47 protein-coding genes and 4 pseudogenes are annotated in these 41,874 nt (G+C 44.4%); 19 read left to right on the top strand and 32 right to left on the bottom strand.

The features are described from left to right. Positions 1-153 precede the first annotated feature (153 nt). Both ACFW2W_RS03275 and ACFW2W_RS03280 read right to left on the bottom strand, forming a co-directional pair. Entirely contained in the window at positions 154-528 is a 375-nt protein-coding gene (locus ACFW2W_RS03275) for a hypothetical protein (protein ID WP_378173276.1), read from the bottom strand. Between the two features lie 44 nt (positions 529-572). Beyond that, entirely contained in the window at positions 573-860 is a 288-nt protein-coding gene (locus tag ACFW2W_RS03280) for a DUF5674 family protein (protein ID WP_378173279.1), read from the bottom strand. Positions 861-1,010: 150 nt separating this feature from the next. Between ACFW2W_RS03280 and ACFW2W_RS03285 the strand changes: the two genes are divergently transcribed. The 4 genes from ACFW2W_RS03285 to ACFW2W_RS03300 all read left to right on the top strand — a co-directional run bounded on the left by ACFW2W_RS03285 (position 1,011) and on the right by ACFW2W_RS03300 (position 2,319). After that, entirely contained in the window at positions 1,011-1,139 is a 129-nt protein-coding gene (locus ACFW2W_RS03285) for a hypothetical protein (protein ID WP_378173281.1), read from the top strand. Next, positions 1,136-1,735, top strand: coding sequence for a Uma2 family endonuclease (locus ACFW2W_RS03290; protein WP_378173283.1), 600 nt, complete (start codon positions 1,136-1,138; stop codon positions 1,733-1,735). The genes ACFW2W_RS03285 and ACFW2W_RS03290 overlap by 4 nt, the downstream gene beginning before the upstream one ends. 111 nt (positions 1,736-1,846) lie before the next feature. Continuing rightward, complete coding sequence (locus ACFW2W_RS03295) at positions 1,847-2,044, top strand: DUF4258 domain-containing protein (RefSeq protein WP_378173286.1); 198 nt, start codon at positions 1,847-1,849, stop codon at positions 2,042-2,044. A gap of 53 nt (positions 2,045-2,097) precedes the next feature. After that, on the top strand, positions 2,098-2,319 hold the full coding sequence (locus ACFW2W_RS03300; protein ID WP_378173288.1) for a hypothetical protein: 222 nt from the start codon (positions 2,098-2,100) through the stop codon (positions 2,317-2,319). A 420-nt stretch (positions 2,320-2,739) separates the two neighbouring features. Here ACFW2W_RS03300 and ACFW2W_RS03305 read toward each other — a convergent pair whose 3' ends face one another. Then, positions 2,740-2,877, bottom strand: coding sequence for a hypothetical protein (locus tag ACFW2W_RS03305; protein ID WP_378173291.1), 138 nt, complete (start codon positions 2,875-2,877; stop codon positions 2,740-2,742). Between the two features lie 102 nt (positions 2,878-2,979). On the opposite strand from ACFW2W_RS03305, the gene ACFW2W_RS03310 reads away from it, so the two are divergent. Genes ACFW2W_RS03310 through ACFW2W_RS03325 form a run of 4 tightly spaced genes read left to right on the top strand, consistent with a single transcriptional unit; the run spans position 2,980 to position 8,672 of the window. Continuing rightward, positions 2,980-5,349, top strand: a complete 2,370-nt coding sequence (locus ACFW2W_RS03310; RefSeq protein WP_378173293.1) for an MASE1 domain-containing protein — start codon at positions 2,980-2,982, stop codon at positions 5,347-5,349. 50 nt (positions 5,350-5,399) lie between these two features. Then, positions 5,400-6,716 carry a response regulator gene (locus tag ACFW2W_RS03315; RefSeq protein WP_378173296.1) on the top strand — a complete coding sequence of 439 codons (1,317 nt, stop codon included), beginning with the start codon at positions 5,400-5,402 and terminating at the stop codon, positions 6,714-6,716. Positions 6,717-6,769: 53 nt separating this feature from the next. Next, on the top strand, positions 6,770-6,967 hold the full coding sequence (locus tag ACFW2W_RS03320) for a hypothetical protein (protein WP_378173299.1): 198 nt from the start codon (positions 6,770-6,772) through the stop codon (positions 6,965-6,967). Next, entirely contained in the window at positions 6,930-8,672 is a 1,743-nt protein-coding gene (locus tag ACFW2W_RS03325; protein WP_378173301.1) for a pseudouridine synthase, read from the top strand. Before ACFW2W_RS03320 ends, ACFW2W_RS03325 begins: the two co-directional genes overlap by 38 nt. Before the next feature lie 47 nt (positions 8,673-8,719). Here ACFW2W_RS03325 and ACFW2W_RS03330 read toward each other — a convergent pair whose 3' ends face one another. Continuing rightward, positions 8,720-9,820, bottom strand: coding sequence for a WD40 repeat domain-containing protein (locus ACFW2W_RS03330; RefSeq protein ID WP_378173304.1), 1,101 nt, complete (start codon positions 9,818-9,820; stop codon positions 8,720-8,722). A gap of 122 nt (positions 9,821-9,942) precedes the next feature. Here ACFW2W_RS03330 and ACFW2W_RS03335 point away from each other — a divergent pair, with 122 nt between their 5' ends. Together ACFW2W_RS03335 and ACFW2W_RS03340 are read left to right on the top strand one after the other, a co-directional pair. Then, complete coding sequence (locus ACFW2W_RS03335) at positions 9,943-10,101, top strand: ATP-binding cassette domain-containing protein (RefSeq protein WP_378173306.1); 159 nt, start codon at positions 9,943-9,945, stop codon at positions 10,099-10,101. Between the two features lie 429 nt (positions 10,102-10,530). Then, a complete protein-coding gene (locus tag ACFW2W_RS03340) occupies positions 10,531-11,196 on the top strand; it encodes an SDR family oxidoreductase (protein ID WP_378173309.1) in 666 nt (221 codons plus the stop codon). A 58-nt stretch (positions 11,197-11,254) separates the two neighbouring features. Here ACFW2W_RS03340 and ACFW2W_RS03345 read toward each other — a convergent pair whose 3' ends face one another. Together ACFW2W_RS03345 and ACFW2W_RS03350 are read right to left on the bottom strand one after the other, a co-directional pair. Further along, positions 11,255-11,662, bottom strand: a complete 408-nt coding sequence (locus tag ACFW2W_RS03345) for an HNH endonuclease (protein ID WP_378173311.1) — start codon at positions 11,660-11,662, stop codon at positions 11,255-11,257. Then, positions 11,659-12,012, bottom strand: a complete 354-nt coding sequence (locus ACFW2W_RS03350; RefSeq protein WP_378173314.1) for a hypothetical protein — start codon at positions 12,010-12,012, stop codon at positions 11,659-11,661. Before ACFW2W_RS03350 ends, ACFW2W_RS03345 begins: the two co-directional genes overlap by 4 nt. Positions 12,013-12,179: 167 nt before the next feature. Here ACFW2W_RS03350 and ACFW2W_RS03355 point away from each other — a divergent pair, with 167 nt between their 5' ends. Further along, positions 12,180-12,422 carry a hypothetical protein gene (locus ACFW2W_RS03355; protein WP_378173316.1) on the top strand — a complete coding sequence of 81 codons (243 nt, stop codon included), beginning with the start codon at positions 12,180-12,182 and terminating at the stop codon, positions 12,420-12,422. Positions 12,423-12,424: 2 nt separating this feature from the next. Further along, positions 12,425-12,586 carry a hypothetical protein gene (locus ACFW2W_RS03360; RefSeq protein ID WP_378173319.1) on the top strand — a complete coding sequence of 54 codons (162 nt, stop codon included), beginning with the start codon at positions 12,425-12,427 and terminating at the stop codon, positions 12,584-12,586. Between the two features lie 18 nt (positions 12,587-12,604). On the opposite strand, the pseudogene ACFW2W_RS03365 reads toward ACFW2W_RS03360, so the two are convergent. From ACFW2W_RS03365 to ACFW2W_RS03390, 6 genes and pseudogenes are all read right to left on the bottom strand, one after another. Next, positions 12,605-13,249: pseudogene (locus ACFW2W_RS03365) on the bottom strand (type ISP restriction/modification enzyme); the annotation flags it as partial. Positions 13,250-13,307: 58 nt separating this feature from the next. Next, complete coding sequence (locus tag ACFW2W_RS03370) at positions 13,308-13,847, bottom strand: type ISP restriction/modification enzyme (RefSeq protein WP_378173321.1); 540 nt, start codon at positions 13,845-13,847, stop codon at positions 13,308-13,310. Beyond that, entirely contained in the window at positions 13,847-14,071 is a 225-nt protein-coding gene (locus ACFW2W_RS03375) for a type II toxin-antitoxin system HicA family toxin (RefSeq protein WP_378173324.1), read from the bottom strand. Before ACFW2W_RS03375 ends, ACFW2W_RS03370 begins: the two co-directional genes overlap by 1 nt. Continuing rightward, the gene (locus tag ACFW2W_RS03380; RefSeq protein ID WP_378173326.1) at positions 14,064-14,291 is read right to left on the bottom strand and encodes a type II toxin-antitoxin system HicB family antitoxin; all 228 of its coding nucleotides are present in this window, start codon (positions 14,289-14,291) and stop codon (positions 14,064-14,066) included. Before ACFW2W_RS03380 ends, ACFW2W_RS03375 begins: the two co-directional genes overlap by 8 nt. Next, entirely contained in the window at positions 14,288-16,138 is a 1,851-nt protein-coding gene (locus tag ACFW2W_RS03385; protein ID WP_378173329.1) for an N-6 DNA methylase, read from the bottom strand. The genes ACFW2W_RS03380 and ACFW2W_RS03385 overlap by 4 nt, the downstream gene beginning before the upstream one ends. Before the next feature lie 227 nt (positions 16,139-16,365). Next, on the bottom strand, positions 16,366-17,271 hold the full coding sequence (locus tag ACFW2W_RS03390) for a Uma2 family endonuclease (protein WP_378173332.1): 906 nt from the start codon (positions 17,269-17,271) through the stop codon (positions 16,366-16,368). A 163-nt stretch (positions 17,272-17,434) separates the two neighbouring features. Here ACFW2W_RS03390 and ACFW2W_RS03395 point away from each other — a divergent pair, with 163 nt between their 5' ends. Both ACFW2W_RS03395 and ACFW2W_RS03400 read left to right on the top strand, forming a co-directional pair. After that, positions 17,435-17,914 carry a cupin domain-containing protein gene (locus ACFW2W_RS03395; protein ID WP_378173334.1) on the top strand — a complete coding sequence of 160 codons (480 nt, stop codon included), beginning with the start codon at positions 17,435-17,437 and terminating at the stop codon, positions 17,912-17,914. Between the two features lie 206 nt (positions 17,915-18,120). After that, positions 18,121-18,402: a hypothetical protein gene (locus ACFW2W_RS03400; RefSeq protein ID WP_378173337.1), complete on the top strand. Its 282-nt coding sequence runs from the start codon at positions 18,121-18,123 to the stop codon at positions 18,400-18,402. Positions 18,403-18,449: 47 nt separating this feature from the next. Here the strand turns inward: ACFW2W_RS03400 and ACFW2W_RS03405 are convergent, their stop codons facing one another. Beyond that, positions 18,450-20,186 (bottom strand): ABC transporter ATP-binding protein/permease, encoded by a 1,737-nt coding sequence (locus tag ACFW2W_RS03405; RefSeq protein WP_378173339.1) that lies wholly within the window; start codon positions 20,184-20,186, stop codon positions 18,450-18,452. A 111-nt stretch (positions 20,187-20,297) separates the two neighbouring features. Between ACFW2W_RS03405 and arfB the strand changes: the two genes are divergently transcribed. Then, a complete protein-coding gene (arfB, locus tag ACFW2W_RS03410) occupies positions 20,298-20,714 on the top strand; it encodes an alternative ribosome rescue aminoacyl-tRNA hydrolase ArfB (RefSeq protein ID WP_378173342.1) in 417 nt (138 codons plus the stop codon). An 18-nt stretch (positions 20,715-20,732) separates the two neighbouring features. Here the strand turns inward: arfB and ACFW2W_RS03415 are convergent, their stop codons facing one another. Then, complete coding sequence (locus tag ACFW2W_RS03415) at positions 20,733-21,977, bottom strand: b-glycosidase (protein ID WP_378173344.1); 1,245 nt, start codon at positions 21,975-21,977, stop codon at positions 20,733-20,735. 79 nt (positions 21,978-22,056) lie between these two features. On the opposite strand from ACFW2W_RS03415, the gene ACFW2W_RS03420 reads away from it, so the two are divergent. The 3 genes and pseudogenes from ACFW2W_RS03420 (at position 22,057) to ACFW2W_RS03430 (ending at position 24,329) form a co-directional block, all read left to right on the top strand. Next, entirely contained in the window at positions 22,057-22,179 is a 123-nt protein-coding gene (locus ACFW2W_RS03420; RefSeq protein ID WP_378173347.1) for a hypothetical protein, read from the top strand. Between the two features lie 67 nt (positions 22,180-22,246). Further along, positions 22,247-23,516 (top strand): annotated as a pseudogene (locus tag ACFW2W_RS03425) (IS701 family transposase). 195 nt (positions 23,517-23,711) lie between these two features. After that, positions 23,712-24,329, top strand: coding sequence for a Uma2 family endonuclease (locus ACFW2W_RS03430; protein ID WP_378173349.1), 618 nt, complete (start codon positions 23,712-23,714; stop codon positions 24,327-24,329). A gap of 6 nt (positions 24,330-24,335) precedes the next feature. Here the strand turns inward: ACFW2W_RS03430 and cas3 are convergent, their stop codons facing one another. The 17 genes and pseudogenes from cas3 to crn3 (ACFW2W_RS03515) form a co-directional block, all read right to left on the bottom strand. Then, positions 24,336-26,399 carry a CRISPR-associated helicase Cas3' gene (gene cas3 / locus ACFW2W_RS03435; RefSeq protein ID WP_378173352.1) on the bottom strand — a complete coding sequence of 688 codons (2,064 nt, stop codon included), beginning with the start codon at positions 26,397-26,399 and terminating at the stop codon, positions 24,336-24,338. Further along, positions 26,380-27,009 (bottom strand): DEAD/DEAH box helicase family protein, encoded by a 630-nt coding sequence (locus ACFW2W_RS03440; protein WP_378173354.1) that lies wholly within the window; start codon positions 27,007-27,009, stop codon positions 26,380-26,382. The genes cas3 and ACFW2W_RS03440 overlap by 20 nt, the downstream gene beginning before the upstream one ends. Before the next feature lie 29 nt (positions 27,010-27,038). Continuing rightward, positions 27,039-27,659 (bottom strand): annotated as a pseudogene (locus tag ACFW2W_RS03445) (hypothetical protein). A 120-nt stretch (positions 27,660-27,779) separates the two neighbouring features. Then, complete coding sequence (locus tag ACFW2W_RS03450; protein WP_378173357.1) at positions 27,780-28,481, bottom strand: hypothetical protein; 702 nt, start codon at positions 28,479-28,481, stop codon at positions 27,780-27,782. A gap of 3 nt (positions 28,482-28,484) precedes the next feature. Further along, positions 28,485-29,093 carry a Uma2 family endonuclease gene (locus ACFW2W_RS03455; RefSeq protein ID WP_378173359.1) on the bottom strand — a complete coding sequence of 203 codons (609 nt, stop codon included), beginning with the start codon at positions 29,091-29,093 and terminating at the stop codon, positions 28,485-28,487. 21 nt (positions 29,094-29,114) lie between these two features. Next, positions 29,115-30,221 carry an RAMP superfamily CRISPR-associated protein gene (locus ACFW2W_RS03460; protein ID WP_378173362.1) on the bottom strand — a complete coding sequence of 369 codons (1,107 nt, stop codon included), beginning with the start codon at positions 30,219-30,221 and terminating at the stop codon, positions 29,115-29,117. Then, positions 30,218-30,658, bottom strand: a complete 441-nt coding sequence (locus ACFW2W_RS03465) for a hypothetical protein (RefSeq protein ID WP_378173365.1) — start codon at positions 30,656-30,658, stop codon at positions 30,218-30,220. The genes ACFW2W_RS03460 and ACFW2W_RS03465 overlap by 4 nt, the downstream gene beginning before the upstream one ends. Further along, positions 30,655-31,653: an RAMP superfamily CRISPR-associated protein gene (locus ACFW2W_RS03470; protein WP_378173367.1), complete on the bottom strand. Its 999-nt coding sequence runs from the start codon at positions 31,651-31,653 to the stop codon at positions 30,655-30,657. Before ACFW2W_RS03470 ends, ACFW2W_RS03465 begins: the two co-directional genes overlap by 4 nt. Before the next feature lie 29 nt (positions 31,654-31,682). Next, the gene (locus ACFW2W_RS03475; RefSeq protein WP_378173370.1) at positions 31,683-32,303 is read right to left on the bottom strand and encodes a hypothetical protein; all 621 of its coding nucleotides are present in this window, start codon (positions 32,301-32,303) and stop codon (positions 31,683-31,685) included. 56 nt (positions 32,304-32,359) lie between these two features. Next, complete coding sequence (csx7, locus tag ACFW2W_RS03480; RefSeq protein ID WP_378173372.1) at positions 32,360-33,211, bottom strand: CRISPR-associated RAMP protein Csx7; 852 nt, start codon at positions 33,209-33,211, stop codon at positions 32,360-32,362. A 132-nt stretch (positions 33,212-33,343) separates the two neighbouring features. Further along, complete coding sequence (locus ACFW2W_RS03485) at positions 33,344-34,519, bottom strand: putative CRISPR-associated protein (protein ID WP_378173375.1); 1,176 nt, start codon at positions 34,517-34,519, stop codon at positions 33,344-33,346. A 41-nt stretch (positions 34,520-34,560) separates the two neighbouring features. Beyond that, positions 34,561-35,070, bottom strand: coding sequence for a hypothetical protein (locus ACFW2W_RS03490; protein ID WP_378173378.1), 510 nt, complete (start codon positions 35,068-35,070; stop codon positions 34,561-34,563). Between the two features lie 2 nt (positions 35,071-35,072). Then, on the bottom strand, positions 35,073-36,371 hold the full coding sequence (gene csx10, locus ACFW2W_RS03495; RefSeq protein ID WP_378173380.1) for a CRISPR-associated RAMP protein Csx10: 1,299 nt from the start codon (positions 36,369-36,371) through the stop codon (positions 35,073-35,075). Then, complete coding sequence (locus ACFW2W_RS03500) at positions 36,368-37,093, bottom strand: RAMP superfamily CRISPR-associated protein (RefSeq protein ID WP_378173383.1); 726 nt, start codon at positions 37,091-37,093, stop codon at positions 36,368-36,370. Before ACFW2W_RS03500 ends, csx10 begins: the two co-directional genes overlap by 4 nt. Continuing rightward, on the bottom strand, positions 37,090-39,426 hold the full coding sequence (cas10, locus tag ACFW2W_RS03505) for a type III-B CRISPR-associated protein Cas10/Cmr2 (protein ID WP_378173386.1): 2,337 nt from the start codon (positions 39,424-39,426) through the stop codon (positions 37,090-37,092). The genes ACFW2W_RS03500 and cas10 overlap by 4 nt, the downstream gene beginning before the upstream one ends. A gap of 173 nt (positions 39,427-39,599) precedes the next feature. Then, positions 39,600-40,532, bottom strand: a complete 933-nt coding sequence (gene crn3, locus ACFW2W_RS03510; protein WP_378173388.1) for a CRISPR-associated ring nuclease Crn3/Csx3 — start codon at positions 40,530-40,532, stop codon at positions 39,600-39,602. A 17-nt stretch (positions 40,533-40,549) separates the two neighbouring features. Then, complete coding sequence (crn3, locus tag ACFW2W_RS03515) at positions 40,550-40,894, bottom strand: CRISPR-associated ring nuclease Crn3/Csx3 (RefSeq protein WP_378173391.1); 345 nt, start codon at positions 40,892-40,894, stop codon at positions 40,550-40,552. 95 nt (positions 40,895-40,989) lie between these two features. Between crn3 (ACFW2W_RS03515) and ACFW2W_RS03520 the strand changes: the two genes are divergently transcribed. Next, positions 40,990-41,457 carry a hypothetical protein gene (locus ACFW2W_RS03520; RefSeq protein ID WP_378173393.1) on the top strand — a complete coding sequence of 156 codons (468 nt, stop codon included), beginning with the start codon at positions 40,990-40,992 and terminating at the stop codon, positions 41,455-41,457. Between the two features lie 96 nt (positions 41,458-41,553). On the opposite strand, the pseudogene ACFW2W_RS03525 reads toward ACFW2W_RS03520, so the two are convergent. Beyond that, positions 41,554-41,748 (bottom strand): annotated as a pseudogene (locus tag ACFW2W_RS03525) (hypothetical protein); the annotation flags it as partial. Positions 41,749-41,874 lie beyond the last annotated feature (126 nt).

Below are 41,874 nucleotides of genomic sequence, written 5' to 3' on the forward strand. Positions count from 1 at the left end.
CAGCTCGATCGCTTCAATCACCTTTTGCCGCAGGTCATAGCTGTAGGGTTTAGCCATAAAAGTTTGAAAATAGACGACAACGACATCCCTCATAGTCTATGTCCTAATGCACCTGGCGACAGCTATAGTTTTAATAAGTCATTCCATGAAATTTCAGCTTTGAGTCGCTGATGTAACTGCCTCAGACAGCAATCCTGACATCTCTAACACGCGGTCTGACCAAATTTTAGCTTGTTGGGCAACTTTCATTCGTTGTGCATCATCTGCCCAAATGTTTGCCCAACCTAATTGCCAACGAGCTAATTGCACTTGTAACTCAACTAACTCTGCTGCAATATCTATTCCAGCATCGATTGCTGTCCACTCGATGAAGAACTTGCTTTCCTCTATTAAATGGGCAACTGCATCGTGATTCAGGTCGTTATTAGAAAATGACCGAATTCGAGCTAAATTTGCAGCGAGTTCCCCCAAGCGCGTAGGTACAGATTCACGCAAATAACGCTCTCGCTTCGCCGTCCAATCTTTCATACGCCTCCTAATAATTCCTGAGTTATTTGGGCAACTTGCTCATCTTATGCTGGGTCAAGAATCTCCATTGAGCGATTATTTTGACGGGGGCGGATATTAATCAGGGATTCATAAAACACTTCCTGCGTCAATGGGTTCCAACTCGCTCCCCATATATTTTCCTGCGTACTCCCATCTTCCAGCAACACCGCTTCGCAATCCGCATGAAGCTCCCCACCACCAGCAAGAATTCCATGCTCGATATCTACTGCTAGTTTAATGTAGAAACCATGCGCCTCCAGCATTTCATCAATTTGCGCCTTGGTAGCGCGATCGCGGATGATGAGAATCATTCAAAGTCCATCTGAGTAAGCTGTTCCATAGTTTATCAGGGGTAAGGAAACAACGGAGGCGTGTTCACCTACCTATTTGTAATGAACGGTGGGAGCGAACTGACAAGTCAGCGCTTCGCTATCGCACGCTCTGGATGTAAAGGATAAACAGTGAGAGCGATCGCTTTGTTGCGAGAAATTGCTAAAACAGGAGTGGAACAGGCAATTGAAACCGATGAAGCCACTGCAACTACATGGATGAACCAACAACTTGAAGCATTGGGAGTTGAAATTAAATGATTATGCAAGCTGAAGATAAAAAAGTTTACACACCTGAAGAGTACCTTGAGTTTGAGGTTAACTCAGAAGAACGGCATGAATATATCAACGGTGAAATTTTCCTAATGACTGGTGGAACCCCGAATCATAATCAAATTACTGGCAACTTTTACGCGGCGTTGAATTTTGCGCTCAAACGTCAACCTTATCGAGTATTTATCACCGATCAACGACTCTGGATTCCTAGAAAACGCATCTATACTTATCCTGATGTGATGATAGTTCAAGGTGAGTTGCAATTGCAAGAAGGACGAGGAGACACCATTACCAATCCGCTAATGATAGCTGAAGTGTTGTCTGCGTCCACCAGAAGCTATGACAAAGATGCAAAATTTGCTGCTTATAGAACTATTCCAAGTTTTCAGGAGTATCTATTAATTGACCAGTACACCATGCACATTGAGCAATACTTCAAAACCGAGCAAAAACGCTGGACATTTTCCGAGTATGACGATACCAATGAAACGGTATCTCTAAACTCTATTCCATTTCAAATATCGCTGGCAGATATATATGACAAGGTTGAGTTTGAGTCAGCGGAAGTAAGCAATAGCTAAAGATTACGAAGACAGGAGTGGAACGGGTAATTAAGACAAATGAAGCCACTGCAACTGCCTGGATGAACCAACAAATTGCCGCATTAGGTGTTGAGTTATCGGGTTATAACCATGTCAAAGAAAATCCGTTTCAGTGACCACGCCCTGTTAAAAATTGACCTCTTAAGTGAACGGGGAATTGCTATTGCTCAGGAGTTTATAGTTCAAACCATTCGGTTTCCTGATAGACGAGAACCCGGAGAAGGAGAAAAAGTCATAGCACAAAAACAGTTGAATGAGAATCTGGTGTTACGGGTTGTCTACCCTTGAATACGAGGCATTCATTTTAGTAATTACACTTTATCCAGGCAGGAGGAGTCGTTATGAAAGCAGTTAAATACAGCAAAGATGTTGATGCACTTGTGATTGAGCTATCGGATGAGGCGATCGCCTATGCAGAAAAGGTTTATCGTCTAGGGTGCCGAGAAATTGCGATCGCGCGTTGCGCTGACTTGTCAGTTCGCACGGGTATTAAGCCAATCTCTGCCAGACTGATCAGGTTGGGAATTGTGGTGAGACTCCCTTCCAGTCGAACCAACAGCTGATTACCGACAAAGGCGAACCACCACGCAGGTTCAGATTGTACTGGAGGTGGAGCAATGCCGGGGATGAAGGTTCGATGCATATCCTAGTATAGTGCGATAGCGTTGCGCCGACCTGTCAGTTCGCGCGTTGCACAGAAAGAGTCAGTTCGCGTAGCGTGCCGTAGACAGTCGCCTTGATCGTATCATTGCGATCGCCTACAACATCATTTCCCAAGAGCGGCGGAACAATCAGCGCGTGAAGTGTTATTTCGCCAGTTTTTTCAAGTCTGGGGGATGAGCGCTTTGATCTTGAGTGTAACCGTTAGATAAGCGATCGCGTCCAACATTCGCGCAGTTAACTTATCGGTTCAGAGGGTAGGACTCATCGGGAGTATTCCAATGCTTATATAAAAGGGCGAATAAAATTCGTATCTACGCAGACTAAACCCGACGCCAGCGGGTTTCAATAGTCCGCGCACCATCCGGACGAGAGTTTGTGTAGCCGCGATTACGAACATCGCCAGGTATATTTGCCTTAGCCCCAATCGAAATTTCTGGCTTAGCCCAACTCGATCTCACCCGCTGTTAACTTCAAATTCAATTTGGGAACTATAAGGGTAGCAGCCTTTCTGGAGATTTGCTGCTCTTATGGTATGTGCGCGGAGACATGAAATGCAGCCGATGGCGATAAAGCAGAAGTTCCCAGTTAAACTCGATCGCACTTATTTGATAGCAGCGCTGGTAATTCCGATTGTTCACCTCTATTTGGGATATGTCGGATTATCCACGACATTTGTCAATGGTGCCTCCGTATTTTGGCCTTCACTCGGTGTCTTTTTGGCAGCGATGCTGCTACTGGGCTATCGCGTCTGGCCGATCTTATTTGTGAGTGATTTCATTGTTAGCCATATTCTTTTTTTCCCGAACAATCTTTTAATCAGTCTTATTATTCCCGCTGTCAACCTGATCACCCCATTCACCGGAACTTTTTTAATTAATCGCTTCATCAAACGCCACAATTTTTTAGAGCGATCGCAAGATGTTTTTAAATTTATCATCCTGACCATACCCACCCCCCTGATCAGTTCCCTCCTAGCTGCTGTCACGCTTTGCACAAGTGGGATTGCGCCCTGGGCAGCATTTGCAGAAGTGTGTCGAACCTGGTTGGCATCAGACAGCACGGGCATTTTGGTCGTTACACCCCTATTACTGGCATGGTTGCAAAAATCTGAACTTCAAAAAAAATTCGACAAGCAACAAATTATAGAGTTTGTATTTGTATTGGTCTGGGTAATAGCGCTCGATCAGATAGCTTTTTCGGGAGGATACCCAATCGAATACATGGTAATTCCCCCACTGATTTGGTCGGCATTTCGGTTTGAAGCGCGGGTATCAACGCTACTCGTGCTAATTGTGTCAGCGATCGCAGTTTTTGGAACCGTTCGCGGCTTCGGCTCGTTCGCCAAACAAGCTTCGCCCAACGAATCGCTTATCCTGCTGCAATCGTTTATTTGTGTCATTGCGATCACCACATTTGTCATCTCTGCGGTGACGAATGAAAACCGCAAGGCAGAAAGAAAACTCCGGCAAGCGAATGATGAATTGGAGCAACGAGTTGAAGAACGGACGACTGAACTCAATGAGGCGAAAAATTCTGCCGAAGTTGCCAACCAAGCTAAAAGTGAATTTCTTGCCAACATGAGCCACGAATTACGCACCCCTCTCAACGGTGTCCTGGGGTATGCTCAAGTTCTTTCTGCTGCCCCCAATCTTACCGAACAGCAACAACACGGCATCGACATCATCTATAATTGCGGCTCTCATTTGCTAACGCTGATCGAAGACGTACTCGATCTTTCCAAAATCGAAGCACGTAAGATGGAACTGCATCTGAGCGATTTACATCTACCTGCCTTCCTGCAAGGAGTCGAGGAGATTTGCCGCATCCGCGCCGAGCAAAAAGGCATTCAGTTCATTTATCAGCCACCCGCTAATTTGCCGACTGCGATCGCCACCGACGAGAAACGCTTGCGACAAGTGCTGCTGAACCTCTTGGGCAATGCTATCAAATTCACCGACTCCGGTAGCGTGACATTACGAGTGGAGGTGACTGAAAATTCGCAGCAACCATCGTTCACTCAGCTTCGCTTTGCTGTTGAAGACACTGGCATTGGGATGTTACCACAACAACTAGAGCAAATTTTCCTCCCCTTCGAGCAGGTTGGTGATACCAAGCGACAAGCGGAGGGGACTGGATTGGGACTTGCGATCACCAAAAAAATTGTCGAGATAATGGGAGGGGACATCCACGTTAAGAGCTTACCGAAAGTTGGTAGTACGTTTGAGTTTGAGATCGAGTGTTCTTTAGCGACGAACTGGATAGTAACTAACACAGTTACCACTGGACGGATTGCTGGTTATACAGGCGATCGCCGAAGCATTTTGATTGTGGACGATCGATGGGAAAATCGCTCGGTGATTGTTAACTTGCTACAACCGTTGGGATTCACTGTCATTGAAGCCAGCAATGGACAGGAAGGGTTGGAGAAGGCGGATCGGGTTCAACCGGATTTGATTATTACTGACCTGCTCATGCCTATCATGAATGGTTGGGATTTTCTCGCGCTGGTGCGCCAGTCAGAAACGTTGAAGGATGTGCCAATCGTTGTGTCATCGGCAAGCGTGTATGATGCCGATCGCCAGAAAAGCCTTGCAGCAGGCGGCAACGATTTTCTGGCTAAACCCGTGCAAGTCGAGGAGTTATATCGCCTCTTGGCAAAACATCTGCAACTGGACTGGATCTATGCTGAGGCAAAACCGATTGAAAGCGCGATCGCAACCTCAACCGAACTCGCTGTGCCACCCCTATCTGAACTGTCAGACCTACTGGAATATGCCAAGCGAGGACAAATCAAAGGCATCCAAAAAGAACTGGAACGACTTGCCCAACTAGATGAAAACTATCAGCCGTTTGTCAACAAATTAAGTTCGTTAGTGAAAGAATTTAATATTCAGAAAATTCGCCAATTTCTTCAGGAAAAGGCGGAGTAATTTGCCCATCTATAAATACACCAGAATTCGACCGCAGGAGCAATTAAACAATGTCAGGCAATGCCGGTAACGAAATTATTTTAGTAATTGATGATAATCCAACCAATCTAGAATTATTGCATAATGCTTTGGGTTCGTCTGGCTATGAAGTTTTGGTGGAAATGGATGGTCTTAGTGGAATTGAGCAAGCCAAGAATTATCCGCCAGACTTGATTTTACTAGATGTTCAGATGCCAGGAATTGATGGATTTGAAACCTGCCGTAAATTGCAGACAGATCCGTCTACAAAAAACATTCCAGTGATTTTCATGACGGCGCTGACTGATACCACAGACAAAGTGAAGGGGTTACATTTAGGGGCAGTAGACTATATTACAAAACCGTTTCGCCAAGAAGAAGCACTTGCCCGGATTCAAACCCACTTAAAAATTCGGCGTTTGAGCTTGGAACTCGAACAACAAAAACAAGAACTTGAGCAAGTTGTTCAAAAACGCACATCTGAATTAACCTGCACCCTGCAAGAATTAAAGAAAACGCAATTGCAGTTAATTCAAAATGAAAAACTGTCTACAATTGGTCAGTTGGTTGCTGGTATCGCTCATGAAATTAATAATCCAGTTGGTTGTATTACTGGCAATCTAGAGCAAGCTACTCTTGCTGTTAAAGATGCGGTCGATTATATACGTCTTTATCAAACCAAGTTCCCTAATCCTGGCATAGAAATTGAACAAAAAGCTGAAGAGATTGATATTGAATATCTTCTAGACGATTTACCCAAAATGTTCTTATCTATGCAGACAGGAATCGATCGAATTCGCAACATTAGTACATCACTCAGAACATTCTCGCGTGCTGATGTAGATTTCAAGGTATCAGTTAACATCCATGAGGGACTTGAGAGTACCCTGATGATTTTGCAACATCGTTTGAAGGCTCAAGAACATCGTCCGGCAATTCAGGTAATTAAAAATTATGGTCAAATTCCTAAAGTTGAGTGTTATTTAGGGCAACTCAATCAGGTATTTATGAATATTTTGGCAAATGCAATCGATGCTTTGGAAGAAGGGAACCTGGGGCACAGCTATGAAGCGATTAAAGCAAATCCCAACCAAATTATAGTTCAAACCGAAATGAAAGATGAACAGCAGATTGCAATCCGGATTGTAGATAATGGGATGGGGATGACGAAAGATGTCAAGCAACGTATCTTCGATCATCTATTCACGACTAAACCCGTGGGAAAAGGAACGGGTCTAGGACTGACGATCGCTCATCAAATTATTGTTGAAAAGCACGAAGGAACTATCGAAGTAAATTCTGAATTGGGAAGAGGTACAGAGTTTGCGATCGCTCTTCCGATTGTATAATCTAGTCTCTAGAGCTACATCAGATAAGTCAATGTCTCAATCAGCTCTGGTGAGTGACTGTAAATTCATCAGTAAGACTGCTAGTGCTGCGGTGGCAATATGACAGAGTGGTACACATCGAACTGCAAAAGCTCTCGATCGCATGGCAGATTCTGATTGTGGTTTTTTTTGTTGTAGGTATTGCTGGAGTAATCACAAGTGCAGAGGAAAATAATGGATACCCGCAAGAGACTATCTATAAAGGTTGCTAAAGGTATTCAAAACTATTACTATGAAGGGCGTTGTCCTCAAAGTGGGGAATTACTGAGACTACCCCGCACTCAGCAAGCAGAAGCGATCGCTTATGATTTAATGCAACACCTTGCCAACAATCACCGTTATTCCGATGAAGGCAAGATGTATGGGATATTGTTAGTTGAACTACCGAATGGCGAACAACGGGTACTCAAAGCTTTCTCCGGTCTTCTGAATGGTAATAGCGCGATCGCTCTCTGGGTGCCGCCAATTCCGGGACGAGACGAAGTTGCCCTAGAAGAAGCCCGCACCTTAGCCAAACTGGAGGCGATTAAGCAGGAACTGATTACCCTAAAGCAACTAAAAGAACGGCAGCAGTACGAAACGCACTCTCGCAAGTTTGAACAGCAGTTGCAAGAAATGAGCGATCGCCATCGAGATTGCAAGCAGCAACGACACCGAAAACGTCAGATACTCTGCGAAACACTGACTGGAGAAGCGCTAACAATTGCCCTCGAAGAACTTGACGAAGAAAGTCGTCGGCATGGAATTGAGCGACGAATACTCAAACGTCAGCAGAATGAAGTGTTGCAGCCAATTAAGCAACTGATTGAAGCAACCCAATCGCGAATTTGGGAATTAAAACAACAGCGTAAAGAACTATCCCGCCAATTGCAGACTCAGATGCACGCGGCATACAGCCTAACTAATTTTTTCGGGCAGTCTCTATCATTGCAGCAATTGATGCCAGGAGGCTCTATGCCCACTGGAACCGGAGACTGTTGTGCCCCCAAGCTGCTGCACTATGCGGCAACACATGGACTTAAACCACTGGCAATGGCAGAGTTTTGGTGGGGGTCGTCCTCTGGGGACAAAATTCAGGGAGAATTTTATGGAGCCTGTGCGGAACGCTGTCAGCCATTGATGGGGTTTCTGCTGTCGGGCTTGCCTCAGATGCCCACAGGCTATAAGCCTGGGGCTATACAAACGAAGCCCGCCTGCGTGGGCTGGCAAATATCCCAGCCTGCGGAGGCAGGCTTAGTCTGTATAGCCGCACCCTTTAGGATGTCGGCGATCTACGCAACGCTGACGCGATCGCTACCCATTCTTTATGAAGATGAATGGCTGATTGCGGTGAACAAACCCGCAGGGTTACTATCAGTACCTGGTCGTTATCGCGACAGCTTTGATAGTGTCCTCAGTCGCTTGCGTCATCTGTTGCCAGATGGCATGGCGATCGCATCTGTGCATCGCCTGGATCGAGAAACATCTGGTATTCTCTTGCTGGCACGCGATCGCCAAACCCATCGCCAACTGAGTCAGCAGTTTCAGCAGCGCCAAGTTCACAAGGTTTATGAAGCCCTACTTTCCGGTTCTGTGACAATTGAGCAAGGTGCGATCGCACTCCCTTTATGGGGAGATCCGGAAAATCGCCCCTATCAGAAAGTCGATGAACGGGGTAAAGCTAGCTTGACTCGCTTCCAAGTTATCGCCAGGGAAGGAGACTGGACTCGCATAGAGTTTATCCCCCTAACCGGACGCACCCATCAGCTACGAGTTCACGCTGCCTCACCGCGAGGACTTGGGGTAATTATATTGGGCGATCGCCTTTATGGATGTCGTGCAACTGCCAGTCGGTTACATCTGCACGCCAGAGAACTTCGCTTTGTGCATCCGCAATCTGGAGAAACTCTCCATCTCCAAGCAAAAACGCCCTTTTGATAATATTGCTCTAGATGACGGTAACTTCCCAAAAGGTGGCTGGTACTTCAAAAAGACCCGCGCAAAACACTGATTCCAAAACCTGACAAACCACCCCCAGAACCAATCGCAAGAGTTTTGCCATCTGGACTAAAGGCAATGCTGCTTGCGTATATGCGACCAAGAGTTTGGTCGTTAATGGAAGCCTTAAACAGCGTTTTAAGTAGCCCTCCAGTCCGCAAATTCCACAACTTGACCGAATTATCCCAAGAAGTAGCAACCAGCTTCTGCCCATCAGCGCTAATTGAAATGGAACCGAAACCTTCGGGTATCGTGTGGAGAAGCTGCTTTGTTCTCAGGTTCCATATCTTGATGGAATCTGCCACACTCACAAGAGTCTGCCCATCGGGAGCGATCGCAATAGAACCAATTGGGCTAGTATGTCCTTCGAGAGTACCCAGCAGTTTTCCCGTCTTGATATCCCATAGCTTAATGCTGGTGTCCTTACTGGTATTTTGATCTACATTATCTCCACCACCAGTCGCAAGCATCTGTCCGTTTGGGCTGAGGGCAATTGACCGAATCGGCGTTGATTGTGGATTGATAGTCTGTAGCAGTTTGCCTGTTTTGAGGTTCCACACCAACACTTTCTTGTCATCGCTGGCACTTACTAAAGTTCGCCCATCCGCAGCAATTTCAAGGCGATTGACCTGTTGTGAATGCCCTTTTAAGGTGTAGAGAAGTTTATTAGTTTTCAGGTTCCACACCTTAATTGTTTTATCATTAATTTGTGCCTTACTGTCAACAGTCACCAAGGTTTGGGCATCAGGAGTAATCGCAACGACACCTGCGGCATATACTTTTTCATTGAGGGTACGCAGCAGCTTACCCGTCTTGAGGTTCCACAGCTTGATTGCCTCACCAGGGCTATGGCTGACCAAGATTTGACCATTGGTATTAAAGGTCAGAAAAGTAACATCGTTTTGATGCCCGCGTAAACCGTAGATTTGCTCAAAATCTCTTTGGGAGTTAGAGGTTGTTGGTGTTGTTGAGTTGGGTTGGGTTGAGGATTGGGCTGTTAATGGGAGTGTAGCGATCGCGCCAGTGGCAATTGCCATAACAGCTAGAGCGATCGCGTTTTTCCAAGACAACTGGTTGAGATTTTTCATATAGATAGGTATGTGGTTCAGGCAGGACAAAAACTCTATTACTAGCCGATACAATCCCATAAGACGGCAGATGTATACGCCAATGTTGCCGTCATAACAGTTACAACAGCCTCGGTTCCTGGGTGGCTGAGTTCATCGAAACCTTGCCGAAGCAGTACGATACCCTACTGGGCGGTCAGAACCTATCGGGCGGACAGCGGCAGAATTTAGCGATCGCGTGGGCGCTGGTCACTAACTCTCTTATACTCATCCTCGACGAACCCACGAGTTCGCTGATTTGAAAGCAGTGGGTGATAGAAGCCCTCCAGCGTCTACGCCGCCTGAGAACCATGATCTTGGTCACGCACCGACTCGAAACTGCCGTAGACTGCGATCGCATTTTTGTGATGCAGGAGGGCGAGATCGTCGAGGAAGGCACCCATCCTGAACTCCTTGCCCGAAAAGGATTCTACTTCCAAATATTGGGCTACAAGTCATTCTCGACCTGACAATCCTCGAAAAATGTGGAAAATTGAAACACCTTAAGCTCATTCCCTGCTTGAAAGTCGGAGGATGAGCGCTAAAGCAGTCAATTCAACAGATCCTCACCTGGGATTTTGATCGGACGATCGTAGCACGCGGCAGCATTCTGGAGCAGGATGGTAAGCGACAGTTTCCGATAGGCTATGAGTGTCTAGGGATGTCCCTCTAATTAAGACGTTGGAGTTCGCATGGCAATTTATCTGGTTACGGGCGCTAATCGGGGCATTGGTTATGAATACTGTCGTCAACTACAAGCGCGGGGTAATGTTGTTATTGCCATTTGTCGCACTGCTTCTGAGGAATTGAAGCAGCTAGGGGTGCATGTTGAGGAAGGGATTGATATTACCTCTGATGCTTCGGTTGCTTCTTTACGCGATCGCCTGGGTGACACTAGGATTGATGTTCTGATTAACAATGCCGGAATTATCAAGCGCGTGACGCTGGAAGACTTGGATTTTGAGAGCATTCGGGAACAGTTTGAGGTGAATGCTTTGGGGGCTTTACGAGTAACTCATGCGCTATTGCCACTTCTCAAAGCAGGCTCCAAGATCGTGTTGATGACGAGTCGGATGGGAGCGATCGCAGATAATACCTCTGGCAGTTCCTATGGCTACCGGATGTCTAAAGTGGCGTTATCGATGGCAGGCAAATCCCTGTCTATTGATCTCAAACCGCGTAAAATTGCAGTGGCGATTCTGCATCCAGGGTTAGTTCAAACCCGCATGACGAACTTTACTGCTGGTGGCATTACGCCGGAAGATTCGGTGAAGGGTTTGTTGTCTCGGATTGATGAGTTAACGCTGGAGAATACAGGCACTTTTTGGCACGCTAATGGAGAAGTACTGCCTTGGTAGATGTGCGGCACAGATTTGAGGAATTGGAAGTTACAGAGCAAGAGCATTGCTGGTTAGTTCATTCAATTTTTTTACTTTCCTCTGCTCGTCTACGTTCTGCACAACGCTCAACGCTATTGAATCCAAGAAGTTGCACAGTTGTTCTTCCTGGTGGGGTTAAGCCAACGATTTCGTCATCTCTTAAGGAGAAATGTTCGCTCCATTGTTGAGTGCGGGGATTGTACAAAAAACTAAATTCGTTGGTTTGTGGATCAAAAGAGCCAAGATCAGTTCCTTTGTATCGGTTACACCGCCAGCAGGCATAGGCTAAATTTTCAGCAATGGTTTCACCGCCATGCTTGAGGGCAATAACATGATCTACTTCATGGGCATAGAAGCTAACATCTGCTGGAATTTGGCAGTATTCACAGCAATATCCGGCTCGCTCTTGAACCAAACGGCGTAGGGATTCAGATATGTATGTCACGAGTTAGAGGGGCGCGTGAGATAAGGCAAGTTGCCAAGCTTTAGCATGATCGCGAGATGTTCAATTCGCTCATACTCGTTGAGTTCTGCAATCTCAGTTGGTGTGATATTGCCGCTTTGATTTTTGGTAAGTAACGTACTGAGCCGCTCTTGCATTTCAGGTGTGGGGCGAAAGGCGGCTATTTGTTCTGGGGTTGGCTGACTTGTTAGAAAGTCCAGAATGTAGCGATAGACATGGGCGGGAAGGACTCCCTGCTGAACGCACTGCCGCAATAATTCTGGCAAGCGATCGCCTAATTGGGTCAGTTGTTCTGAGAGGTCGTCTGGAATTTCAATCGTGATAGTTGCCACAGCAAGAGCCACGCAATAACTACACTATTCGCTATTGTATATCTAGTTGAGAGCTTCTCTCTGCGTGGATAGCCGTTGAGTTTGGTGTAATAGTAGATGAAGGCAATGTATTGCCCCTGTTTTTGGGTGTATTGGGGTTCTAGGTTGTAAGCACGGAGCCAGCAACGATGGAGAGCATTAAGGTACGGCAGCACATTGGACAAGATGGCATTCTCCATCTTGAGATTCCCGTCGGGATAAGAGAGCAGGATGTAGAAGTAATGGTAATTTATCAGCCTGTTCCATCGTTAACGACTATTGAAGCATCATTAGAATCTCTCTATGGCATCTGTGCAGATGACCCGATTATTCTTGATGACCAGGGGATCGCAGAAGCTCTTGATGATGACCTTGCTGGAGCGTTTGACTAGGAATGCGTTACCTGTTGGATACGAATGTTTGTGTGATGTATTTGAATAGTCGTTCAACCTCGGTGCGCGATCGCTTGCTTTCTACACCTACTGAAGACATGGCTGTGTGTTCGGTGGTCAAAGCTAAACTATTTTATGGTGCGCTACGAAGCCATAACCCATGAATGTTGGGTTATCAAGTTCTACTCAATCGGAAAGCTGGGAATCAATTGATCAATTTCTACCATTAGTTGCATGGTTTCTTTAAGCGCAACTACTATTTTTTGATAGTGCAACACATCATCAAAAGATAAAGTGCGTCTGGCTTTTTTACGATCTTTTAGCCATTTGTCTAATACTTGATAACCACCGATCTTAAATTCCCACACATCAGGGGTGATGCCTTCAAAGTAGCGGTCTTTGTTGATATAAACACGCTGTTCTGTGGGTTTGTAGATAACTTCAGTAACAGCATTGTCACCATCGCCACCCATTTTAGTAATCAGTTTATTGAGTTTTTTCGATTTCATCAGGTGTAGGTCTACTAATTCCTGACCTTTTGCACCCAAATCTTTAAATAGTTGATCGTTGCTGGTCAATGGCACACGGGGAAAGTCGATTTTGAGAAACTCTGCGTAGCGTTGGCGATAGGTGGGACTATGGAAGATGGCGTAAATATAGTAAAAGATGGCTTCTGGTGTGGGAATATCGCCAAGTTTTTCTCGAATTGTACTCAGAAAGCCTGGGACTAAGTTTATAGCTTTTTCTGTAAATAAGCTAACTTGTTCATTCCGATTATCAGGATATAGGTAGAGAGGAAAAAGATAAGTCCGTTCCCGTGTAGCTACTGAAACTGTGCAGTCTGTTACAGAATATTTAGTACAAAATGTATGTCTAAATTCACCATTAACTTGACGAGTTGTACATTAAGCTCAAGTTTTCTCCTATGAGAAGGTGACATGTAACCTCATTTCTAGGAAGTTCGACTACATCTTCATGATGGTAATAAGCTCTCCAGTCAAATGGACGGTAAAGACATTGTGTAAAATGGCTTTCCCAATCAAAATTTGACTTGAGCGATCTTCGCCTTTGGCTTAAGTTCCAATCTCTCGTATCTTGAAGCTCATAGGCTTCACTAATTGCTTGATCTGAAATATTTAAGTCTCTAAATTTATCTATTCGCTTGCGGAGTTCTGATAAATCAAAATCAAATACAAAATGATCTCGGTGAGTTTTGACTCCTGTTGAATTGACTGGCATTATTTCTGTAATTTTCCAGCCCACCTCGTATTCTGTACGCAAATCTTTGTCTTGAGGTGTGAAAAGATAGAACGGTGATTGAGGAAAGACTTCTGTCCATTCAATCGTGGTTACATCATGGTCTTGAAGATAGCGATATTTATCCTCTCGTGAACCCCACAGATCAGCATGATAAATCTTAGCCATTAAATAACCTCAAAAAGATGACGGGGTAATCCTGATTGTCGAATAATGGATTGCAATGTTCCAATCTTTAGTTCTGCATAATTAGGAACAGGTACAGTAATCGTTGTTTCTTCAGTCTTTAGTTGCATAATGATATGACTACCCCGTTGCCGCACCTCTATAAAGTTATGGGATGCCAGAATTTGGCACACTTCTCGACCTGAGAAAACGCGCAGCTTACCCAATTGCAACCTCCAACTGAGTTACAAAGACTTCTGTATGTAAGCGATTCTGTATTTCTGAAGGATCTGCCAATTCAAAAAATAGTTGTAGCGCTTCAACCAAATTATTTTTTGCTTCTTCTACAGAATTACCCTGGCTGGCAATATCTAGTTCAGGACACAACGATACATAGCCATCGCCTTCACGCTCAATAATTGCCGTAAACTGCTGAACTCGTTTCATCTTGCTCTCTCCTTTGGATATTTGACCATAATAGCCACTGCCACCCCTTGCTGAATATCAAACACGTTTTTATCCGGTGAACCATCCGGGGCAACTTCTTTTTTGCGGCTGTTACCATGCAAATCCATCAGATAAATCTCGTCAAATGTTTTCTCTAAACTCTGGCGCATTCCCCGAAATGTGGGATTATCCAGATAACCATGATTAGTAATAAACGCCAGAATTCCAGAACCTGTGCGATCGATTCGCCACTGACCAAAGCGAATAAATTTCACATAGTCATCCTGCAACCATTTGGAATTTCTTTCACCTAATGGTAGACCATCCACATAGTAATAATCTTTAACTAAGCCTGCAATCCACTCACTTTTATTTGCCGAATGTCCAGAATAAGGCGGATTGCCTAACACTACCATTACAGGTGTATCTCGCTTCACCGTTGAGGCTTCATTTGCTTCTTGTGCAACAAACTGACCAAACAAAATCTCTGATTTTTTTAAAGCTTCATCTAACGTATTCGTAAGGTAAATTCCTAATCGCTGTTTGCCCTTAAATTGATAACCCAGTTCTTTTAATTGTAGACCTAGCTTAAGATGAGCGATCGCATAGGGAGCCATCAACAACTCAAAGCCAAACAACCGATTGAGCAAATTATCTTGCACATAGCTATCCCACTGATTCGCCATGCCAATTTCTTCTAGATTGCGATAAATTTGCTTTACAACTTCATACAAAAACGTACCAGTCCCCGTTGCAGGGTCAAGAATTTGCACTCTCGGCTTTTGCGTCACCGGATCTTTGGCGTTATCAGCTAAACCCAACGGCAAATCAAAGCGATCTTTAAGAATGGCATCAACAGAACGCACAATAAAAGACACCACAGGTTCCGGTGTGTAATAAACGCCTCTACTCTTTCGCAAAGCTGCATTATACGCCGCCAAAAACGTCTCGTAAAAATGCACAACTGGATCTTCTTGACGAGTACGCTGCCCAAAGTTTTCTAAAATACTGCCCATATCTACCTGAGACAGCAATTGCACCAGATCATCGATCGCCCAATCAATCTGGCTAACAGCATCAGTTTCCACAATGGTATTAAACAACCGCTTCAAAAATGGGTTGGTTGCTGGAATATAAGTTCCTGCTGTGCGACGGGTAAACGTCTCACCCCCCGGATTTTGAGCATGACCGACTCTTGCTGCAAATAGCCCATAGGAAATTGTCTGAGCATACATATCTGAAAAGTCAGCATCAGTCAAATTGGGTAGCAACACCTCACTAAAGCCCTGCTTTAATTGATGCAATTCTCCCTCAGATTTCTCTAGGCTCAGAGCCGTTTCAGTTGCTAACCGAATCGCCTTAGTTAACCTCGCCATCTGTCGCGCTAAGTCTTCAGGACTGCTGATGATCTCGCCTGTATAGCTGAGAAACTGATCCAACAGTGCAGCAACCTTGTCAGCATCCTTTACTTGCAGTGTATTATCGTTGCGTGCCAATATCTCCTTAAGTCTGCGCTTCCCGTTCACATACCAGCGAAACTCTAGATAATTGGTTAATACTAAATTGGGAAACGCTTCTAGATATCGCTGCAATTGCTCCGATTTTTCAATCTGATCCAGATCTAGCCCAATATCTTTGGCTTCCACATAACCCACCAGCAAGTCTCGCCGCTTTACCGTAAAGTCTGGAATCCCTGCTTTGTTGCCTTTTTCTTCAATCACCGCGTCAATTCCATTCTTCGGATCATCCAGCAAATCTTTTAATGCTGGGTAATGGCTGCGCTCACTTCCTTTTTGCAGGTTCTTTTGAATTGACTTTAGATAAGCATCAAAGGAGAGAGATGGCATTGTAATCTTAACCCCGGTGCAATTAGTTAAATTTTGGCAAACGTCTTCCTACTCTTGAGTATTCCAATGAAGAGCGCGATCTGAAGAGCAGCAGCGCCAGCGATCGCGTGGCGTACCCTAGGTATATCGCTCCTGCTCAATTGCTCCAAAACCTTACTGAAGCGATCGCAATGTCTTTGAGCGTTAAAGCAATTCTTGAAGCTGAATGACTAGCGATCGCTCCATGCTCAATGTGACGATTGAACAGCCTCTACTTGCACCTCTGATAGCCCCAGTATTTTAGCGACTTGTGCAATCTCCATGCCCGTTGCTAATAAATTTCGGGCAGCTTGTAGCAACTGCGTCTGAGCTTGTTCCCTTGCCACTCGCTCCTGCTCCGTATCGGTTAAAAACCAATTGCCTGCATCATCGCACCAGCGCAACCAATAACCTGGGACATCTTCAAACATCCCTTCCCAAACTCCTAAACCAATTTCTAAATCAGCTAACCAGGCGATCGCGTTCTCTAGACTAAGCGACTGCTCCTGATACTGTCCCCCATCCAGTTTGAAATAGCGCAACCGTTGAGTATAGCGGCTATACACGAGGTAGTGAGGAATCCGCAAATATCGCTCATATATCTCTAGCTTGGTAGGTGGTTTGGTTGCAGTGGGTTCCAGAGCATTTTCCATTAAATTGCCTGCTGGAGTCGCTGATTCTGCATTCACCACTCCAGAGGTTTCATTGTAAAAGCGTCCCAAATCTTCAACCCCAGTGCCAGGAGACAAAAACTCAATCGCTACATACGGACTTTTGCCTTCTTGCCAGATGACATAACTCCGCCGCAGATCTTTGCCATCATACAAACGAGGCACATCTACCGCTAAAAACCAGTCAGGACGCTTATACCAAAGCGGATGGTTGACATCATAGTAGAGGTTGAGGTCAGAGGCAGTAAAACAATTCTCGCGAGTGTAACCACTCAACCGGAGAGTGCGACTGAGCAATTGAGGCTGGAGATCGTGAAACTCGTCAGGCAAACCAGGCTCCTCTGGATTTTCACTGGGTAGATCGTACATTGTGGGCAATGTTTCTCGTGGCGATCGCGGCGGATCAACTTGTTCGAGTGCTGGTTTACGAGTGATGGGAACCATAGCCAACCTCAAAGCTTGCCTTATCCTTAATTTTACTTCATATTAAGGTGTTATCAGGCAAATATAAATATAATGGATAATCCTTGAAAAGATAGGTGCTTAACTAGCCAATGTGACGTTAAATACATAGTTAGCCCTCATCATCCCGCCTCACGAGGTTCCTATGCCAGAAAGAGCCATATCGATCGCCATCAATGCATCTGACGCACCGGCAAGAACCAAACCCTCGAACTATCCTGAACCGTTCGCGTCGCGCATGGTGGGCAGAGAAAAGCGCCCACTTGGTGATCTGTTTGGCCTCACAAACTTTGGCGTCAACCTCACACGATTGGCTCCCAATGCCGTTTCCGCCCTGCGTCACGCCCACACCAAGCAAGATGAGTTCATCTACATCTTGCAGGGGCATCCAACGCTACACACGGACGAAGGTCGTACACAACTCTCTCCGGGCATGTGTGCGGGTTTCAAGGCTGGCACTGGCAACGGACACCATCTGATCAACGAAACCTTAGAGGATGTCCTGTACCTCGAAATCGGGGACAGAACACCGGGAGATGAAGGAAGCTATCCCGATGATGACCTCAAAGCCCTGCTGGAGGATGGCAAGTGGAAATTTGTTCACAAAGACGGCACTCCGTACTAAACGGCTGACTCACCGTTCTTAGTTCTCCTGTTGAATTGCGACCGCCACCTCAAAATCAGGCTGAATTCCAGGTCTAATATCAAGTCGAGATGATTGCCGATAATAAAACCCTCTCACCCGTTATGATGATTTTCTTCCCAATGCTTCAAGGATTTACTACTAACGGGTGAATGTTGAGCTTAAGAAAGCCAAGTACACTTAGATTCATGGAAAATAGCTTATTCGATAAAACTTTCCGAGACAGTGAGGGCAATATTGTTATTGCTCAACCGCCAAATCTGCCGCTTTTGGTTGGGATTACAGCAACTGTACTCGAATTAATTGTGAAAAGCGGCAATATCCATACAGGTCTAGACGCAATAGCGTTTGGTTCTTTGTTTACTTGGGCGTGGCAGGAGCTATTCGAGGGTGTTAACTACTTTCGTCGAGCGCTAGGTTTAGTTGTGCTGATTGGCTGCATCGCTTCGAGGTTCTCCAACAACTTCTGAGTGTTCATCTGCACTTCAGCATTCTTGGAGCCGATCGCCCTAAAATATCAGGTGGTTGATGGCAGTTCAAACAACTCCGGTTGTTCTTTGACCAGAGCCACAGGTTGTTTAATCTGCCAAGTCTTATCCTGGGAAAGTTCCAGCAAAGACTGATGGTAATTCGCCAACGTTGAGCGATGCCCCACACTTAAGAAAGTAGTCCCTATCGCTTGCAATTGTTGATATAACCCTTCCTCATTGCTCAAATCTAGGGCGCTGGTGGCTTCGTCGAGAATGGCGTATTTGGGTTTATTTAACAGTAACCGAGCGAATGTCAGCCGTTGTTGTTCACCCAAAGATAAGACATCTGCCCAATCCTGTTCCGCATCAAATCCGCCAAATCTCTCATCCAAATCTGCTAAATTTACCTGTTCTAAAACTTGCTTCAAGTGTTGATCGTCAACCTCAAGGTGCATGTTGGGATACAGCAGTTGATCGCGGAGAGTACCTAGCACCATATAAGGACGCTGCGGCAGAAATAGAATCTGATCGGATTCAGGACGAACGATCGCACCCTTGCCAGAATTCCACAATCCAGCGATCGCTCTCAGCAGTGAACTCTTACCACAACCACTCGCCCCCATCACTAAAAGTCCCCCTCCTACAGGTAACTCTATCGATAAATCTTCTATCAATGTGCGTTGATAGTTAGGAGTTTGCAAGCTGAGGTGTTCAACCGCGAGATGTTCGGCTGTAATTGTCTGAATCTGGGGCTTTTGCTCGTCGGATGCCTCCTGTGTTTGTTCTAAAAACTCAGCAAAAGTATAGAGACGGTTAATTCCGGCTCCAAAAGTGGTCAATTGCTGGAAGCGGGCAACGACAACATTGAGGGAGAAAAAGACGCGGACAAAAGCGCCCTGTGCTTCAGAAACTTTCCCCACTTCCATTTCTCCAGCAAAAATTGCAGGCGCTACCACTAATGCAGGCAAAATGAAGGGGATGAACTCATAAGCATTTGTGAGCATATTTAAGTTCAATTCCCAAACCAGCAGTCGTTTAACATTCTCAAACACATCCATAAATCGCTGTTTGACTTGATTCGATTCCCTTTCCTCTCCTCGATAAAAAGCGATCGCTTCTGCATTTTCCCGAATTCGCACTAAGCTAAAACGTAAGTTGGCTTCCTTCTTGAGTTGTTCAAAGTTGAGTCGGACAAGCGGCTTACCAAATACAACGGTAGTAACGAACGTTCCAATCAAGGCGTACAGCACCAGAAAAAATACCAAAGGTTTAGAAATTCCCCAAAGTACGCTGCTGAAGGCGATCGTCGATAGCACAGACTCCACTAACCTCAACAGAAAAGTCAGGGATTCTTGGGTAAAACTGCGAACATCCTCCGCAATTCGTTGATCTGGGTTATCAATCTCGGTTCCAGAGATATGCAGATTGTAGTAGGAGCGATCGCGAAAATAGCTATCTACAAACCGATGAGTGAGCCACCGTCGCCATTGCAAACTGAGGCGATCGCGCAGATAAGTATAACCTGCTAATAGAGGTGCATAAACCACCAGCACGCCGATGAAAACGATGACAGTTTGCCAGAAACGCGGCTCATCTTGGGCAGAAAGAGATGAAATCAACACTCCTCGCTTGTTGTTGAGTACCACACTCAATCCTGTATACGCCAGCAGAAACAGCACGACTCCCAGCAGTAACCCTCTGGCTTGCCATTTTTCATCTCCCGACCAATAGGACTTAGCGATCGTCCAAAATTGCTGGAGTACATTGAAATTCAATCGATCCATCGGCTTGCTTTCCTTACAACCAGGTCTGTCAAGAGATAATCAGCAAAGGTGAGCCAGAGTAAAATCCGCTCGACTAAAGAGTGCGACTCATCTGTAAGCAATTTTTGAATTATGCTGCAAATTTCTAATACCGTGAGTATCCCAGAGCATGAGATTGAGATGAGTGCGGTGCGATCTCAAGGGGCAGGGGGGCAAAATGTAAATAAGGTGGCGACTGCCATTCACCTGCGCTTTGATATCATTGCCTCCTCGCTGCCCGATCGTTACAAAGAGCGGTTGTTGAAGCTTTCCGACCAGCGCATTACCAAAGAAGGGGTCATTGTCATCAAGGCTCAAGAACACCGCAGCCAGGAACAGAATCGGGAAGAAGCGTTGCAACGATTGCAAGATTTGATTAAGAGCGCGATCGCAGTCATCAAACCCCGAAAAAGGAGCAAACCGACTCGGAGTTCTCAAAGAAAGCGTCTGGATAGCAAAACTAAGCGAAGTCAGATTAAGACGATGCGAGGAAAAGTTACGGATGAATGACAGTGGCGGATTGAATCTTTAACTCCAATTGCGATCGCCTTCTGGCTGCAATCGTTTAGCAGCGTCAATCACATCTTGCAGTTCTACTGGATCGCTGAATGGGTCAGCATCAAGTGTCATAACCCGATTGAATTCCTTTTGCCATCGTCGTAGCTCTGCAATGTATGGTTCGCAAGGCACCCGCTTTAGATTATCCCCTTCCTCCACCAAATCGTAAATCCCATTGTGCAGCCACCTTCCGGTATGCCAATCCGGCATATCAACAGCAGGGAATAAACAAATGCCATGCATATCCATCCCAGAATTAACCGCTGCCAGAGACTCTTCCACTACGTCCTTTAGCCAGTCATCTCTGCCTGCTTCCATCCCACTGGTTTCGCCAACGATCATCGGTCGGTGATAGCGTTCCCACACCCACCGCATTAGCTCACAAAGCGGTTTGATGCGATCGTCGTCAGGTTCTAGCGCCTGATGGGGGCCATGTTCCCGGTATTCCATCTGACCGAAGGAATAGTGATTTGCGCCAACGATATCGAGAATTTCAGGGGAACCGCCGAGTTCAGGATGCTCTTTCCCGTAGAGAATATCCCACGCCAAAAACGTATCCACATAGGTTTCATGTTTCGCCAACTCGATTTGATCCGGGCGATCGCGTGGTGCGACTACCTGAACCAAAGGATCGATCTGGATCATCCTTGAGGAGGGTTCCACTTCTCGAATTGCCTTAACACCTGCGATCGCCGCCTTACACAGGGCTAGACGAAAGCGAAAACGGTCTTCTTTTGTAGTTGTATAGGGAGCCACCCAACCCCATTCTCCACCGCAGAACGAGAAAAACGTAATTTCATTAATTGGCGTGAAAAAATAGGGGCCAGGTAAGCGGGGAATCACATACTCTGCTGCTGCGCGACAGTAACGGGCAAAGCGATCGGTAAATTCATCAGAAAATGGATCGAGATCGTCTGGATACCCATAGTGGCAGAGATCCCAGATGGGAACGATTTGCGTCTCCTGCATTGCTGCAATCATGGGATCAATGCTAGAGAAGTCGTAGCAGCCATCACGATCGACTAGGGGCCAGGGAATCCCTTCCCGTGCCACATCAATTCCCAGCGATCGCAAGATGTTGTAATCTTCCTGCGCGTGACGATCGTGCTGTGTCTCTTCAATCAGATTCCGCCGTTGCTTGTCCTTCCAGAGAAACGTCGAACACTCAAAGCCAGAGATGAAGAAGGTGGGGAAGATGCCAGGTCGTTGAGCCATACGTTTGCTCTGGTAAATTTACTCGTCATCGTAGGCACTCTTGCTCATTTGAGACACTATCCAACGCGAGATAAATCCGTTGAGTCCCCTATTTCTGATGTTGGGTACAGTTGGTTACAGAGTCAACGCGATCGCGAATAGGCAGTTTGCCCAGCCCATTGTTGCCTCCCACCAGCCGAGTGAGGCAATTAACGGGACTTAAACTAAAATTAAGCGTAAATAAAGGTACAATGCTTGGTAATCGGCTATTTTACGTTGAGGGATAAGGGATGAAAGAGACAACTCCCGCCGCCATGCCTCCTTGCTTTGACAGATGGTGTAAACGCTTTGATGATGTCTGGACGCATCAAGCGCAAAAACGGGAGTTTAGGAACTATCTAGGCGGATAATTGCGGGGAAAGTGAACGAAAGAACCTGTCTCAAATGGCGGATAACGCCGTGGGAGTGACTTACCATCGATTACACCATTTTCTGACGGAAGCCCCCTGGTCAGATAAACAGGTGAATGAACGTCGCCTTCTGGTGATGAATCAGTGTAGCCAAACCCGAATCGGTAGAGGATATACGTTAATTGTGGACGATTCAGGACATAGAAAAAGTGGTAATTTTACAGCCGGAGTGGGACGGCAATACATAGGAGAAATCGGAAAAACTGAGAATGGGATAGTGGTAGTAACAACTCATCTATATGATGGCAAAAAAAGCCTGCCGTTAGATATAGAGTTATATCAACACGCTAGTTCTTTACCTGAAGGAAAACAAGATGCAGAATTTAAGAAGAAGCCGAAATTAGCATTAGATTTAATTGACCGAAGTCTGGAGAGAGGATATCGACCCGGTATCATATTAATTGATGCTGGCGCGAGGAAATAACACAACATTTCTGCTAGAGCTGGAAAAAAGGAAGCTCAAGTATCTAGGGGGATTAGCCAAAAACCGCAAAGTGATAACTCAAATAGAGGCAAATAAACGAGATGAGATTCGCCTAGATAAGTTAGCCAAAGCTCTTCATGTTGATGATTTTACCCCTATTCAACTCAATCTAGATAAACCGAAAACCGTTTGGGTGGCAACTGTTGAAGTTGAACTATCACAGCTAGAAGGAACGAGAACAATTGCTATCGTAATGAATGCCTCAACCTTCAATTCTTCGAGTGATATTGACTATTTTATTACTAATGTTGACTCAACAATAGCCACAGCCGAGTGGATAGTCACTACCTATTCTCAAAGGATAGTGGTAGAAGTTTTTTATCGGGAGGCTCTCATGATGGTTAGGGTTGTCTGAATATCAAGTCAGAGATTTTCGCAGCTTAATGCGTCATTTCATTCTTGTGTTTTGTGCCTATACTTTTATTTTATGGCACACCAAAACCTGCGGATTAAGACGAAGGTGGGCATCGAAATCTTTAAACACCTTTACTGAGGCATGTTTAGGCATTTCGGACAGCGATGTCTTTCCGTTTTCTTGAGTGGTTGAACCACAATCGCGACGTATTCGTCTCTTATAAAGCTGCTTTGGGCTTTATTTGGGCTTGAAATCTGTTTAAGTCCCGCTATAACGTAGAGACGCGATATATCGCGTCTCTACACCGTAGGAGAGGGGTTGGGGAGAGGTTAACCAAACACTATTCAGCATCGTCGGCAAAACATAATGATGTTGCGCCTTACGTTTACAATCAGGGTAAGTAGATTAGTGTCTAAACTCTGTCTGCAACATTGGAGGAGGTCGCCATGATTCAAGCGATACCCAAGTTAGTCACGTTCGACGAATTTATCGCCTGGTATCCGGAGAATTCAGAAAATCGCTACGAACTACATAATGGGGAGATTGTTGAGATGCCCAAACCTACTGGAAGACATTCGCGGGTAGCAGGTTTTATTGGGGCTGAACTCAACTTTGAAATCAGACGGCTAAAACTGCCCTATTTTATTCCCAAAGAATGCGTCATCAAACCTACCCGCGACGAGTCCGGGTATGAGCCGGATGTGATTGTGCTAGACGAGCAGACTATCAGAAATGACCCGCGATGGGAACGGGAATCTATCATTACTCAAGCGAGTTCTGCACGTTTGGTTGTTGAGGTTGTTTCAACTAATTGGAGCGACGATTATGCTTTGAAACTGGAAGAATACGAGGCACTGGGCATTTCCGAATACTGGGTAGTAGATTATCTCGGATTAGGTGGAAAACGCTTTATTGGCAGTCCTAAACAACCGACTTTCTCGATTTATCAGCTTGTTGAAGGTGAATACCAAGTCCGCCAGTTCAGGGACAATGACCGTATTGAGTCACCGACGTTTCCTGAGTTAGCATTAACAGCATTACAGGTTTTTCAAGTAGGAATGTAACAGTTATTAGTTAGGCGTAGGTTTGAAGATTTGTACCGAACGCTGGTCGCACAGTCGTAAGGATCTCACAACTAACCAGTAAAGTTGTAGATAATCTATTTGCGCTGAGGAAAATTTGTTAAGGTCAAGTTCTTTGGCTGAATAGCGCGTTTGTTTGAGGTTGGGAATTGTTTCAGGAAACGGTAAGGTTTTAGGGAGAAAGCGGGTAAGACTGCGCCAACTGGATGCGATCGCTTCCTTGGCTTTTGGATGCAGTTGAATCTCTCCAACTTTGCGGATATCCTTCATTTCCCAGCCTTTTGCCCAAGCAGAGTGATGTCGTCCCGCTGCCAAAAGGATGGTGTAGGCGATGCCGAAAATTTGTTCGGATTCGGCATGGAAATAGTCGCGCAGCAGGGGAACGAGGGACTCTTGCAGAATGTATTGGGCTAGGAATCCACTCTCAACAGCGTGGTTGGGACGCTTGTGTTTGGCTTCGTAGGCTTTGAGAGCATCTCGTTGTAGCCTATCGTCGGGGTTGTAGTCAGTGTGGGCTAACAGATGGGATTTGGGCGGTTTGCCGTGGAAGGAAGAGTGTGCGATCGCTTGCCATCCTCCCATTGCATCTTGCCACTTTTGTTGCAATTTGCCTAAATCGTGGGTAAAGACGGCAAGTAAAACTAAATATTCAAACAGGGCTTCTGCTTCTGCTATGGTGACTTGGGGAAAAATTTTCTGCTGGATGAATTGTCTGCCTGCTTTTAATAGTTCATCGCGGACGCTAGCATATTCAATCTCAACCCCAGATCCATTTTTTAATACTCTCGTTGTGAAAGGATTGTGCCAACAAGTCCACATACAGCCTAAATGTCCTACATAGGTATCCATGCGATAGCGATACTCGCTGATTACCTGTTTTTGAGGTTTATTGGGAGAAGTAAACCCATTACCAACAATATTGATTCCAATTAGTAAGCCAATTTCTTCATCGTAGTGGACGTAGCGGGGATTGACTAAAATTTGGATGCTATTTATGAGGTCGTTGCGAGAACGGATAGTTGTGCAAATAGGTTGTGCATAAGTCTCGGTATCTTTCCTTCTAGGGGCTTCAATGCGCTTGAAAACCCAGTCAGTTTCATATCCCAAGTTTTGGATTTCTTGCCAAGCTTTACACAGTGCTGTTGTAGGGACACAGAAGGCTAAAAGTTTTTTGGGGTCGATTGACTCGTTATCCAAATCAATTAGTGTTGGTTCGTTCCAAACAAATACGCTGCGGTTATCAACACAGCGGATTAAGTTGTCCGCCGTTGAGCGATCGCCGTTGAATATGGCATCGTTAAATCGTCGTTCAAATTCGGCTTGGTCATTCTTTCGGCGTTCGGCTTGCAGGGAATCGGCTTGCCAATGCACTTGATTAATCCAAACTTGTTCTAAGGTAAAGCCAACTGATTGATTGAGTTGTTCGGATTGTGTATGTTGCTGTAAAACTTGCCAAGTGAGTTCGCACAGTGTTTTCTCATAGGGCAAAAAACTTTTCTTTTCTACAGTTGGTTCTTCGGATTCTGGGTCAAAATCTTGTGCGGCTAATTCAAGAGATTCTGGATTTACTTGAATCTGCCAATAAACATAAACCTCACCCTGTTCCCCTTTGAATCTGGCGCAACGTCCAGCACGTTGCAGGAGAGAATTCATGGGAGAAAGTTCAGTGTGCATGACATCGCAGGTAATGTTAAGTCCCGCTTCAATTACCTGAGTTGAGATTAAAACATGACATAAGCCGTCATCTTGCCAATTCTCTGCAAATCGAGTTTTAATTTGAGTTTCTTTTTGGGCGCGATGTTCCGGTAAAAACCGAGAATGGAACAGTGTAATATTTAATGCTTCATCTGAATTCAGGTTATTTAAATCTCTGAACAATCCTTGCGCTTGCGAGACTGTATTGCAAATAACAATAACTCTCTCACGGTGATGTGTTTGAATGTCATTGAGGATAACTTCAGCAGTTAAAGGTGTGGAGATAGCCCACAAAATTCGGTGACGCTTGCATTCAATTTCTACTAAATCTGCGTCGTTAATGGCAATTATTTCCATTGTCAATTACTTGTTGAATCTGTGTGGCGAATTCGTCGGTTAAAGTAGCAGTCATCAATAGAAAGAGTGCAATTACTTTCACTTGTTGCAAGACTTTGAGAACAGTGCTGAAAGAATGCTCAGGGTCGAGAAGGTGCAATTCATCAAATACGAGGTAGGAGGCAAAGATAGCACCTGCATTGACGTTGGCAGAACCCCGACCAACGGAATACGGGATATTCAGGAAGCTGCTTAACATTTGGTCGATGGTGCAGAAGATAATGTCGCCTTCAAAGCGAGGATCTTCTGGGTTTTCTCCGGTTTGCAGCGTTACCGTCAAGAGTCGGGGTGAAGGATAGTATGTTGACCAGCATTGGATAAGGGTTTCTGTTCTCTCGCGCAGACTATTGGCGAGGGTGCGTAAGGGGACGACGTAAATTAGTTTGTTGGGGAAGTCGAGTTGTAGATGTTGAGCGAAAAGAAAGGGCGCGATCGCGGTTTCGGTTTTGCCCGAACCTGTGGGTGCGCGGAGGAGGACATCTTGGCGATTGAGGAGGTGCGCGATCGCGTTTTGTTGGAATTGACGTGGAGGGAATCCAGTTAGGGTTTGAAAGTATTGAGCGATGGTCATGGATACAAGGTTCCCAACATAATTGAGAATTAAGCAGCTACTTTCTCATCAAGTTGCAATTCGCACTGGCGGAAAATATAGTTAACAGCCGCAAAGAGTTTATCTAGTTCGTAAATGGTGTAAGGAACGATAGTTTTGGTAAATAAGTCTGCCTCTAGTTTGCCGAATTGCCATAGTGTTCCGTTAGAAACAATGCCATAGACAGTTATCTGGAGTTCCCCGTTCAGTCGTTGCGCTGCAATCATCTCGGCTAGGCACTGTCCCCACCCCTCTTCAAACTTATCTTGCTTGGCTTCGACTAAAAGGAAATAAGGCTTATCAAAGACAACCTTTCCCAACGGAGAGCGTTTCGCCAAGATATATCCAGGGAATCCTGAAAGATTTTCATCACAGGTGAGTGACTCGTGACTCCACAAAAGGAACTTGCTGCGATATCACTTCCAGATTTCTTTCAAGACGGGATAAATTAAATTTTCGCAAATAGCAAATTCTGAGTTATCAACGACTCCTTCCCGCATGACGGTTTGTAAGTCTTCTCGGAAGTAATCGGGGATGTTAAATTCTATTTCACCGATAAAATCCGCTTCGGTATATTTAACCTGAAATTCTTTGACAACTGCACCAATACTCTTATAACTACTCAAAGCCATATTGACCTCACGATCAAGCGTTCAACACCTGTTCGACGGTTAGGGAAGGAATTGCTCAAAGGTGACTTGTTGTTTTGTTTTGGTTGCGATCAGGGGTAGCATATCATCAACTGCTATTATTCACTCAACCGACTTAACTTTTTTAGGACTACCATCTTTCTTGAGTTCTGTTACTTCAACTCTGACTGTCTTTCCAACTGATAAGATTTCGTACTTCTTGGGTTCCTTAACTGTGAGTTTAATTTTTTCCAGAATTGTATAAGTAACTTCTTTGCCTTTAATATTTGTCACTTCTGCATCTAATGTTTGTCCCAACTGAAACGTTTGAGACTGTGTAACTGCCTTGATCTCTGTTTGACGGTGCGACTCTACAGGTGGAGTTGGTGTTTTAATAGCTGAAGTTCGAGAGGGAGTCGCGATTTCTCCAATCGGAACCGTCTCTTTGTGATAGCGCACCAAACGTGCTGACCATCCTAAAATCAGTAGCATGGTTCGAGGATTAGCTTGCTCACCTGGCAAATGTTGTTTGCAAGCTTTTTCTATACAGTGATAGTAGTCAGGAGTCTTGCCACTATGTCCAATCTGCAAACCATGCCCGACTAGAGTCTTTAAATATGTGAAAAACTTTGCTCTAGCATTGGGTTGGTCTTGATTAGCGTAAAGATATGTAACTGTCTTCTTTAATTCAGTAGCAATGCCATCTGAATTTTTACCTGTTTCTTTATTTATTCGCAGTTGATCAGTAGCAAGAGTTTGAGCGATCGCATGAGCAATCTGCCATTGAACTTCAGTTAAGGATTCCGTCAGGGACTCAACTGCCATAAATTATGCTCCCAATATCTCTTCAACTGTTAACGTCAGTTCTGGGACAGTTCGCGATACAATCCGGTCAGTGCCTCGGTAGGGAGTAGCCTGGTAGACTCCATTATCATCAAGCAAATAAACAAAGACCATCGGCACTTTAGGATTACCCAGGTAATTCCGACTACCTATCGCTAAATAATCTACAATCCAGTATTCGGGAATACCCAAACGTTGATACTCATCCAGCTTATCGATATAGTCATCTTCCCAATTGGTTGAGACTACCTCTACAGCTAGTTGGAGTGGTTCAAAAAAAGCAGTGTAAGCGGCAAGGTTTGAGTCCCAAAGTGTTTTATCAACTACACTCACATCAGGATGCCGACCTTGTTCTTTACCCTCTGTGGTTAGTGTCCTAATCATAATTCTGTCTGACACTCTGTAGTTCAGATTACGCCGTTCAACCTCTCTATCAAACTGTCTAACCATGAAATCTGCGATATTATCATGTTGTCTTGTCGGTAATATTCTCACAATCTCTCCGTTGACGAGTTCATAACAACCTTCTTCTGCAATATCTTTCTCTAGAAATTGCTCAAAGGTGAGTTGTTGCTTAGTTTGAGTTTTAGTCATGGTTCGTCCTCACTTTTTTTTCTAGTACATTCCGGTTGGGGGTTCGCGGTCCGTAGGATAGCGCAGCACTTCAGCAAGTTGTTGCAACTGAGTTGCCTCAACTAAGTTAGAGTGGGCAGCTTGAATATTCTTCTGCATGAATTGTTGCAAACTTTCTCCAGTCAGTCGGGCAGATGCGGGGGGAGTGTAGGAGGAGTAGCGATCGCGCCACTCCTGCTTATTGTTAATCCGTTTAATTTCAGTAACATCGACAACCATCGTCCCCATCCCAACTGGCTTACCCCCGCCAACCTTAAGGGCAATGGGGTTTTTCGGGTCTTGCCCCAGTACAATCAACAATGTTCCTAATTCAGCAGAAGTCAAATTCATAAACCGCAGCTGAGTCGCAAACCTATACTCTTTACCTGCCTGCTGCACTGGAATTCCTTGCTGCTGACCTTTGTCAACCGCCTTAACCGCATGATAGTAAAACTTACGTCCTGCGACTTTCCCCTGTGGGTTAAAATACGCCTTTCTTTCATCAGGTCGAGGGCGATAGAGTGAGGGCATAAATCCGGTACTAAAACCAGTTGTTTCACACTTGGCATCTGTAAAATGAACCAGTCCCTGCCAATCCATTGCCCCAAAAACTTGACAAGCTGGACAGACTGTTAACTGATTTCTTTGACGATTAATCGTACATTCTTGATAGCCAGACGGAATCTGGCTTTGATACTTGCGAGTCACTTTACATAAACAACTGCGGGTAATTGCTTCATAAGTAGAGCGCACTACACCCTTGAAAGAACTCCCAGGAATCAGCAGCTTTTGATTGCCCTCAATTGAGGTTTTAATTAAAGGGATACTTCGAGTTTTGTCGGACAAATCACTACCCATCGCTACCACGCCAGACGCGATAAAGGTAGCCGTTTTCACGGTTAAGCGCAGGGAGATTTTGCCAGAGATGCGATCGCTTTTAAACCGTTCTTGTCCTGCTGGTTTAGCTTTGTCGGGTGATTGAGTTGGTAGAGAAACTAAGTCGTAAGGTTTTGGGGCAACGAGTCCTGTAGGTGCATCGGCTGAGTTCGGTTGACTGGGTCGAGTCGGAGGTGATACTCGTCGAGGTGGTGAGGGTCGATTGCTAGTCATTGCTTTTTCGCTACAGTTAGAGCAACAAAATGTACCGTCGCGGTATCGGCATCCATAAAGTAACGCTGGGCTACATCAACATTTGCTGAGGATAATCCTTTAGGAAAACGGGTTTCGGTAGCGGGGTAAATATGAGCGTCCCGTTGCTGGGTTTCCCACTTGTGTCCAATCCCCTTAAATCCGGGTTCACAACCTGTGGTGCTCAGGAGAAGAACGCTGAAGTGCTGTCCTTGTTGTTTCCAGCGCAATTCGCGATCGCAATTAAACATTTGCCCCTCTGGAGAAGGAAACTCATTCGGCAGTTGTCCTACAATTCCACTAACTTGATGAGTCCAGCGCAGGAAATAATAGTTACCCTGATTGAAAGGCTTTTCTAATAAGTTTCTCAACTGCTCTACTGTTAGAAGTTGTTCGCTAACGCCAACAAAAGGATTCATGCTGCTGTTTTCTCCAATTCTTTACACCAAGAGCGAACTGCCTTTATAAACAAATTCTGTACTTGGTTATCTCCCTGCCATTGCAACAGCACCCCAAAACCGAGAGGCATTGCTTCAGCAGCAACAGGAGTTTCTTGCACATCGTTAGCGGGAAAGCCGTAGCGTTGCCGTTCTTCCTCCTCCAAAAACACTCCAGCCCCTAGCAGCGAGGTGTGAGACCATTGTTGTTGTCTTCCTAGAGCGTGAATTTGTTGATTTTCTAAGATGCAGCCTGGATATTGAACAACGGCTGAATTCAATTTCACCTCAACCATCCCTAAACCGCGAGATTTGGCAAAACCTAACCCAAACCAACCATCATTTAAGTCTCGCAATACTAAACCAATTAAACCTAACTGAGCCAGGGAGAAGTTTTTTAGATGAATTTTGGTACGGAATTCTCCAGCAGTGCAGACTTGGTAGTTAAATAATGCCCCAGGTACTGTTGAGCCAAATACGCGATCAATAGCTACACCGTTACGTTCTTCTATCTTGAGTGGTTGGGACTTATCAGGATATGCGTCCTCAACTCTTACTCGACTAGCGACAGAAGTGCTGCCAAACATCTGGGAGACGAAGCAGGACTGCCTGTATAACTCCGCGCCCGGATTGGGGTGATTTTTATTATGCTTCTTCCAATCTTCTAAATAGAAGTTAGGATTATTTTGTTTGTTTTTATCATCTAAAGGGTTACTAGCCCAAAGTTCCTGGTTACTTCCTGCTGGACGCTGCTCACCACCCACTGTCCTTACAATTCTTTCAGCGTGGGCGCGTATTGCTCCTTTGAGACTGCTTCCAGGTAAGTAGATTGAGCGTCCCCCTGCATGGTAGGTTTCGACAAATTCCATATCTGGTTTAGTTGGATCTGCCCCTTCTTTGCCAGACTTAATCAGAATTGGCCCGTCGGGAATTATGGTGAGGGCGATCGTGCAATGATTTACAAATCGTTTGTGCATGACTGAGTAATTTAATAGATAGTGAAAAATTAAGCAGTTAATAACTCATTAAGCTGAATTTCGCATTGCTGAAATACATAGTTAACAGCAGCAAAAAGTTTGTCTAATTCATAAATCGTGTAGGGAGTAGTATTTTGAGTAAAAGTCTGCCCTTCTAGCTTGCCAAATTGCCATGTTGCTCCATTAGAGACAATCCCAAATACAGTAAGTTTTAGTTCGTCATTTAATTTTTCTACTGCAACCATTTCAGCTAAACACTGCGCCCACCCCTCGTCGAATTTGTCTTGCTTAGCCTCAACCAACAGAAAATAAGGCTTTTCAAACACAAATTTTCCTAAAGGAGAGCGTTTAGCCAAAATATATTCAGGAAAACCATAAAGATTCTGGTTGCAGGTAAGAGATTTATGGCTCCAGAGAACAAACTTAGTATGATAAGATTTCCAAACTTCTTTGAGAACTGGATAGATCAAGTTTTCACACACAGCAAACTCAGAATTGTCTACAACGGCTTCTCGGAGCATAAATTCCAAGTCTTCCCGAAAATAATCAGGGATATTAAAATCAGTTGCCCCCATAAAATTAGTTGCGGTGTAAGTTACTTGAAATTCTTGGAGAACTTTACCGATATCTTTATAACTACTGAAAGCCATCTTGACCTCACAAGCAAAGTTATATTACTTCTGTAGGGTGGCTATTACCGACCCTTTTACTCTATTGTTGCAATGTTTGCAGACGTTGTGGGCATTTTAGCTTTTAGATACTTGATAAGTTCTCGTGCCCACTCATCTTTATAGTCTGCTGCATCTTCATAAGCAGTTTCATCTTCCATTACTAGTTTTTGAAGATATTGCAACAAGAATTTAGGATTGCCTTCAACGTCAACCCAGCGCATTTTTAAGTTATCTAAACGAACAACACCCAAGCCACGCGATCGCCCTCCTCCTAAAGGTATTTGTTCTGTCTCAAACTGGTGCAAACCAATCATCAATAAACCCAGTTCCCAGTCCTTAGCATTTTCCACTACAGCCTTAAACTCAAAGGGTGTCCCAGCAGGTACAACTTGGTAGTCATAAAGCTTGCCATCCGCCGCTGTTTCAGTATCTCTATCAATAGCAACTCCATCCCGTTCCTGATACTGTCCAAACCATGCACTATCTTGTACCGTCAAGTCTCGCACTTGAAATTTACTAGCAATCCAGGGAGAACCAAATAAGCGAGAAACCTCGTCGGTTATGCCGATAAGTGCTTGTGTCAAGTTAAAATCATTATCTTTATGCTGTTCTTTAAAGGCTTTGACCTGATTATTTCGGGCTGAACTTGTGAAATTAGCTGGATCTTCAGCAAAACTTGGATCGATACCGCGTAGGAAGCTTTCGAGACGCGATCGCAAAGCGCCCTTAAAACTAGACCCTGGAATTAAAGGTCTACCCAAAGCATCTTTAATTACAGGCAAATCTGACCCAATTGGCTCAGTAGAACGACCTGCACTTATGCGTAATGCTGTTACTGTCCTCAGTGTTCCGGTTAGTTCTAGACGGTTTTTAAAAGTATCAAACATATTACTATTGGTAGAAGACTGAATTAAGATCATATTGGTGAAGAGGTCTTAGGTAACTAGGAAAACTTTAAGTGTTCGGATGCGATCGCAACGCCCCCTTAAAACCAGATTCCACTATTAAACTGCTTTTATCTAAATTCCTTCTTTTCTTTCGACATACTTATGAGTTCCGTAATGTCTTAGCTCTAATTTTCTCTTTGAAATTTCCTCTAATTTTATATTTGACATTTTACAGCTTACCCGCCATTCCATTCCTACATAGAAATGATCTATTCCTTCTGTGCCTCCATAAGCATAATAACTAACTGGTTTTGCCAAAGCTCTAATATTGCAGTTAGATTCTTCTAGCAAGTAAGAAACTTTAGCCAAGGTTTTTTGAAGTTTAACCTTTTCTTTTGCCGTACTAATATTTTTATAGTCTTCTATAAAGCTATGTTCGTAAGATAGCCTGGGAAACTCTTGTAATTCCTGTGACAAAAAGTTATCTTTACACTGATTCCAAATAAGTTGTCCCCAATTTGAAAGAGTCATTTTTCCATCTATTCCTGCCACCATTGCTTCAGGAACTTTTTCGGTTTGCGATAAAGATAAACCTGCACCAGCGTCGAGTCGCGCTAGAATAGATACATGGTCTGTCAGTCGTGAATAATCTACGGTTATTGGTAAGCGAGGTATAGTAATTAAATTTGATTTGGCTCCTTCAAAAACATAGATAATTTTATCTGCATAAAACATTCCAATTGTATTCATACATCCTTGCAATGCTTTAAATCCACCTACCAAATTGAAATATATTTCATAGTTTTTTTCTTTGTATTCATTTGCTCGTCTATCAAGCCAATCTAGTAAGTTGTCAATTCCTTGATTAAAAACTTTGTTATTGGCTGTTGAAAGTTTTTCAGGTGTATATACTTCAACTTCTAAACTCAATTTTCTATCTTTTTTCTGTTGTAGTATAAAACTTTTAACAATATTTGCTGTGACTTGTCCCTGTTTTGTATCTGTAGTAATTAAGAAGTGATGATCTCGCTTGCTGCTTTCTAGTTGCTCGTCATATAGTCCATAAATCCCATTCAGTTCAGCGCTGGCATCTCTAATCTCTAAGGTATTGCCATTATTGAGCTTATTTTTAGCCCTCTGTTCCAATTGATTAATGATGCTTAAAACTTCATGACAAGATTGACTAATTTGTTCTTGAGTAAGATTAGCACTTTTTTGTAACATATCCTCCCAATCTTTCGGATCACTTCGATGGATTTGATTGGTTAGTAAACTTGTCCCAACGGTTGAAATAACTAGACGAGGCATAATATATCTCCTGTTTGATACTTGGTCGATATTGGGCTTTATTAATTTAGCTTACTTTCACCTACTGAAGCTGTATGCTCCCTTGCTAGATAGCCTAAGTAAAGCTGGGCAAGTTTAAGGTGGATATCTTTTTTGATCTGCTCTCTATTTTGATTATCTTCCAAATAAGGCTCCAAGGAATTACCTTTTGGAATCTTCCTCCTCATTCTTTGCACAATTTCTTGAGCATCTTGACTCAAGTTCTGTAAGTCATTAACTACTGCTTTAGCAAATATTTCGCTATCCTTGGAAGTTTTCCAAATTGGACTAGATTCTTTACGCCCGACTTGATAACGAATATAGTTTTTGATAACCTCAAGCGAGGAGATAGAGTCAGTAGCAACAGCAAGAACATTTCTAAATGGAGATTTTTTATCTTTGCTGGCGATTGAGAATTTTTGAGATATCAGTTTTACTTTGTTACCTATCACGTCATCCATTTGGTTACTAATTTCTCTTTCAAGTCTTAATGCTAATTGTTCTCTTAAGAAGATATCTAGAATTTGATCCATTTTTAAACAGCCTCCTCTCGAATAATTAAATGAAATTTATCACAAACACGAACTTGACCGAAGCCTTCAGGGATACGTTCTCCTATCCCTTGGACTTCTAGCTTTTCTAGAGCTTCAATCCAATCATTTTTTTGAGTAGTGCTGAACAAATAAACAGCCCCTTTATTTGTGACTAACTCAACATCTTTCATTAATCCCCAGGCAGCATTCCAGCCAGAGCGGTAGTCATAACTACTGTAAACCGCTTCAAGTTTCAAAGAAGTATCTTGCACATCTGTAAACTGCTGTAGCATTGCTGCTGAAATAACTGTAGTACGCCGCCATTGCTCACTCAGAATCGCATCAGATTGTAAATCCAGGGTGAAGTAGGTGCGTTGGCATAGCCTGTCCGCAGGACAATTGCTCATCTGTTCCTCTAGAGGATTACCAAAAACTTTCCAATCATTCCAACGCTTCTGTAACGTGTCATTAAACTGGTTGATTTTATCAGCTAACTTTGGCTTGGCATCCACAGGTAGCTTTGCGTCCATTTTGACTTTTCCCAGCCCTCTTGAAGTTGATCCACCGAGGCGAAAACCCTCCTTATGGTTATTAATGAATTCTTTCAGAGAATCTGCTAGAGCATCTGTAACTAAAATTGCTCCCATGTAAATTACAGGCTTCGGATTTTTCCCTTTGGATTCAGATTCGTTTAGAACTTCAATACTGTAGAGTATCTGTTCTTCTGCTGTAGCTCGTCGTCGATTGATGCCTACCCGTGTCAACAGGCGTTTGCTGACAGTATGGTTGTAGTATTCATCATTAAGTTCGCTGTAGAAACTAAAATCAACAGTGTCAACTCGCCCCCCATCAGTTGGGCAATTTGGATCGTAAAGATGACCATATCTCTCTGCACAGAAACGGTCAATCAAAGTATCAAAAACACCATTGTTTTCTGGCTTGAAACCTGATTTCGTCTTAGAACTGAGGGCGGTAGCAGGTAAAACCCTGATCTCGTCTTGAATCACAAACTCATCATCAATGTTCAGTACAGCGGGATAGGCATTTTGGAAAATTGCTGGAGTTTCACCAAGAAAGAGAGTTTGAAAATCACCGCCATTGTGTGAAAAATCTTGCCTTAACCGCTCTGCTTGTTGAGTTTGCTCGTCCTGACGATATTGTTGCAAAATTTGAGATGCGATCGCTCCCCGAATTACAGTTCCAGGAATATAATTTTCAACTTCACTAACTGAACCGCCTGGTTTCTGCCGTCCGATCGCCAGAGGAGATAGTGCCTTTATTTCCAGTTGAATGCGCTTCATTGCACTCCTCCTTTTGCCAGAAATTTCCAAACATCCTCATCTACCTGAATTTCAGGCAATTCCCAATGCAGCCATCCCAAGCCAGCCGACTTACTTCCGCCTAGTGCATGAATATGTCGCCAGCCAGCCAAAATCAATGCTTTGGCATAATCTGGTCGCTCAGGTGTTAGGCTTGGTTGGATATGAATGTCACCTTTGAACCTGAGTTGAGCATTTGCTGGAGAAGTCTCTAAAAAGTAAAGTTTTTTCTCTTCTGCTGTGCGTCTGCGGCGGTTAATCGTTACACTTGGACGCAGGATTTCGGGCAAATTTTCTGGCTCTTCAGTACAAATCAGGTCATCAAATATAAGGCGCGATCGCAACACTGGATTGCCAAAGATTTGACAGATTAGGCAATGGCGTTGCTCGTCATCTTCATTTACTTGATATTCCTCACGCTCAAAATTTCCAGAAACATCTGCTCTCTGCGGACACATCATTTGAGCATTGGGAGATTGGCAAATATCCCAATTTAAACCCTTGGCTATCTTTTCACATTCATGGCGTAAACGACCCTTCATCTGCGAAGCAGGAATCAAAAGATTTCTTTCAGAGTTACGAACAATCGGCTTATCTGCAAGTGTCCCGGAGGAACCACCCGCACCTACACACAAGGCAGTATCAATTACAGCAGTAATAGGGTGTGTCTCAACTGAGTTTGACAATCCGCCAAGAAAGATCATGAGTCAGCCTCCTGAGTTGCAAACTGTTGCTCAGTTGAGCCAGAGTCTTCCGATGTGTCGATGAAGTCGTAGATGTCTACAAGCTCTCGCCAGATTGTTTCGTAGGCGCGATCATCTGGATCAAGCATTCCTGAGTCATACATCCAGGGAGCTAGATTGCCTTCGTTAGTCTTGGCTTTGCACCAAGTCTCTTCAAAGTCTTTTTTGAGTAATCCTGACTTACCATCTTTGAGCCTGACTCGGAAATAACGGTAGTTGAGAATTGCTGTATGTTTGCCATGCTCCAGCAAGCTACGAATTTGGTAGAGTTGCGATCGCGGAAATTCAGCTTCTTTCAATGCTTCAACTACCTTAATTAATCCCCCCAATTCATGAAAAGTGTAAGGAGCAGCGTATAGCCTTAGTTTTTGACCTCGATCCTTAGTTAACGCTTGCTTACGAAACTCTTCAATATTAGATGAAATCATCGTGACAGATTTCATCGTTAAAAAATCCACTGTGCCACCACAGTATCCTACTTTTCTCAATTTTTTAGCGCGTTTTTTAGCTAATTTGAGTAATTGTTCAGTCAGATTCTTCGCATAGTAAATCGGGGTATTGTAAGCTGTAATCAACACCCCAATAGAGGTACTTAATTGACACCGAGAAGCTTCTGCTTCTTGGCTAGAGTAACGATGGCATTTACTGAGATCGATAGGTTTTTCGGGTGGCTTAGTCTGATAGCTTCCCTTAATTTCTACATCTACAAGCGAAACTTCTTTGAGTAGAATTTTTTCAAACTGCTCTCCAATCATCTTAGCGATCGCTAATGCTTGACTAGCTGGCACAATCAATATAATGTCATCCCCGCCGATGGTGAGGATCTCAAAAGGATGAACTATATCCCCATTCTGAAGCGTTGACTCTGGATCGTTGATTCCGCTTAACTTACGGGGATGGAGATTATCTGCTAGGGCTTGATAAACAGCATACTCCGTTGCTTTTGAAACATCTTCGCTAAATTCTTGATATTCCTTTGGGGTACGGATTTTTTGAATAAAGCCTCCCATATTGTTGCCATCAGCATAAATATAGGCAACAAAACCCTTACTAACATTGCCAAGATGTGTTAAAGATTGGGGAATCTCAACTTCATTAGGAGGATAATTTCCATAGTATTTCTGTTTTTGTGTAGGATTTTTCTCTAAAAATTCTTCAAACTTGTCAACCCAACCTTCAATAACACCAGTTTGCCATTCTGGATACCATTCTGCCTGCATAGGCATTCCTTTCTTAGCTCTATCACCTATCCGTCGTTTCCGTGCAGAGGGTTCTGAAAAATACGGTTGTCCAGGAAGTTGGGTTGCTTGAGTAATACTGGAACGGCGATCGCCTCCATCTCTTTTTAAATAAGGGTGCGTTTCAAACATCGGTGGATAGCGCCGACTTGGGCGGTTGTGGAAGTCATTTCCACTACGGCGTTGATTGAAAAGGATTGCTAGTTTGGTAGTTAGTTCGTTAAAACTCTTCCGATTTTCAAAAGCATCTTCAAGAGATGAGGGATCGGCAATACACGGTTCATTTGGTTTCTTATCCAGATTGCCAAAATAAGCTTGAACCAGCGGATTTTTATATTCTTGACGATACCTCTCTAGCCAAAAGGTTTCTGCAACTGAGTTTGGCAGCAGACCCCATCGAGTTTCTAGCAGCTTAAAGGTATCTCCTACAGCACAAGAATTCGCTGTTAAAGTTCTTTCGGTATAACGTTTTTCAATGGCATTAGCTAAGTCATGTACAAAAGCCGCAGGGCAAAATGCCAGGATGTTACCACCAGTAGAGTAGATAATGAGTTCAGGAATCAAAGCTTCTGAAAGGCAAGGACTGTTATCAGGCAGATTAATAGAGCTATCCAGCCATCTTCTAACTTCTCCACAGTAAATTCTGAATTTTGGCAATTCGGGTCTGTAGACTTTACCAAAAAAAGCAGGCAAGTCGATCAGGTTAATTTGATCCAGTAGTGCTGATGCCCCACGAATATCTGGTAGTTTAGACGCTTCAAATACATATTGCTTAATCTTAGTTGCTCCGCCGTAGACTAAACCAATTCGGGCGTTCCAAAGGGTAGGGTGCTGTTCGGTTAACTGCTTTAATTCATCTAAGGTGTTAGGAAAGCTTAGATTTTCTAGTTTCTGAACTTCATCGATAAGCGATCGCACTTCCTCTGGAACCTCTTTTCCCTCATTCAAAGCTTGTCGCATTTGCTGCACACTTAGCTTAAACTGAGGTCCGCGCTTGTCACCCCAAGCAAGACACCAAGCAATTCCAGTTGTAATCGAGTGTACAGAATTTGTCATGATTCACCTAACCTTTAAACAGTTTGATACAATTGCTGGATGGAATAGACATCGAAAGATGAATTTCGCTTCCTCAAGGAGCGATCGCCCTCACATCCTCACAACCCTAACCGACTAACCAATCAAAAGAAAACCTGTAATTAGAGTTCCCGAAAATCTTTGTAAAAGCCCGACTACGGTAGTAACTTCAGCACCGCTTGTAGCAACACATCCGGCACAGATCGAGGCGACTCCCGCTTCCACGGTCCCGCCACAATTTCTAGAAACGGCTCAGTTTGCAACACCTCCAACCGTTCCTCCTGAACACTGTGAATCACAGCCAATGGCTTTAACTTCTCCCCGCACAGGTCATGCCATTCCTGCACCTTGTCGGGGTATCTGCTAATCACAATATAATGACTGCACTGCTCTACCACAGGAGTTTTTACCGGGTCAGGAACCCCACCCACATCAAACAGCGCCAAATCCATCACTTTTCGGATATTCTCCGTTGCCTTGGCATGATAACCAAAATACCTCCCAATCAACTCATTCGCATTGGGGTGGTGATGCAGCTTGACATTATTTTCCTTCCTCAACCTGGCTACCAATTCAGAGTCTAGTGTTTCGTAGGTATGATTCCCCTCACCATCCCAATTGGCTCGATGCAAGTAAACCTGTACATCTGCCCTCTTACCTAACACACCCACACGCAGAGCATTAGATAACACGCTTTTCCCGCTTTCAGGTGGTCCCCCAACTAAGATGGCAGCACCCGGAACATTGTTGGGAATAATGGGGATAGTATCTCCAGGTTGCCACTCTGGAACACTGCTTTTAACCACAACAACCGCCTTCTCCCGGATGTCGTAGCACCCAACCCAAAGGGCATCTTGATAACGCTCAACCAGATAACTGTAAAGCCAAATTGGTGCCTGACCGTATAAAATCACTCCCTGCTGCCAATCGAGTTCAGCAGGTATTTCCAACTCACACATTGCCTTCGGGCAAATCTCAGGCAAAGTCAAGTTAATTGCTAATGCTTGGTAATCGCGATCGCTCCCTCTTAATGCGATCGCCTGTAACTCGACATCAGGATTAGATTTAGCAGATATTTTGTCACTCACCCGTCTACTCCCAGCTATCAACCTTTATTTCCAATTGATGCTGGCAGATCCAGCTTAAAAACCTGACTCACCGCTACCTCGTGAGTATGAGTGGCAACCACTACAGCGCCCAACCGAGGGTCGTAGCATCCCACCCAAGCCGCCGGATGGCATTCATGTACCAGGTATCCGTACAGCCAAATTGGTCCCTTGCCCTCAATCACAATACCTTGGTTAAACTGAATCCCCTCTGGCAGTTTCAAACCCTTAATATCTGCTGGGGCAATAACACCGTCATCTGTTGTAATCTGGAAACGCAGGTGTTGATAGGGCATACCCGACTGCGTTTGATGAGGAATCGCTTGAAGTTGAATCGGATTCATGAACGTCTCCTACCTTTGATGACGCTACTCTAACACCCCCTGGAAAACTCCTCTTCCAGAATGCAAAATACTGGGAGAGTACAGAGGTTTATTCCATGTCCGAGCCAACTTTTAGCGAACCTCCCCACATCGAACTCCTCCAATGGCTAGCACGCGGTTCCCTCAAACAAAACTTGCCGAGAGCCGTTCGCTTGTGGGCATTGCTCATTGCCCTTTACGGCGATGACACAAATCGCCTGAAATTGAGCGACTCCTTCACCTTTGCCGACTGGCGAACAGCCTTTTTTAGCCCCACTCACCCTCAAGGAGAAGCCATTCCCCACCTCCACGACCCCGACTGCGCCTGTGCCAAAACAATGGCAGATTGGATTTTCGATACCCAAATCGGAGTCTCAGAATCCGAGTGGCGGCGATCGCTCTGTTCTCATGACACCATTCCCGCCAAGCTGGATGAACTCTTAGAACAGCGCTTATTTGCAGTGACTCGTCGTTCTCTCCAAGCTGACCTACAAATTCTCGCCCAAATCGGATGGCTCAAGCGCGACGGGCATTACAAAGTCTAGGGATATCGCAGTGTCTTAAAAAGATGTGCAATAGGATGTGAGGCTGCCATGAATCAAGATTACATCAACAATGATGAACTTTTACAACATCACCAATTACAAATTACTTGGTACTTGAGAATGTCCGCACTGTTTACAATATGGCAAATGTTCGTAAGTAAGATTGTGACAGTTTTGGCATTCAATGAATTGATAATAACCGCAGTGCGGGCAGTAGCTATCATGGTGTCTGATTGTTTTGGCACACTTTATACAGCATGATTTTTGAACTCTTCTAGCTACCTGGGCTTTATCCCTCTTCTGTCACTTTCCGAATATAATGAATAAAGAAATTGAAAAATAAAACTCTACACAGTAGGTAGGGCAATGGATGTAGAATTACAAGTTTTCAAACATTTAGCTAGAGATGCCCATCCC

Source organism: Coleofasciculus sp. H7-2 (genome assembly GCF_042747725.1).
In the GTDB taxonomy this organism is placed as follows: Bacteria; Cyanobacteriota; Cyanobacteriia; order Cyanobacteriales; family FACHB-T130; genus FACHB-T130.

Excerpts from the sequence above, each read along its gene's own strand:
- ACFW2W_RS03275 (WP_378173276.1), bottom strand. The coding sequence starts at position 528 with ATGAAAGATTGGACGGCGAAGCGAGAGCGTTATTTGCGTGAATCTGTA.
- ACFW2W_RS03280 (WP_378173279.1), bottom strand. The coding sequence starts at position 860 with ATGATTCTCATCATCCGCGATCGCGCTACCAAGGCGCAAATTGATGAA.
- ACFW2W_RS03290 (WP_378173283.1), top strand. The coding sequence starts at position 1,136 with ATGATTATGCAAGCTGAAGATAAAAAAGTTTACACACCTGAAGAGTAC.
- ACFW2W_RS03295 (WP_378173286.1), top strand. The coding sequence starts at position 1,847 with ATGTCAAAGAAAATCCGTTTCAGTGACCACGCCCTGTTAAAAATTGAC.
- ACFW2W_RS03300 (WP_378173288.1), top strand. The coding sequence starts at position 2,098 with ATGAAAGCAGTTAAATACAGCAAAGATGTTGATGCACTTGTGATTGAG.
- ACFW2W_RS03310 (WP_378173293.1), top strand. The coding sequence starts at position 2,980 with ATGGCGATAAAGCAGAAGTTCCCAGTTAAACTCGATCGCACTTATTTG.
- ACFW2W_RS03315 (WP_378173296.1), top strand. The coding sequence starts at position 5,400 with ATGTCAGGCAATGCCGGTAACGAAATTATTTTAGTAATTGATGATAAT.
- ACFW2W_RS03325 (WP_378173301.1), top strand. The coding sequence starts at position 6,930 with ATGGATACCCGCAAGAGACTATCTATAAAGGTTGCTAAAGGTATTCAA.
- ACFW2W_RS03330 (WP_378173304.1), bottom strand. The coding sequence starts at position 9,820 with ATGAAAAATCTCAACCAGTTGTCTTGGAAAAACGCGATCGCTCTAGCT.
- ACFW2W_RS03340 (WP_378173309.1), top strand. The coding sequence starts at position 10,531 with ATGGCAATTTATCTGGTTACGGGCGCTAATCGGGGCATTGGTTATGAA.
- ACFW2W_RS03355 (WP_378173316.1), top strand. The coding sequence starts at position 12,180 with ATGGAGAGCATTAAGGTACGGCAGCACATTGGACAAGATGGCATTCTC.
- ACFW2W_RS03360 (WP_378173319.1), top strand. The coding sequence starts at position 12,425 with ATGCGTTACCTGTTGGATACGAATGTTTGTGTGATGTATTTGAATAGT.
- ACFW2W_RS03370 (WP_378173321.1), bottom strand. The coding sequence starts at position 13,847 with ATGGCTAAGATTTATCATGCTGATCTGTGGGGTTCACGAGAGGATAAA.
- ACFW2W_RS03380 (WP_378173326.1), bottom strand. The coding sequence starts at position 14,291 with ATGAAACGAGTTCAGCAGTTTACGGCAATTATTGAGCGTGAAGGCGAT.
- ACFW2W_RS03385 (WP_378173329.1), bottom strand. The coding sequence starts at position 16,138 with ATGCCATCTCTCTCCTTTGATGCTTATCTAAAGTCAATTCAAAAGAAC.
- ACFW2W_RS03390 (WP_378173332.1), bottom strand. The coding sequence starts at position 17,271 with ATGGTTCCCATCACTCGTAAACCAGCACTCGAACAAGTTGATCCGCCG.
- ACFW2W_RS03395 (WP_378173334.1), top strand. The coding sequence starts at position 17,435 with ATGCCAGAAAGAGCCATATCGATCGCCATCAATGCATCTGACGCACCG.
- ACFW2W_RS03400 (WP_378173337.1), top strand. The coding sequence starts at position 18,121 with ATGGAAAATAGCTTATTCGATAAAACTTTCCGAGACAGTGAGGGCAAT.
- ACFW2W_RS03405 (WP_378173339.1), bottom strand. The coding sequence starts at position 20,186 with ATGGATCGATTGAATTTCAATGTACTCCAGCAATTTTGGACGATCGCT.
- arfB (WP_378173342.1), top strand. The coding sequence starts at position 20,298 with ATGCTGCAAATTTCTAATACCGTGAGTATCCCAGAGCATGAGATTGAG.
- ACFW2W_RS03415 (WP_378173344.1), bottom strand. The coding sequence starts at position 21,977 with ATGGCTCAACGACCTGGCATCTTCCCCACCTTCTTCATCTCTGGCTTT.
- ACFW2W_RS03430 (WP_378173349.1), top strand. The coding sequence starts at position 23,712 with ATGATTCAAGCGATACCCAAGTTAGTCACGTTCGACGAATTTATCGCC.
- cas3 (WP_378173352.1), bottom strand. The coding sequence starts at position 26,399 with ATGGAAATAATTGCCATTAACGACGCAGATTTAGTAGAAATTGAATGC.
- ACFW2W_RS03440 (WP_378173354.1), bottom strand. The coding sequence starts at position 27,009 with ATGACCATCGCTCAATACTTTCAAACCCTAACTGGATTCCCTCCACGT.
- ACFW2W_RS03450 (WP_378173357.1), bottom strand. The coding sequence starts at position 28,481 with ATGGCAGTTGAGTCCCTGACGGAATCCTTAACTGAAGTTCAATGGCAG.
- ACFW2W_RS03455 (WP_378173359.1), bottom strand. The coding sequence starts at position 29,093 with ATGACTAAAACTCAAACTAAGCAACAACTCACCTTTGAGCAATTTCTA.
- ACFW2W_RS03460 (WP_378173362.1), bottom strand. The coding sequence starts at position 30,221 with ATGACTAGCAATCGACCCTCACCACCTCGACGAGTATCACCTCCGACT.
- ACFW2W_RS03465 (WP_378173365.1), bottom strand. The coding sequence starts at position 30,658 with ATGAATCCTTTTGTTGGCGTTAGCGAACAACTTCTAACAGTAGAGCAG.
- ACFW2W_RS03470 (WP_378173367.1), bottom strand. The coding sequence starts at position 31,653 with ATGCACAAACGATTTGTAAATCATTGCACGATCGCCCTCACCATAATT.
- ACFW2W_RS03475 (WP_378173370.1), bottom strand. The coding sequence starts at position 32,303 with ATGGCTTTCAGTAGTTATAAAGATATCGGTAAAGTTCTCCAAGAATTT.
- csx7 (WP_378173372.1), bottom strand. The coding sequence starts at position 33,211 with ATGTTTGATACTTTTAAAAACCGTCTAGAACTAACCGGAACACTGAGG.
- ACFW2W_RS03485 (WP_378173375.1), bottom strand. The coding sequence starts at position 34,519 with ATGCCTCGTCTAGTTATTTCAACCGTTGGGACAAGTTTACTAACCAAT.
- ACFW2W_RS03490 (WP_378173378.1), bottom strand. The coding sequence starts at position 35,070 with ATGGATCAAATTCTAGATATCTTCTTAAGAGAACAATTAGCATTAAGA.
- csx10 (WP_378173380.1), bottom strand. The coding sequence starts at position 36,371 with ATGAAGCGCATTCAACTGGAAATAAAGGCACTATCTCCTCTGGCGATC.
- ACFW2W_RS03500 (WP_378173383.1), bottom strand. The coding sequence starts at position 37,093 with ATGATCTTTCTTGGCGGATTGTCAAACTCAGTTGAGACACACCCTATT.
- cas10 (WP_378173386.1), bottom strand. The coding sequence starts at position 39,426 with ATGACAAATTCTGTACACTCGATTACAACTGGAATTGCTTGGTGTCTT.
- crn3 (WP_378173391.1), bottom strand. The coding sequence starts at position 40,894 with ATGAATCCGATTCAACTTCAAGCGATTCCTCATCAAACGCAGTCGGGT.
- ACFW2W_RS03520 (WP_378173393.1), top strand. The coding sequence starts at position 40,990 with ATGTCCGAGCCAACTTTTAGCGAACCTCCCCACATCGAACTCCTCCAA.